Origin of the sequence: Corynebacterium sp. p3-SID1056, from assembly GCF_025152525.1 — a bacterium.
Classification (GTDB): Bacteria; Actinomycetota; Actinomycetes; order Mycobacteriales; family Mycobacteriaceae; genus Corynebacterium.
In genome coordinates, this window is record NZ_JALXXL010000001.1 from 113,189 (window position 1) to 168,896 (window position 55,708).

General features: G+C 65.2%; 54 protein-coding genes and 1 pseudogene (2 of these 55 cut by a window edge). 16 read left to right on the forward strand and 39 right to left on the reverse strand.

Features of this window, described 5'->3' with window-relative positions:
* Together M3G14_RS00555 and M3G14_RS00560 are read right to left on the reverse strand one after the other, a co-directional pair.
* Window positions 1-320, reverse strand: partial view of a DUF6114 domain-containing protein gene (locus M3G14_RS00555; protein WP_259923871.1) — the beginning only. 1,132 nt of this gene lie to the left of the window's left edge; 320 of the gene's 1,452 nt are visible here — the first part of the coding sequence; the start codon lies at window positions 318-320; the stop codon falls past the left edge of the window.
* On the reverse strand, window positions 304-888 hold the full coding sequence (locus tag M3G14_RS00560; RefSeq protein ID WP_259923872.1) for a DUF6230 family protein: 585 nt from the start codon (window positions 886-888) through the stop codon (window positions 304-306). Before M3G14_RS00560 ends, M3G14_RS00555 begins: the two co-directional genes overlap by 17 nt.
* A gap of 396 nt (window positions 889-1,284) precedes the next feature.
* Between M3G14_RS00560 and M3G14_RS00565 the strand changes: the two genes are divergently transcribed.
* Complete coding sequence (locus M3G14_RS00565; protein ID WP_259923874.1) at window positions 1,285-2,319, forward strand: oxygenase MpaB family protein; 1,035 nt, start codon at window positions 1,285-1,287, stop codon at window positions 2,317-2,319.
* Window positions 2,320-2,410: 91 nt separating this feature from the next.
* Window positions 2,411-3,994, forward strand: coding sequence for a succinic semialdehyde dehydrogenase (locus M3G14_RS00570; RefSeq protein ID WP_259923876.1), 1,584 nt, complete (start codon window positions 2,411-2,413; stop codon window positions 3,992-3,994).
* Window positions 3,995-4,070: 76 nt separating this feature from the next.
* Here the strand turns inward: M3G14_RS00570 and M3G14_RS00575 are convergent, their stop codons facing one another.
* From M3G14_RS00575 to M3G14_RS00590, 4 genes are all read right to left on the reverse strand, one after another.
* Window positions 4,071-6,389 carry a polyribonucleotide nucleotidyltransferase gene (locus M3G14_RS00575; RefSeq protein WP_259923878.1) on the reverse strand — a complete coding sequence of 773 codons (2,319 nt, stop codon included), beginning with the start codon at window positions 6,387-6,389 and terminating at the stop codon, window positions 4,071-4,073.
* Window positions 6,390-6,528: 139 nt separating this feature from the next.
* On the reverse strand, window positions 6,529-6,798 hold the full coding sequence (gene rpsO / locus M3G14_RS00580; RefSeq protein WP_038591150.1) for a 30S ribosomal protein S15: 270 nt from the start codon (window positions 6,796-6,798) through the stop codon (window positions 6,529-6,531).
* A 105-nt stretch (window positions 6,799-6,903) separates the two neighbouring features.
* Entirely contained in the window at window positions 6,904-7,866 is a 963-nt protein-coding gene (locus M3G14_RS00585; RefSeq protein ID WP_259923881.1) for a nucleoside hydrolase, read from the reverse strand.
* Between the two features lie 57 nt (window positions 7,867-7,923).
* Window positions 7,924-8,898: a bifunctional riboflavin kinase/FAD synthetase gene (locus tag M3G14_RS00590; RefSeq protein WP_259923882.1), complete on the reverse strand. Its 975-nt coding sequence runs from the start codon at window positions 8,896-8,898 to the stop codon at window positions 7,924-7,926.
* A 30-nt stretch (window positions 8,899-8,928) separates the two neighbouring features.
* Between M3G14_RS00590 and truB the strand changes: the two genes are divergently transcribed.
* Complete coding sequence (truB, locus tag M3G14_RS00595) at window positions 8,929-9,825, forward strand: tRNA pseudouridine(55) synthase TruB (protein WP_259923884.1); 897 nt, start codon at window positions 8,929-8,931, stop codon at window positions 9,823-9,825.
* Window positions 9,826-9,833: 8 nt separating this feature from the next.
* On the opposite strand, the gene M3G14_RS00600 is transcribed toward truB, so the two are convergent.
* From M3G14_RS00600 to rimP, 9 genes and pseudogenes are all read right to left on the reverse strand, one after another.
* Window positions 9,834-10,487 (reverse strand): 4'-phosphopantetheinyl transferase, encoded by a 654-nt coding sequence (locus M3G14_RS00600; RefSeq protein ID WP_259923885.1) that lies wholly within the window; start codon window positions 10,485-10,487, stop codon window positions 9,834-9,836.
* A 1-nt stretch (window position 10,488) separates the two neighbouring features.
* A complete protein-coding gene (locus M3G14_RS00605) occupies window positions 10,489-11,289 on the reverse strand; it encodes a metallophosphoesterase (protein WP_259923886.1) in 801 nt (266 codons plus the stop codon).
* 25 nt (window positions 11,290-11,314) lie between these two features.
* A pseudogene (locus tag M3G14_RS00610) lies at window positions 11,315-12,596 on the reverse strand (MATE family efflux transporter).
* 171 nt (window positions 12,597-12,767) lie between these two features.
* Window positions 12,768-13,760, reverse strand: a complete 993-nt coding sequence (locus tag M3G14_RS00615; protein ID WP_259923887.1) for a bifunctional oligoribonuclease/PAP phosphatase NrnA — start codon at window positions 13,758-13,760, stop codon at window positions 12,768-12,770.
* Entirely contained in the window at window positions 13,761-14,225 is a 465-nt protein-coding gene (gene rbfA, locus M3G14_RS00620; protein ID WP_259923888.1) for a 30S ribosome-binding factor RbfA, read from the reverse strand.
* Between the two features lie 128 nt (window positions 14,226-14,353).
* On the reverse strand, window positions 14,354-17,125 hold the full coding sequence (infB, locus tag M3G14_RS00625; RefSeq protein WP_259923889.1) for a translation initiation factor IF-2: 2,772 nt from the start codon (window positions 17,123-17,125) through the stop codon (window positions 14,354-14,356).
* Between the two features lie 109 nt (window positions 17,126-17,234).
* The gene (locus tag M3G14_RS00630) at window positions 17,235-17,549 is read right to left on the reverse strand and encodes a YlxR family protein (protein ID WP_259923890.1); all 315 of its coding nucleotides are present in this window, start codon (window positions 17,547-17,549) and stop codon (window positions 17,235-17,237) included.
* Window positions 17,550-17,761: 212 nt separating this feature from the next.
* Window positions 17,762-18,766 (reverse strand): transcription termination factor NusA, encoded by a 1,005-nt coding sequence (gene nusA / locus M3G14_RS00635; RefSeq protein ID WP_259923891.1) that lies wholly within the window; start codon window positions 18,764-18,766, stop codon window positions 17,762-17,764.
* Between the two features lie 33 nt (window positions 18,767-18,799).
* Window positions 18,800-19,342 carry a ribosome maturation factor RimP gene (rimP, locus tag M3G14_RS00640; RefSeq protein ID WP_259923892.1) on the reverse strand — a complete coding sequence of 181 codons (543 nt, stop codon included), beginning with the start codon at window positions 19,340-19,342 and terminating at the stop codon, window positions 18,800-18,802.
* 31 nt (window positions 19,343-19,373) lie between these two features.
* On the opposite strand from rimP, the gene M3G14_RS00645 reads away from it, so the two are divergent.
* A complete protein-coding gene (locus M3G14_RS00645; RefSeq protein WP_259923893.1) occupies window positions 19,374-20,186 on the forward strand; it encodes a hypothetical protein in 813 nt (270 codons plus the stop codon).
* Here the strand turns inward: M3G14_RS00645 and M3G14_RS00650 are convergent.
* On the reverse strand, window positions 20,183-21,973 hold the full coding sequence (locus M3G14_RS00650; RefSeq protein ID WP_259923895.1) for a proline--tRNA ligase: 1,791 nt from the start codon (window positions 21,971-21,973) through the stop codon (window positions 20,183-20,185). The genes M3G14_RS00645 and M3G14_RS00650 overlap by 4 nt on opposite strands.
* A 31-nt stretch (window positions 21,974-22,004) precedes the next feature.
* Between M3G14_RS00650 and yaaA the strand changes: the two genes are divergently transcribed.
* Window positions 22,005-22,706 carry a peroxide stress protein YaaA gene (gene yaaA / locus M3G14_RS00655; RefSeq protein WP_259923897.1) on the forward strand — a complete coding sequence of 234 codons (702 nt, stop codon included), beginning with the start codon at window positions 22,005-22,007 and terminating at the stop codon, window positions 22,704-22,706.
* Here the strand turns inward: yaaA and M3G14_RS00660 are convergent.
* Window positions 22,690-23,619, reverse strand: a complete 930-nt coding sequence (locus M3G14_RS00660; RefSeq protein WP_259923898.1) for a DUF559 domain-containing protein — start codon at window positions 23,617-23,619, stop codon at window positions 22,690-22,692. The genes yaaA and M3G14_RS00660 overlap by 17 nt on opposite strands.
* 368 nt (window positions 23,620-23,987) lie before the next feature.
* On the opposite strand from M3G14_RS00660, the gene M3G14_RS00665 reads away from it, so the two are divergent.
* The 3 genes from M3G14_RS00665 to M3G14_RS00675 are packed head-to-tail and all read left to right on the forward strand — an operon-like array spanning window position 23,988 to window position 26,102.
* On the forward strand, window positions 23,988-24,716 hold the full coding sequence (locus M3G14_RS00665) for a DUF1648 domain-containing protein (RefSeq protein WP_259923899.1): 729 nt from the start codon (window positions 23,988-23,990) through the stop codon (window positions 24,714-24,716).
* Window positions 24,717-24,727: 11 nt separating this feature from the next.
* Window positions 24,728-25,333, forward strand: a complete 606-nt coding sequence (locus M3G14_RS00670) for a thermonuclease family protein (protein WP_259923900.1) — start codon at window positions 24,728-24,730, stop codon at window positions 25,331-25,333.
* Between the two features lie 4 nt (window positions 25,334-25,337).
* Window positions 25,338-26,102 carry an NAD-dependent deacylase gene (locus M3G14_RS00675; RefSeq protein ID WP_259923901.1) on the forward strand — a complete coding sequence of 255 codons (765 nt, stop codon included), beginning with the start codon at window positions 25,338-25,340 and terminating at the stop codon, window positions 26,100-26,102.
* Here M3G14_RS00675 and M3G14_RS00680 read toward each other — a convergent pair.
* Genes M3G14_RS00680 through cobA form a run of 4 tightly spaced genes read right to left on the reverse strand, consistent with a single transcriptional unit; the run spans window position 26,074 to window position 28,320 of the window.
* Window positions 26,074-26,328: a Txe/YoeB family addiction module toxin gene (locus M3G14_RS00680; RefSeq protein ID WP_259923903.1), complete on the reverse strand. Its 255-nt coding sequence runs from the start codon at window positions 26,326-26,328 to the stop codon at window positions 26,074-26,076. The two genes, M3G14_RS00675 and M3G14_RS00680, sit on opposite strands and share 29 nt — an antisense overlap.
* A complete protein-coding gene (locus M3G14_RS00685) occupies window positions 26,329-26,580 on the reverse strand; it encodes a type II toxin-antitoxin system Phd/YefM family antitoxin (protein WP_259923905.1) in 252 nt (83 codons plus the stop codon).
* 47 nt (window positions 26,581-26,627) lie between these two features.
* Window positions 26,628-27,596, reverse strand: coding sequence for a class I SAM-dependent methyltransferase (locus M3G14_RS00690; protein WP_259923906.1), 969 nt, complete (start codon window positions 27,594-27,596; stop codon window positions 26,628-26,630).
* Entirely contained in the window at window positions 27,580-28,320 is a 741-nt protein-coding gene (cobA, locus tag M3G14_RS00695; RefSeq protein ID WP_259923907.1) for a uroporphyrinogen-III C-methyltransferase, read from the reverse strand. The genes M3G14_RS00690 and cobA overlap by 17 nt, the downstream gene beginning before the upstream one ends.
* Window positions 28,321-28,344: 24 nt before the next feature.
* Here cobA and M3G14_RS00700 point away from each other — a divergent pair, with 24 nt between their 5' ends.
* A complete protein-coding gene (locus M3G14_RS00700; protein WP_259923909.1) occupies window positions 28,345-29,598 on the forward strand; it encodes a protein adenylyltransferase SelO family protein in 1,254 nt (417 codons plus the stop codon).
* A 31-nt stretch (window positions 29,599-29,629) separates the two neighbouring features.
* Here the strand turns inward: M3G14_RS00700 and mqo are convergent, their stop codons facing one another.
* Window positions 29,630-31,126 carry a malate dehydrogenase (quinone) gene (mqo, locus tag M3G14_RS00705; protein ID WP_259923911.1) on the reverse strand — a complete coding sequence of 499 codons (1,497 nt, stop codon included), beginning with the start codon at window positions 31,124-31,126 and terminating at the stop codon, window positions 29,630-29,632.
* 187 nt (window positions 31,127-31,313) lie between these two features.
* Here mqo and M3G14_RS00710 point away from each other — a divergent pair, with 187 nt between their 5' ends.
* The 4 genes from M3G14_RS00710 (at window position 31,314) to M3G14_RS00725 (ending at window position 35,010) form a co-directional block, all read left to right on the forward strand.
* Window positions 31,314-32,330, forward strand: coding sequence for an alpha/beta hydrolase (locus M3G14_RS00710; RefSeq protein WP_259923913.1), 1,017 nt, complete (start codon window positions 31,314-31,316; stop codon window positions 32,328-32,330).
* Window positions 32,331-32,369: 39 nt separating this feature from the next.
* The gene (gene mtr, locus M3G14_RS00715; protein WP_259923914.1) at window positions 32,370-33,776 is read left to right on the forward strand and encodes a mycothione reductase; all 1,407 of its coding nucleotides are present in this window, start codon (window positions 32,370-32,372) and stop codon (window positions 33,774-33,776) included.
* Window positions 33,777-34,095: 319 nt separating this feature from the next.
* The gene (locus M3G14_RS00720; RefSeq protein ID WP_259923916.1) at window positions 34,096-34,494 is read left to right on the forward strand and encodes a hypothetical protein; all 399 of its coding nucleotides are present in this window, start codon (window positions 34,096-34,098) and stop codon (window positions 34,492-34,494) included.
* A 54-nt stretch (window positions 34,495-34,548) separates the two neighbouring features.
* Window positions 34,549-35,010 (forward strand): hypothetical protein, encoded by a 462-nt coding sequence (locus tag M3G14_RS00725; protein ID WP_259923918.1) that lies wholly within the window; start codon window positions 34,549-34,551, stop codon window positions 35,008-35,010.
* A gap of 525 nt (window positions 35,011-35,535) precedes the next feature.
* Here M3G14_RS00725 and map read toward each other — a convergent pair.
* The 5 genes from map to dxr all read right to left on the reverse strand — a co-directional run bounded on the left by map (window position 35,536) and on the right by dxr (window position 41,930).
* A complete protein-coding gene (map, locus tag M3G14_RS00730; RefSeq protein ID WP_259923919.1) occupies window positions 35,536-36,432 on the reverse strand; it encodes a type I methionyl aminopeptidase in 897 nt (298 codons plus the stop codon).
* A 45-nt stretch (window positions 36,433-36,477) separates the two neighbouring features.
* Window positions 36,478-38,289 carry a penicillin-binding transpeptidase domain-containing protein gene (locus M3G14_RS00735; RefSeq protein WP_259923921.1) on the reverse strand — a complete coding sequence of 604 codons (1,812 nt, stop codon included), beginning with the start codon at window positions 38,287-38,289 and terminating at the stop codon, window positions 36,478-36,480.
* Window positions 38,290-38,351: 62 nt separating this feature from the next.
* A complete protein-coding gene (gene ispG / locus M3G14_RS00740) occupies window positions 38,352-39,512 on the reverse strand; it encodes a flavodoxin-dependent (E)-4-hydroxy-3-methylbut-2-enyl-diphosphate synthase (protein ID WP_259923924.1) in 1,161 nt (386 codons plus the stop codon).
* A 36-nt stretch (window positions 39,513-39,548) separates the two neighbouring features.
* The gene (locus tag M3G14_RS00745; protein WP_259923926.1) at window positions 39,549-40,757 is read right to left on the reverse strand and encodes an RIP metalloprotease; all 1,209 of its coding nucleotides are present in this window, start codon (window positions 40,755-40,757) and stop codon (window positions 39,549-39,551) included.
* A 9-nt stretch (window positions 40,758-40,766) separates the two neighbouring features.
* Entirely contained in the window at window positions 40,767-41,930 is a 1,164-nt protein-coding gene (gene dxr, locus M3G14_RS00750) for a 1-deoxy-D-xylulose-5-phosphate reductoisomerase (RefSeq protein ID WP_259923927.1), read from the reverse strand.
* A gap of 193 nt (window positions 41,931-42,123) precedes the next feature.
* Here dxr and M3G14_RS00755 point away from each other — a divergent pair, with 193 nt between their 5' ends.
* Window positions 42,124-42,624 (forward strand): DUF2631 domain-containing protein, encoded by a 501-nt coding sequence (locus M3G14_RS00755; protein ID WP_259923928.1) that lies wholly within the window; start codon window positions 42,124-42,126, stop codon window positions 42,622-42,624.
* A 350-nt stretch (window positions 42,625-42,974) separates the two neighbouring features.
* Here the strand turns inward: M3G14_RS00755 and rlmN are convergent, their stop codons facing one another.
* The 3 genes from rlmN to frr are packed head-to-tail and all read right to left on the reverse strand — an operon-like array spanning window position 42,975 to window position 45,648.
* Window positions 42,975-44,078 carry a 23S rRNA (adenine(2503)-C(2))-methyltransferase RlmN gene (gene rlmN, locus M3G14_RS00760; RefSeq protein WP_259923930.1) on the reverse strand — a complete coding sequence of 368 codons (1,104 nt, stop codon included), beginning with the start codon at window positions 44,076-44,078 and terminating at the stop codon, window positions 42,975-42,977.
* Between the two features lie 43 nt (window positions 44,079-44,121).
* Window positions 44,122-45,045 carry a phosphatidate cytidylyltransferase gene (locus M3G14_RS00765; protein ID WP_396122162.1) on the reverse strand — a complete coding sequence of 308 codons (924 nt, stop codon included), beginning with the start codon at window positions 45,043-45,045 and terminating at the stop codon, window positions 44,122-44,124.
* 45 nt (window positions 45,046-45,090) lie between these two features.
* A complete protein-coding gene (frr, locus tag M3G14_RS00770) occupies window positions 45,091-45,648 on the reverse strand; it encodes a ribosome recycling factor (protein WP_259923932.1) in 558 nt (185 codons plus the stop codon).
* A 72-nt stretch (window positions 45,649-45,720) separates the two neighbouring features.
* On the opposite strand from frr, the gene M3G14_RS00775 reads away from it, so the two are divergent.
* Window positions 45,721-46,830, forward strand: coding sequence for an amidase (locus M3G14_RS00775; protein ID WP_259923934.1), 1,110 nt, complete (start codon window positions 45,721-45,723; stop codon window positions 46,828-46,830).
* Window positions 46,831-47,013: 183 nt separating this feature from the next.
* Here M3G14_RS00775 and pyrH read toward each other — a convergent pair whose 3' ends face one another.
* From pyrH to rpsB, 3 genes are all read right to left on the reverse strand, one after another.
* Window positions 47,014-47,697 (reverse strand): UMP kinase, encoded by a 684-nt coding sequence (gene pyrH / locus M3G14_RS00780; protein ID WP_259924302.1) that lies wholly within the window; start codon window positions 47,695-47,697, stop codon window positions 47,014-47,016.
* A gap of 194 nt (window positions 47,698-47,891) precedes the next feature.
* Window positions 47,892-48,710 carry a translation elongation factor Ts gene (gene tsf, locus M3G14_RS00785; protein ID WP_259923936.1) on the reverse strand — a complete coding sequence of 273 codons (819 nt, stop codon included), beginning with the start codon at window positions 48,708-48,710 and terminating at the stop codon, window positions 47,892-47,894.
* Window positions 48,711-48,995: 285 nt separating this feature from the next.
* Window positions 48,996-49,928, reverse strand: coding sequence for a 30S ribosomal protein S2 (gene rpsB / locus M3G14_RS00790; RefSeq protein ID WP_259923938.1), 933 nt, complete (start codon window positions 49,926-49,928; stop codon window positions 48,996-48,998).
* 286 nt (window positions 49,929-50,214) lie between these two features.
* On the opposite strand from rpsB, the gene M3G14_RS00795 reads away from it, so the two are divergent.
* Window positions 50,215-50,733 (forward strand): M23 family metallopeptidase, encoded by a 519-nt coding sequence (locus M3G14_RS00795; protein ID WP_259923940.1) that lies wholly within the window; start codon window positions 50,215-50,217, stop codon window positions 50,731-50,733.
* Here the strand turns inward: M3G14_RS00795 and M3G14_RS00800 are convergent.
* The 6 genes from M3G14_RS00800 to M3G14_RS00825 all read right to left on the reverse strand — a co-directional run.
* Window positions 50,730-51,629, reverse strand: coding sequence for a tyrosine recombinase XerC (locus tag M3G14_RS00800; protein ID WP_259923943.1), 900 nt, complete (start codon window positions 51,627-51,629; stop codon window positions 50,730-50,732). The two genes, M3G14_RS00795 and M3G14_RS00800, sit on opposite strands and share 4 nt — an antisense overlap.
* Window positions 51,630-51,640: 11 nt before the next feature.
* Window positions 51,641-52,831 carry a DNA-processing protein DprA gene (locus M3G14_RS00805; RefSeq protein ID WP_259923945.1) on the reverse strand — a complete coding sequence of 397 codons (1,191 nt, stop codon included), beginning with the start codon at window positions 52,829-52,831 and terminating at the stop codon, window positions 51,641-51,643.
* The gene (locus M3G14_RS00810; protein ID WP_259923947.1) at window positions 52,828-54,336 is read right to left on the reverse strand and encodes a YifB family Mg chelatase-like AAA ATPase; all 1,509 of its coding nucleotides are present in this window, start codon (window positions 54,334-54,336) and stop codon (window positions 52,828-52,830) included. The genes M3G14_RS00805 and M3G14_RS00810 overlap by 4 nt, the downstream gene beginning before the upstream one ends.
* Window positions 54,323-54,703 (reverse strand): YraN family protein, encoded by a 381-nt coding sequence (locus M3G14_RS00815; RefSeq protein ID WP_259923949.1) that lies wholly within the window; start codon window positions 54,701-54,703, stop codon window positions 54,323-54,325. The genes M3G14_RS00810 and M3G14_RS00815 overlap by 14 nt, the downstream gene beginning before the upstream one ends.
* Window positions 54,704-54,808: 105 nt before the next feature.
* The gene (locus M3G14_RS00820; RefSeq protein ID WP_259923950.1) at window positions 54,809-55,120 is read right to left on the reverse strand and encodes a DUF2469 domain-containing protein; all 312 of its coding nucleotides are present in this window, start codon (window positions 55,118-55,120) and stop codon (window positions 54,809-54,811) included.
* A protein-coding gene (locus tag M3G14_RS00825; RefSeq protein ID WP_259923951.1) for a ribonuclease HII crosses the window boundary here: on the reverse strand, window positions 55,120-55,708 show its 3' portion. Its footprint extends 65 nt past the window's final position; 589 of the gene's 654 nt are visible here — the last part of the coding sequence; its start codon lies beyond the right edge, outside the window; the stop codon is at window positions 55,120-55,122. The genes M3G14_RS00820 and M3G14_RS00825 overlap by 1 nt, the downstream gene beginning before the upstream one ends.

Consider the following 55,708-nt stretch of genomic DNA (forward strand, 5'->3'; position numbering starts at 1 on the left):
CAGCAGCCCAGCCCGAACATGAATAACAGGACGCCGATCAGCAGCGTGGATACACCGGACACCGTGGAAATCATCACCAAGATGTCCGAGACCTCCACCGTGATGTAGGCAGGCGCGGCGATGACGAAACCGGAGATCATCATGAGCAAGCCCGGGATAAAGGGCCGGTGACGCCGCCACTGCTTGAAGCGTTGCGCCGCGCTGCGTTGCTCTGGCTCGGTGGTTTCAGCACTCGCAGTGCTTGACGCCCCGTCGACAAGCGAATCCTGCCCAGATTCCTGAAGGTTGTGCGGGTCTTTCGGATCAGAGACCGCAGGCATTCTCACTGCCCCTCTCCACGGTCACGCCCACGCCGTTGGCGGCAAGGTACTCCACGCCGATGGAGGTAGTGGTGATGTCGTCCGCGCTCAGGGTGACCTTGCTCGAGTGCAGGCCCCAGGTGCCGGGGGCGGCTTGCTGGACGACCTGGTTGGCGTCGATGCCGACGTTGGCGTCGGTAAGCTGCAGCGCGCCCTTAATGTCGTTCGCACCCACCACCAGGTTGCGCACCTCCACGCTCTTGTCACCGTTGGCGCGCAGGGCGAGGGTGCCCTCCCCGACCATCGGCAGATCCGGCAAGCTCGCAGACAGGCAGAGGTTCGACGCGTAGGCGTGGCCGAACTTGAGGCGAGCGACAGGAATGGTGTTGTCCTCTTGCATCTGCTCACTGTCCACGAACAGCGCGAAGTCCTCGCCGTCAAGGTGCTCCATGCTCACCTTGAAAAAAGTGCCTGAGAGCGCGAGGTTTGCGGTCAACCCACCTTGCGCCACAGCGATACCGGTCGCGCCGAACGCGGCCAAGCCCGCGGTGAGCGCGACTGCGGACTTCTTCCAGTTGATTTTCCCCATGGGGTCTACCTTTCATCAATGGGAAACCGTGAACTTTTTGTACTCCTGCTCACTCCCGTTTCGCGCACGTTAGGCCACAACGCGCCCGCAGGATAGAAGCGGGCGAAGCGTCCGAAACGACACAATCGAGTATGATTCGCCACACACTACCACGCATTGGGTGGCACGCAACAACTCTCGCGCGGACGTGTGTCACATCCATGCAATCCTCGCATGCGCCAGGCCCGAGCGTGGTTCCGCTCCGGCGCAAACACCTTTCGGAGCACGCCGGATACTAAGCAGCATGGAATATTTTCGCTTCGAAAAGTGTGTGGCCTATCCCCCATAGACGCAGTTTCTGTGCTACCGTTCACATATTCACCGTGATGTCTACAAGCACATGAAAAGAGGCAACTGATGTCTACGCCAGTTTCCGCCGACAAGTCCAAGGGCGGCAAGCGCGAGATCCGCCGCTCCCCTCTCGGCCCGGATTCCCTCCTGTGGAAGTGGGGCTCGGATAACCGTATCCAGCTACTCCGCGGCTACACGGGCATCATGCAGAACATGCACCCCGCGATCGGCCAGTCCCTGCTGGATCACTCCAAGTTCTTTGAGGAGCCCTTCGCACGCCTGGAGCGTTCCACCCCGCAGATCATCATGTCCATTTATGACGACGAGGGCCTGTCCAAGCAGATCCGCGACTACCACACCACCATTAAGGGCACGCTGCGTAACGGCGAGCGCTACCACTCCATGAACCCGGAGACCTTCTGGTGGGCGCACGCCACCTTCGTCTACCGCGTCATCTACGCACAGGAGCTCTTCGGCACCCCCTTCACCCACGAGGAGAAGGACCAGATTGTCCGCGAGGGCGTGACCTGGTGGGACAAGTACGGCATGTCCGAGCGTCCGGTCATCGACAACTATGATGACCTGCTCGCCTACATGGACGAGATGGTCGAGACCGTGCTCGAGCGCAACGAGACTGTCGACTTCGCGCTGCGCACCGCACGCGAAGAGATGATCACTCCGCCCGACGGCGTGCCGCTGAAGGTGTGGAAGGTCATTTGGAAGCCGGTCATGCGCCCCGTCATCTGGCTGACCTACGGCACCCTGCCGGAGAAGGAACGCCGCATCCTCGGCCTCGAGTGGACCAAGCGCGACCAGAAGCGCTTCGACCGCATTGCCAAGCTGGTCAAGAAGGTCTTCGAGATCCTGCCCGAGGACAAGCGATACATGGAGCCGGGCCGTTCGCAGATGATCAAGCACGGCATGATCGACGGCAAGTACAAAGAGCCGCGCAACATCGCGCCGTACAACAATGGCGGTGACCCGGAGGAAGAGCTCAAGGCCGCTGACGGTATTACCGTCTCCGCACGCAAGCCCGGTGAGACCGGCACAGACGGCGACGATGGAGCAGCCGCCCGCCGCGCCGCAGGTTGCCCGTTCTAGCCCTATCCCCTTAACGCCACGCCCCAGGTTCGCACCCCGCAACCTGGGGCGTGCGCCCTTGCACACAGCACACCACTTTTTGGAGAACCCCATGCCAATTCAGCGCTTGAAGGCCCAACCGCTTCCCGAGCACTTCCACGAGATGCTGCTCAATCTCACAACCAACCACGCCACCGGTTCGCTGTACAGCGGCGAGCGCCAGGAGGTGACCTCCCCCTTCGTCGATGCACCCCTCGGCTGGGTCGGCGCTGGCACCACAGCAGATGTCGACGAGGCATTCCGCCGCGCCCGCGCCGCCCAAAAGGCCTGGGCAGCGCGCGATATCGACGAGCGCGTAACAGTCCTCTCCCGCTTCCACGACCTGGTCTACCGCAACCAGGACCTGCTTGCCGACGTCGTGCAGCTCGAAACCGGCAAAGACCGCACCGCAGCTTTCGACGAGGTCCTCGACGTCCTCAACAACGCTCGCTACTACTGCAACAAAGCTGAAGCCCTGTTGTCGGACACGAAGCAGGCCGGCGCCTTCCCGCTCATCTCTAAAACCGTCCTACAACGCGTGCCGAAGGGCATCGTTGGTCAGATCAGCCCCTGGAACTACCCGCTCGCGCTCGGCGTCTCCGACGCGGTCGCCGCGCTCATTGCCGGCAATGGCGTCGTGGCCAAGCCCGACTGGCAGACCCCGTTTTCCAACCTCATCGCGTTGCATCTCCTCATCGAGGCTGGGCTGCCCCGCGACCTGTTCCAAATCGTCACCGGCTCCGGTCGCGAAGTCGGCCACGCCATCTCTACCCAGTGCGACTACCTCATGTTCACCGGCTCGACCCAGACCGGCAAGATTCTCGGCGAGACCGTCGGTGCGCGTCTCGTGGGCTACTCCGCTGAGCTTGGCGGCAAAAACCCGATGCTCATCGCCCCTGACGCGGACGTCGAAAAGCATATCGACACCATCGCCACGGCCTGCTTCTCCAACTCGGGGCAGCTGTGCGTATCGATCGAGCGCATCTACGTACCCGACGCGATCTTCGACCGCTTCATCGACGCCTTCCGGAAAGCAACCGAATCGATCACGCTTGGTGCCGGGTTGAACTGGGACTACGAGATGGGCTCGCTGATCAACCAGGACCAGCTCGAGCGTGTGCAGGCGTTTGTCGACGATGCGCTGTCCAAGGGCGCCACCCTGGTCACCGGCGGCAAGGCGCGGCCGGACATCGGCCCCTTCCACTTCGAGCCGACAATCCTCATCGACCTCGGCCCGGACACCGACTTGGAGGCGCAGGAAGTCTTCGGCCCAGTGGTCTACGTGCAGCGCGTGCGCGATATGGACGAGGCCGTCGAGCTGGCCAACTCGCTAGACTACGGGCTCAACGCCTCCGTCTTCGGTGCGCCCAAGACCGCGTGGGCGCTGGCCAAGCGGATCGAGTCCGGCAGCGTCACCATTAACGACGGCTACGCGTCGTCCTGGGCGGCAATCTCCACCCCGCTGGGCGGCGTGAAGCAGTCCGGCCTCGCCCGCCGTCACGGTCCTGAGGGAATCACCAAGTACACGGAGCCGAAGAACATCTCCGAACAGCGCATCATGCCGATGCGGGGGCCGGCCCAGCTGCCGCGCAGGTACTACGGCAGGCTGTTGAGCACCGCGCTGAACCTCGGCAAGAAGCTGCGCTTCCTCCCCTAGCGCGCAGCCTATCGCGCAGCAGAAAACGCCTCCCGCTGTGGGAGGCGTTTCGCTTGTCGCTCAAAGGCGAGGCGCGTTAGTCCTCTACGGGGACCAGGGAGATCTTGCCACGGTTATCAATGTCGCGGATTTCCACCTCGACCTTGTCGCCGACGTTGATCACGTCCTCGACGTTCTCCACGCGGGTGTTGCCGCCCAGGTTGGAGATGTGGATCAGCCCGTCGGTGCCAGGCAGGATGGAGACGAACGCGCCGAAGGCGACGGTCTTGACCACCGTGCCCAGGTAACGCTCGCCCACCTTCGGCATCTGCGGGTTGGCGATCGCGTTGATCTTCTCAATCGCCGCGTCCGCCGCCGAGCCCTCGGTTGCGGAAACGTAAATGGTGCCGTCATCCTCGATAGTGATGTCCGCGCCGGTCTCCTCCGTGATGGAGTTGATCATCTTGCCCTTCGGGCCAATGACCTCGCCGATCTTGTTCACCGGGACGGTCACCGTGGTGATCTTCGGTGCCAGCGGGTTCATCTCGTCCGGGCCCTCGATGACCTCGGCCATGGTCTCCAGGATGGTCTCGCGAGCCTCGTAGGCCTGGTCCAAGGCAGCAGCCAGCACGTCGGACGGGATGCCGTCCAGCTTCGTGTCCAGCTGCAGGGCGGTGATGAACTCGCTGGTACCGGCGACCTTGAAGTCCATGTCGCCGAAAGCATCCTCGGCACCCAGGATGTCGGTTAGCGCGACGTACTCGGTCTTGCCGTCAACCTCGCCAGAAACCAGGCCCATGGCAATGCCCGCCACCGGTGCGGCCAGCGGTACACCCGCGTTGTACAGCGACAACGTGGACGCGCACACCGACCCCATCGAGGTCGACCCGTTCGAACCGAGCGCCTCAGAGACCTGGCGGATCGTGTACGGGAAGTCTTCTTTGGAAGGAATCACGGGCAGCAGCGCACGCTCTGCCAGTGCGCCGTGGCCGATCTCGCGGCGCTTCGGTGAACCCACGCGGCCGGTCTCGCCCGTGGAGTACGGCGGGAAGTTGTAGTGGTGGATGTAACGCTTCGTGTCCTCCGGGTGCAGGGAGTCGATGTGCTGCTCCATCTTCAGCATGTCCAGGGTGGTCACGCCGAGGATCTGGGTCTCGCCACGCTCGAACAGTGCGGAGCCGTGGGCGCGCGGAATCAGCTCGACCTCAACCTCAAGGTCGCGGATGTCGTTGACCCCGCGGCCGTCAATACGGAAGCCCTCCTTGAGGATCTTCTCGCGCACGATCTTCTTCTGCACCGCGTTGTAGGCAGCGCGGATCTCCTTGGCAGTGGCGGTGTACTCCTCGCCGTCGTCCTCGTCGACATCAAACTTATCCAGCAGCGAGGCCTCGATATCCTCCATGTACGCGTTGGACGCATCCTCGCGCTCTGCCTTGGACTTGATCGTCATGATCTTGCCCAGCTTCTTGGAGGCCTTCTTCTCCACCTGCTGGTAGACCTTGTCGGAGTACGGCGGGAACAGCGTAAACTCCTTGGTCTCCTTGCCCACTTGGGCGGCCAGGTCCGCCTGCGCCTTCGCCAGCGTGCGGATGTAGGGCTTTGCAGCCTCCAGTCCCTCGGCCACGGTGGACTCAGTCGGTGCCGGGAAGCCGTCCTTGACCAGTTTGACCACGTTGACGCCCGCGCCGGCCTCGACCATCATGATGGCGACGTCTTCGCGGGTCTTCTTGCCGTCCTTGCGCTCGACCATACGGCCGGCAACCACCATCTCGAACAGGGCGCGCTCGTGCTGCGCCGCGTTCGGGAAGGCCACCCACTGGCCCTGCGGGTGCTTATCGTCGGCAATCAGCGCCATGCGCACGCCACCCACCGGGCCGGAGACTGGCAGGCCAGACAGCTGCGTCGCGGCGGATGCGCCGTTGATGGCAACGACGTCGTAGTACTCGTCCGGGGCCATCGACAGCACGGTGATCACGCACTGCACCTCGTTGCGCAGGCCCTTGGCAAAGGTGGGGCGCAGCGGGCGGTCAATCAGACGGCAGGCGAGAATCGCCTGCGTCGACGGGCGGCCCTCGCGGCGGAAGAAGGAACCGGGGATGCGGCCCGCCGCGTACATGCGCTCTTCCACGTCAACGGTCAGCGGGAAGAAGTCGAACCCTTCGCGAGGCTGGTTCGATGCGGTGGTGGTTGCCAGCATCATCGTGTCCTCGTCAAGGTACGTGGTCACCGAACCGTCGGCCTGGCGCGCCAGCTGGCCCGTCTCGAAACGGATGGTGCGGGTACCAAAGTCGCCGTTGTCCAGCGTGGCAACGGCCTCGGTCAAGCCAAACTCTTCATCGACGTGGACGTCGTACGAGTTGTTGGGGCTAAAGCTGCTCAAAAGATCCCTCTCCTTGGGTCTTGACGTGGCGGTCATCGGTGCCGCCGAGTATCGCGTTCTCTTGCAACGGCCCACATCCTACCAGCACCGGGCCACGCCGCAGCTCAGGCTCCAAGCTAAAACGCAAAACCCGCCGCCCCAAGAAGCTGGGTGCGGCGGGTCAAGGCGCGTTGTCTTAGCGACGCAGGCCGAGGCGAGCGATGAGGTCGCGATAGCGCTCAACGTTGTTCTCGCGCAGGTACTGCAGCAGGCCACGACGGCGGCCGACCAGCAGCAGCAGACCACGACGGGAGTGGTGGTCGTGCTTGTGGTCCTTCAGGTGCTCGGTCAGGTTGTTGATGCGCTCGGTCAGCAGCGCAACCTGTGCCTCCGGGGAACCGGTGTCGGTCTCGTGGACGCCGAACTCCTTGAGGATCTCAGCCTTCTTCTCAGTGGACAGTGCCATGAGTATGCTCCTTGGGTATTTCAGTTCGCGCTCTAGGTAAAAAGTCTTCTGCTGCACCGCAACTGCCGCGAACCACAGTCGATTGGCGCAAGACCTTGGGAGATACTACACCACAGGTGTACCAAGTGCCAAAGTAGTCAGTCGCTCCATGAACTTTTCCAGGAACCGTTCCGTATCCACGCGGATCGCGACTGCGGCGTGTTTGTCCGGATCGTTCAGTCGCGTCTCGTCACCGATGGTGCGCCCGCGGGTCGCCCCCTCGGTGTCCACCTTCATGTTGATCTCGAGCGTGTCCACCAGGTCCGGCTCAAGCGCTACCGCGACGGCGAGCGGGTCGTGCAGCCCGCAGCCGCCCAAGTGCGGTGAGGTCGTCTTATACGCGTCGATGTAGTAGTTGGTTGCCGCGGCAAGGAAGTTGCCCCCGCGCGTGCCGAGCGCTTCCCACTGCGCGGTTTCTTTCACCGTCAGCAGCGTTTGCAGCGTGACGTCGAGCCCAATCATGGTGACGTCTTGCATACTGCGGAATACCAGGTCCGTGGCCTCCGGGTCCTGGTTGATATTCGCCTCCGACCAAGCAGTGACATTGCCGGGGACGGTCAACGCGCCGCCCATCATCACAATGTGCGCCTTCTTACGGAAGTCTTCGGAGGCCTCGACCGCGGCGGCGATGGTTGTCGACGGGCCCGTGGGCACGATCACCAGGTCGTCGCCATAGGCGTTGACCGAGTCGATAAGAAACTCCACCGCTGAGGTCCCTTCCGCCCCGCGGGTGGCATCGGGGATTTCCACCCCGCCAATGCCGTTTTTCCCGTGGATGAACGCGGAGATCTCTTGCACGCTAAAGGAGTCTTTTGCCCGGGCGTGGTCTGGGCCTGCGAACACCGGCACGTCGGTGCGGCCGAACAGCTGCAGAATCGCCAGGGTGTTGCGCACAGACTGCGGCACAGTCACGTTGCCGTAGGTACACGTCACACCGATGAGCTCGGCGTCTTCCGAGCCGAGCGCGTAGGCGAGCGCCAGTGCATCGTCGATACCGGTGTCTAAGTCCAGGATGAGCTTGCGTGACATAGGTGGCGTCCTTCCGCTTTGAGCCGCTTTGAGCGCAGTCGTGCTGTCTACGTCATGCTACTGCACGCCGAGGATCTCGCGAGTGCGTTGCACGTCGCGCGCCATATGCTCCAGCAGTTCCTCTACTGAATTGAACTTCACCATGTCACGGACCTTATCCACGAACTCCACGCGGGCCATCCGGTCGTACAGGTCCGCATCACGGTCCAGGATGTAGGACTCCACACTGCGGCGCGTGTCGCCGAAGGTGGGGTTCGTGCCCACGGAAATCGCCGCCGGGTAACGCACACCAGGTTCCATATCGCCCTCGATTGGCGCGGTGTCGATGATGGTGAGCCAGCCGGCGTAGACCCCATCAGCAGGCAGCGCCGAGACGTCCTCGACGTACTGGTTCGCAGTCGGGTAACCCAGCTCGCGCCCGCCGCGCCCCGCGCCACGCTCGATGACCGAGATCACCGAGAACGGCCGGCCCATGTAGTCGGTGGCCACGCTGATGTTGCCGGCGGTGAGCTCATCGCGGATGGCGGTGGAACAGATGCGCACGTCGCCGTCGTTAAGCAATTGCACGATCGTGACTTCGAGGCCGTAACGCTCCCCCAGCTGCGCCATCGTCTGCGCGGTGCCCGCACCGTCCTTGCCAAAGGTGAAGTTCTCGCCGACGACCACCTCGCGCGCGCCGAGCGTGCCCTGCAGCACCCCGGTGACATAGTGCTCGGCGCTGTCGCCAGCGAGCTCTTGGCGGAAGTCGATGACCAGCAGGTAGTCCACGCCCAGCGCCTCGATCTGGCGGGCCCGCTCCTCCAGGCTCAACAGCGCCAGCGGCGCGCGCTCCGGGGCAAACACCGCTACCGGGTGCGGGTCAAAAGTCATCACCACACAGGGCACGCCCTGCGCCCTCGCCTTCTCCACCGCAGTGGAGATGAGCAGCTGGTGGCCGCGGTGCACCCCATCGAAAACGCCGATGGTCACGACGCAGCCGCCGGAATCTTTCAAGTGTTCCGGAACGCTTCCAAGCCCGTGCAAAATATCCACGCGCAATAGCGTACGGCATACTTGAAAACCATGACCGATCCCCTCGCAACCTCCGGAATCGTCGTGGTGGACAAGCCTGCGGGCATGACGAGCCACGATGTCGTCGCGAAGCTGCGGCGCGCGTTTTCCACCCGCAAGGTGGGGCACGCCGGCACGCTCGACCCCATGGCCACGGGTGTCCTGGTCGTAGGCATCGAACGCGGCACGAAACTGCTCGCCCACCTGGTGGCCAACGACAAGCGCTACGCCGCAACGATCCGGCTGGGCCAGTCCACCGCCACCGACGATGCGGAGGGCGAGGTGACCGCTACCCACGACGCCTCGGCGATCACCGACGCGCAGATCGCGGCCGAGGTCGACGCGCTCACCGGCGACATCATGCAGAAGCCCACCGCCGTTTCCGCAATCAAGATCGACGGTAAGCGCGCCCACGAGCTCGTCCGCGAGGGCAAGGACGTCGACATCCCGGCCCGACCGGTCACTGTCTTCAGCTTCGATATCCTCGACACCCGCCGCGAGGCCAGCTTCGTCGACGTCGACGTGCGCGTCCACTGCTCCTCCGGCACCTATATCCGCGCGCTCGCCCGCGACCTTGGCGCCGCGCTCGGCGTCGGCGGCCATCTCACCGCGCTGCGCCGCGAGTCCGTCGGGGCCTTCACGCTTGCCGACGCCACGCCCCTGGCCGCCCTCCAAGACTCCCCTGCCCTCTCGCTCAGTTTGGATGAGGCGCAGCTGCGCGCCTGGCCAGTCACCGAGGTCACCGCCGAGGAGTACCAGGCGCTCGCGCTCGGCAAGTGGCTCACTCCCCGCGGGCTCGACGGCGTGCACGCTGCGAAGGGCCCCGACGGCCGCGTCGTCGCCCTGGTCAAGGAGCAGGGCACACGCCTGGCCACGGTGTTTGTCGCGCGCCCGGCGACGTTGAGCTAATCAGCGCGCTAGTCCACGTACACCGAGGCGATGACGTAGCCATCGCCGACCACCCAGCGCCCCTCGAACATCGGCACCGGCGTGGGCCGGGCCAAGATATAGGAGACGAAGGTGCCGTCGGGGCGCAGGCAGATGTCCGCCTCGTCGAAATCAAGGAAGCGACGCGTCATGGGGAACCAACACTTGTAGGTCGCCTCTTTGGCGCAAAACAGGAGGCGGTCGCCCCACTCGAAGCCGGCGTCCTGCAGCTCGCGCACCATCTCGTACTCCGTATCGCGCGCAATCGCCCCCAACATCCCCTCCGGCAGCGGCTCGCTCGGTTCGGCGTCCAATCCCATCGAGCGCACCCACCTCGTCGGCGCGGCGACCGCCGCTCGGAAACCGGCGGTATGCGTGAGCGAGCCGGTGTAGCCCTCCGGCCACAGCGGCATCCCCTTCTCGCCGCGCAGGATTGCCCCGGCGTTCTCGCAGCCGAGTTCTTTCAGTGCTTCGTGGGCGCACCAGCGGGCGTCGCCAAACTCGCCCTTGCGCAGATCGACGGCGCACCTGACTTGCGCTTGCTCGCTTGGCAAGAGGTCTTCGTACTTGCTCAAGTCATTGCGACCGTCGGTACGCAGGTAGACGAAACGCGCCTCGGGAGGAAATAATGCCAAGTTCTGCATCTTATGCCCCCACCTCCATCACCGGGTACGGGAATGGCACGTCACGCGGGAATCGCTCCCACTCGCGCGGGTACCCGAGGGAAACCTCGATGTGCTCAATGCCGTCGATCTCCATCACCCCGGGCAAATGCAGGTGCCCGTAAATGACGGCCTGCGCGTTGTAGCGCTTCGGCCACGAACGGGTATGCCTGGTGCCGCACCACAGCGCTATCTCTGCCCACTGCATGCGCAGCGTCGGCTCTTGCACCAGCGGCCAGTGGTTGATCAAAATGGTTGGCCCCGAAATCCGCGACAAGCGCTTCGTGGTGTACGCCAGCCGGTCCCAGCACCACGCGCGCACGTCGACGAACGAGGCGATGGCGTACTGATCAGTCATGACAATGTTCTTCTCGTGCGCCGCCTCGAGCGCTTCCTCCACCGTCATGTTCGCGCCGCGGAAAGAGTAGTCGTAGAGGGTAAACAGCGGTGCGATGGTGACGCCGCCGAACTGCGGGTACGGGTCCTCCGGCGTGATGACGCCGATCTCGCGCATCGCCTGCACCAGCGCCGTGTACTTCTCCCTGCCCTGGTAGCGGTCCGCCGAGCGGGAGAAGAGTTCATGGTTGCCGGGCGCCCAGATCACGGTATCGAAACGTTGCTTAAGCTGCTCCATCACCCGCACGATCAGATCCAAGCGTTCCGCGACATCGCCGGCCACGATGAGCCAGTCAGAAGGATCGCGCGGCTGAATGTCGTCGATCTTCGGCCCATTGCGTTTGACTGCCGCGTGCAGGTCGCTGACAGCCCACAGCGTAGTGCTCATAGTCGGCTCCTCTCTTTGTGCCGCTTTACGACGCCCGCGTGCTCGCCCCGGTGCGCGCCCATGCGTCACCGCGGAAACGCACCACCACGCCCACCAGACGCAGTACCACCGAGGCGAGGTGCCCGGCCCAGATACCGGCCAACCCCCAGCCAAAGACAACAGAGAGCAGCGTGAGCGGCAAGAACGCGCCAAGTACGCTCACGATAGTCAGGTTACGCAAAAAGGCCGCGTCCGATGCCCCCCAGCAGCACGCCGTCGAGGGCGAACACCACCCCGCCGACAAGGATCATCGCGATGAGCAGCCACCACGGGGTATACAGTGCGCTGAGCACCGCGTCATCGGAGGTGAATATGGCCTTGAGCGGGGCGTGGAAGAGCACGAAAATCGTCGCGAGCACGACGCCGAAGCCGACTGAGAAACGAGTGGTTTGCACGCCCACCGACCGCGCCTCTGCGACGCGCCCCTTGCCCAGGGAGGCCCCGGTGAGCGTTTGCGCTGCGATTGCCATCGAGTCGAGCACGAGCGTGAGGAAATTCCACAACTGCAGCAAGATCTGGTGCGCCGCAAGCGTCGCCACGCCGAAGCGGCCGGCCACCGCGGCAGCCGCGAGGAAGGAGATCTGGAAAGACAGCGAGCGCAAGATCAGGTCACGGCCAAGCACCAGCTGGTCGCGCATAACCGCCCACCGCGGGGCCCAGGAACCATCGTGCTTGCGGATGAGCACCGCGAGAAAAAGCGAGGCGGTAATCCCCATGCCCAACACGTTGGCCACCGCCGAACCAACGAGCCCGAAGCGCTGCACCAAAAACGGCAGCGCGATCGCCCCGGGCACCAGGCCGCACAGCGTGAGCAAGAATGGCAGGCGCGTGTTCTGGATGCCACGCATCCAGCCGTTGCCCGCCATAATGATCAGCGTCAACGGGATGGCAATGGCAGCCACGTGCATCCACCGCGCTGCCTGCGCCGCTGTCTCGTGGTCGTTGGTCAGCGCAAACGCGATCGGCTGCGCAAACAGCCAAATTATCGTGGCGAGTCCCAGACCAACGAGCAGCGCCACCCACGTCGCCTGCACACCCTCTGCGATGGCCTCGTCGCGCTTGCCGGCACCAAAGAGCCGCGAACTGCGCGCCGTGGTGCCGTACGACAAGAAGGTCAGCTGCGTCGTCACCGTCGACTGAATCGTGGTTCCGGCCGCCAACGCCGCCAGCTGCGCGGTGCCCAGCCGGCCCACCACCGCGGTATCGAGCAAGAGGTACAGCGGGTTCGCGGCCAGCACACCGAGTGCCGGCAGCGCGAGCGCCAAAATAGTACGCGCGCTGACCTCCGGTCCGCGGGTATCACTCGCATGCTGGTTTGTCCGTGTGCGCTGTCTAGACTTTTGGGTGGACTTTCGGGTGGACTCTGCTGCCACGCGCACGCTCCTTCACTTCACGTCAGATGAGGTACAACTCCAGGTAGGCACGGTGTGCCAGCCCGCCTAGCGCGCGGCGCGCTCCTCACGAGTCGGCAGCGCCGCGATCAGGTCGCGCACCACCATATCCTGCGAGCCATACGCGGTGTAGCCTGCCGCCGGTATGTGCCCGCCGCCACCGAAGCGCTGTGCGAGCTTCGACACGTCAATCACACTCGAACGCAGCGAAACAGCCCAGCGCTTCGGCCCGTTTTGCTTCAGCACCATGCCAACGTCGCAGCCCTCGAGCGCACGGGCGTAATCGATGATCGCCTCTACGGTAGTTTGGCTCATCCGCGCCAGCGACTCGGCGGGAATGGTAAACACGCTGAGTTTGAGCCCAGCCTCGCGGAAGTTCTGCAGATCGGCGAGTACCCCACCCATGATCTGCAGATCCCGCGCGCTGGCCTTATCAATCAGGTCCATGGAAATCTGGCGGGTATCCAGGCCGTAGCCCATCAACTCCCCTGCCAGACGGTGCATGCGCGGGGTGCCCCACCGGAAATTGCCCGTGTCGGTGACCAAGCCCGCATACAGGCAATAGGCCATGTCGTAGTCCAGCGTCACGTCCAGGTAGGAAAAGAGTTCCCGAATGATCGTGGTGGTGGACTCGGCATCGAGGATGAGGTTGTGCGCGCCGAAGGCCGGGTTGGTCTCGTGGTGATCGATGACCACCACGCGCGAAGGATCGGCCGCGATCTGTTCCCGCAGCAGCCCGGTGCGGTCCGCGGACGCACAGTCCACCGTGACCACGAGGCCGTCGTCCGGCAGCTCGGCGCCGTAGGTGATCTCGTCCACCCCGGGCACCGTGAGCAGGTTTTCGGGGTGCGGGTAGGTCTGCCCGATAAACACGTGCGCGTCGATACCCAGCGAACGAAGCCCCGCGGTCAGCCCACACGCCGAACCGACTGCGTCCGCGTCCGGCTTAATGTGCGCCACCACCGAAATCTTCTTCGCCGCGCGCAGCACCTTGGCGATCTGCGCGAACTGTGCTTCCGTGCCCGGGAACAGTGCCTCCATTTATGCCTCTGCTCCTGCGGAGCCCGCACGACCTGTGCCATCCGTCTTATACGGGTTGTCCTCTCCGGCCGGCGTCGCGCCCTCGCGCAGGCGCGCGGTCTCCTCGTCGCGGGCGCGGGCGCGGTTGAGCAGCTCCTCCATCCGCGCGGAGGCCTCCGGCACAGTATCCAGCTCAAATGTCAACGTCGGCGTAAAGCGAACGGAAAGCTGGTCGCCGACGATCTTGCGCAGCTGGCCGCGGGCACGATGCAGTGCCTCGGCCGCCTGCTCGTAGTTCGGCTCCTCGTCGATCTCGCGACCGCGCACCGTGTAGTACACAGTCGCGTCGTGCAGGTCGCCGGTCACGCGAACATCGGTGACGGTGACCAGCTCCAACCTCCGGTCCTTGACCTCTCGCTCGATCGCGGAAGCAACAATCGCGTGAATCTGCTTTGCCAGACGTTGCGCGCGCGGGTTGTCAGCCATGTCATCATCTCCTTTATTCACGTCAGCGTCTCTTCAAGTTTAGACGCCTGCACTGCTTATCGACGCCACAGCGCCCCCTCCCCGGCACAGAACCGGAAAGGGGGCACCGATGAGGCGTGTATTCCGGCCTAGTCGCGCGGAACCTCGACCATCTCGTAGACCTGAATCTGGTCGTCGACCTGGATATCCGGGTACGACAGCACCATACCGCACTCGTAGCCCTTGGCCACCTCGGTGACGTCGTCCTTCTCGCGGCGCAGCGACTCGATCGTCGCGTCCGGAGTAATGACGTTGCCGTCGCGGACCAGGCGCAGCTTCGCGCCGCGCTTGACCTTGCCCTCGGTCACCATGCAGCCGGCGATGAGGCCAACGGAGGAAGCCTTGAAGATCTGGCGGATCTCCGCAGCACCCATCTCGCGCTCCTCGTAGATCGGCTTGAGCATGCCCTTGAGCGCTGCCTCCACCTGGTCGATGACCTCGTAGATCACCGAGTAGTAGCGGATATCCACGCCCTCGTTGTTGGCTTCCTCGGTTGCCTTGCCCTCAGCGCGGACGTTGAAGGCCACGATGACCGCATCGGATGCGGCAGCGAGCACCACGTTGGTCTGGGTGACCGCACCGACGCCGCGGTCGATGATGTTCACCTCGACCTCGTCGTCCACCTCGATCTTGAGCAGGGCCTCCTCCAGGGCCTCCACCGAACCGGCGTTGTCGCCCTTGAGGATGAGGTTGAGCTGGTTGGTCTCCTTGAGCGCCTGATCCAGGTTCTCCAGGGAGACGCGCTTCTTGGTGCGCGCCTGCATTGCAGCACGCTGACGCGCGTCACGCTGCGCCGCAATCTGACGCGCCACGCGGTCGTCCTCGACCACGAGCAGGTTGTCGCCCGGGCCGGGAACGCCGTTGAGGCCCTGGACCTGGACCGGACGGGAGGGCCCAGCCTCTTCCACGTCGTTGCCCCACTCGTCGACCATGCGGCGCACGCGGCCAAAGTTGCCGCCCACCACGATGGAGTCGCCGACGCGCAGCGTACCGCGCTGCACAATGACGGTGGAGACCGGACCGCGGCCGCGGTCAAGGTGGGACTCGATGGCCACACCTTGGGCGTCCATGTCCGGGTTTGCCGTCAGCTCAAGTGCCGCATCTGCGGTGAGCAGGACGGCCTCCAAAAGCTCGTCGATACCCGTGCCCTGCTTAGCAGAGATGTCGATGAACATGGTGTCGCCGCCGTACTCCTCTGGAATGAGGCCGTACTCGGTGAGCTGGCCGCGGATCTTGTCCGGCTGTGCCTCCGGCTTATCCACCTTGTTCACGGCAACCACGATCGGCAGGTCCGCCGCCTTGGCGTGGTTGATCGCCTCAACGGTCTGCGGCATCACGCCGTCGTCCGCAGCCACGACCAGGATGGCCAAGTCCGTGGACTTCGCACCGCGGGCACGCATGGCGGTAAACGCCTCGTGGCCCGGGGTATCGAGGAAGGTGATTTTGCGCTGCTCGCCGTCGAGCTCGACCTCGGTCTGGTACGCGCCGATGCCCTGGGTAATGCCGCCGGCCTCGCCGCGGCCAACGTTGGCCTTGCGGATCGAGTCCAGAAGGCGGGTCTTACCGTGGTCGACGTGGCCCATGACGGAGACCACTGGCGGGCGCTGCTCGAGCGCCTCTTCGCCGCCTTCGTCCTCGCCAAACTGCAGGTCGAAGGATTCAAGCAGCTCGCGGTCCTCGTCCTCCGGGGAAACGATCTGCACCTCGTAGTTGATCTCAGCACCCAACAGCTGCAGCGTCTCCTCGGAGACCGACTGGGTAGCCGTGACCATCTCGCCCAGGTTGAACAGGGCCTGGACCAGGGAGGATGCATCGGTGTTGATCTTCTCCGCCAAGTCCGACAGGGTCGCACCCTGGCGCAGGCGGACCGTCTTGCCGTCGCCGTCAGGCAAACGCACGCCACCGATCACGTTCGGCTTGTGCATCTCCTCGTATTCGGCCCTCTTCTGGCCCTTCGACTTACGACGACGCCCCGGTGCGCCACCCGGGCGACCGAATGCACCTGCGGTACCGCCGCGACGACCGCCGCGTCCACGGAAGCCGCCACCGCGCGGCGGGCCACCCGGTCCGCCACCGCGACCGCGACCACCGCCGCCTCCGCGACCATTGCGGGAGCCAGCAGCCTTCGCTGGCATCTGCTTCGGCGAGGGCGCTGCCGCCATATCGGCGGGCGACGGGCGACGACCGCCACCGGAGCGGTTACCACCCGGACGCGGCGCACCCTGCCCCTGGGACCCCTGGCCGCGGCCACGGCCGCCGCCCTGGCCCTGACCACCGCGGCCGCCGCCGGGACGCGGCGCCGGGCGCGGTGCGGAAGTGTTCGAGGAAAATGGGTTGTTCGCTACCTTCGGGCGACCACCCGGCTTTGCCTTCGGACGCGGCATCGAACCAGGCGTCGGGACGTCCTTCTTCGCGGCCTGACCCGGCTTGGGTGCAGCCGGCTTGGCCGCCTGACCCGGCTTCGGCGCAGCGGGCTTCGCGGCCTGACCCGGCTTCGGCGCAGCGGGCTTCGCGGCCTGACCCGGCTTGGGTGCAGCCGACTTTGCTGCCTGACCCGGCTTGGGCGCGGCAGGCTTCGCGGCCTGACCAGGCTTCGGCGCTGCCGGCTTGGCTGCCTGACCAGGCTTGGACGGCGCAGGCTTCGCCCCGCCGGCAGCCGGCTTCTCGTCCTTTGTTTCCTTCGGCTCGTTTTCCGCGTTCTTCGCTTCGTAGAACGCGGTCATCTTCCGCACGACCGGCGACTCAATGGTCGACGAGGCGGTCTTCACAAACTCGCCCTGCTCTTTGAGCGTGGCGAGCAGTTCCTTACTCGTAACTCCAAGCTTCTTCGCAAGCTCGTGTACTCGTAACTTTCCGGGCACGTGTCTCCTTGTGGTTGATGCTAGGAGCGCGGTGCCCTGCTACGGGTACCGACCCCTAGACGTGGTCAATGACTTTCATCGCTGATGCTGCTTCACGGTTGTGTACTCATCAGTGTTCGGTCTTCCTTACTTGCGTTGGGTCTTTCGCCTGATCGGCGAGGTACGTGTGTACATGACCTAGGTCCACCGGAGTGGACAGACGGAAAGCGCGCGCAAAGGCACGGCGCTGCTCCGCCAGCTCGAGTGCGTCCCGCGTGGGAGTGATCCACGCTCCCCTACCCGGTAACTTCCGGGACGGGTCGGCCACAATGCGGCCGGGAACGTCCGGGTCTTGCACGAGCCGCAGCAGGCGCGTGTCTGGCAGTGTCTCGCGCGTGGCGATACAAGTGCGGGTACGGATGGGACGCTTACGCGCATCGCTCATCCAGCACCTTCCTTTTCGCTTCGCGGACCTCTCGGTCTTGGACTCAGCCAGCCACCCGCTTCTGCGCCGGCACGAGCGTGACACGGCACACGGGAATTAAGCCGCCTACTAGCCTACGCCAAAACCGCGCTAAAAAATACTTCCGGGTCGTACTCAAGCCGAGCGCTGCTCACAGCGGTGTAATTTCCCGCCCTCGGCAGGCCCCGCGCGCCCTAGTCTGCAGCCGCGTCGGAGTGGATATCAATCTTCCACCCCGTCAGGCGAGCTGCGAGACGGGCATTCTGCCCTTCCTTGCCGATGGCCAGCGAGAGCTGGTAGTCCGGCACGGTCACGCGCGCAGCCTGTGCTTCCTCGTCGAGCACCTCGACCTTGATTACCTTCGACGGCGCGAGCGAGTTGCCCACGTAGGTGGCCGGGTTATCCGAGTAGTCAATAATGTCGATTTTCTCGCCGCCAAGTTCCTTCATGACATTGGACACACGAGAGCCGCGCGGACCAATGCACGCGCCCTTCGCGTTCACGCCCTTGACGGTGGCGCGCACCGCCACCTTGGAACGGTGGCCTGCCTCGCGGGCAATGGCGATGATCTCCACGGAGCCGTCTTCCACCTCCGGGACCTCGAGCGCGAAGAGCCCGCGGACCAGTTCCGGGTGCGTGCGCGACAGGTTGACCTGCACGTTGCGCTCCCCCTTGTTCACGCCCACTACGTAGGCCTTCACGCGGTCGCCGTGGGTGAGCCGCTCGCCCGGGATCTGCTCGGCCGGCAGAAGGATCCCGTCCTGGGGGTCGGCCTCGGTGCCGAGCTGGACGATCGTCAGCCCGCGGGCCTCTGCGTTCGCGTCACGCTGCACCACGCCGGAGACGACGCGGCCTTCAAACTCGGAATACTCGGTGTAGACGCGACCGGCCTCGACCTCGCGCAGGCGACGCTTGATCGCGTCGCGCACGGCTGGGGCACCGATGCGGGAGAAGTTGACCGGCGTTGCGTCGTACTCGGAGAGCACCTCGCCCTCCGCGTCGACCTCGCTGACCATGACGTGTACATCGCCGGTATCGGGGTCGATGTCTACGCGCGACTTGGTGTTTTCGCCCGGGTCCACCTCGCGGTAGTCCAGGTATGCAAACAACAGCGCGCTCGCGATCGTGGTCAGCAGGTCGTCGACGTCGATGTCCTGCTTGTCCTCAATCACTTTGAGCGCGTTCAAGTCAATATTCACTTGTCTTCCTCCCAGGTAAGCCTTCGTGCAGGCCTACGCGTCTACTACTTCTTCGAACGGTGCGTCGACCAGCTCCTGCTCGGCCGCCGGCGGCGCTTTGAATTCAATTTCTACCACTGCCTTGGGCATTTCGGAAACCAGCCGGGCGTCTACTGCGGGCGTTTTGGCCCCGCGCTCGATCAGCGCCACCCTGGTTTCCGTCTCGTCGAGCGCCCCGATGCGCCACAGCTCCTTCTTCCCATCGGCGTCGATGAGCGCTACGGCGCGGCCGCGGTTGCGCCGCCAGTGGCGCGGCTCGGTCAGCGGCATGTCCACGCCTGGGGTCGTGACCTCGAGGGTGTAGCCGGCGCCGAAGTTGAGGTCGCCTGCGTCCTCGTGGGCGTCGAAAAGCTCGCTGAGCTCGTTGGACACCTCCTCCAGCTCGTCCAGCGTCGGGGGCGTGTCACCGTCGAGCGCGATGACCACCTGCGATTTCTTGCCGGCGCGCACCGCGCGGATCTGCTCAACGTCCAACTCGTGGTTGCGGGCAATCGGCGCGACCAGCGCGCCCAGCTGCTCAGGTGTAGGAAAAGCCATGCCCACCACCCTATCGTGTACGGTTTTCCGCGTGAAGAAACTCCTCGCCGTCACGATGCTGACCTTGCCCCTTGCCGCCTGCGATGCGCTCGACGTCATCGGCCCGCGCCCAAACGCTGAGCTCGTCGCGCTCGGGCAGCAGGCCTTCGCCGATGGGCAAGTGCTTGACGACGCCACGTTGGCCCACACCCGCCACACCCAAGCAACCCAGCTCTTCAACGAGGCCGAACGCCTCTGTGGCACCACCGAATCCGGTGAGCTCCCTACCACCTGCGAATTTGAGCGCGGCCCCGGCGAGACCACCGGCAACGCGGACCCGGCGGCCGCGGCACACCTGGCCACCGCAGCACTCCTCGACGCCGCGGCAGACGCCCCCGAGGAATCCATCACGCTGCTGGTCGCGCAGGCCATCGACCTGCGTGCCGGACAGGCCGCAGATCAGGCAGATACGCCCGCCGGCGAGGCGCTCGACAACGAGAAGGACCTGGATGCAGCCCGTGCCATGCTGCGCGAGGAATACGCCGCCCAATTCGGCTTCGGCATGGCCACCGCGTATGCCGACGACGCCACCGATGCTCGCCTCGATGAGCTGCGCGAGGCCTCCGACGCTCGCGCGCTCGCCCTGGTCTCCGCGCTAGAGCCCACCGGCGACGTCCCCGAGGCCGCCCCCGGCTACGCCTTCGAAGGCGTGCCCTCCCCGAGTGACGCGGCCTCGGCCGGAGCCTACGCGCAGGCCCAGCAGCAGGCGCTGATCGACCAGTGGCGCGCCACCGCCGCCCACGCCCAGTCCGACGCCTTCCGACGCCTCGCCGTGGAACTCGCGGCGAACGCGCAGCGCGTTTAGTTTGCGAGCTGCGCCGCGACGAGCTCGCGCACCTTCACGACGATCTCGTCTGCCGGCACCTCGAGCGTTTCGCCACCGCGGATGCGCAGCTCCACGTTGCCGTCAGCGAAGGCGCGGCCCAAGATCACGATGAACGGCATGCCAAGCAGCTCGGCATCCTTGAACTTCACGCCTGGGGACACCTTCGGGCGGTCGTCGAAAAGCACTTCGAGCCCTGCGTCCGAGAGCTCGGCGGCGATGCGGTCGCCGGCCTCGAGCGCTGCGGCGTCCTTGTTGGCCACCGCCACGTGCACCTGGTACGGCGCGATCGCGACCGGCCAGACCAGGCCCTTCTCGTCGTGGCGCTGCTCGGCAACGACCGCCATCATGCGGGAGACACCGATGCCGTAGGAACCCATGGTCGGCACGGCGCGCTTGCCGTTTTCGTCGAGGATCTGCACGTCCATCGCCTCGGTGTACTTGCGGCCGAGCTGGAAGATGTGGCCCAGCTCGATGCCGCGCGCCAGCTGCACGGTGCCGTTGCCCTCCGGTGCCGGATCACCCTCGCGGACCTCGGCGGCCTCGATGAACTCGTCGACGGTGAAGTCGCGGCCGGCGACTAATCCAACCACGTGCTTCTGTGGCGCGTCCGCGCCGGTAATCCAGCTCGAGCCCTCGACAACGCGCGGGTCTGCCAACACGCGCACGCCGTTGGCGTTCAGGGCGCGGGGGCCGACGTAACCCTTGACCAAAAAGTCGGTGTTTTTGAAGTCCTCGTCGCTGGCCAGCTCGAAGGTCGCAGGCTCCAGGGAAGCCTCGAGGCGCTTCTCGTCCAGCTCGCGGTTACCCGGGATGAGCACACCGGTCAGGTGCGGGCCAACCTTGTTGCCGTCCTCGTCGACCGCACGCGGATCGTCCACCTTGATCATCATGCACTTGAGCGTGTCGGCGGCCTCGACTGCGCGACCGTCGATCGTCACCCCAGCGTCGTTGGCCCACGTGACCAGCGCCTCGATCGTCTCCGACGCCGGCGTATCGCGCTCCTGCGCCTCCGGCTGGCCATCGATCGGGGTAGGTGCCGGCGGAACCGTCACCACGGCCTCCACGTTCGCCGCGTAATCGCCCGCCGAGGAGACCACAAAGGTGTCCTCGCCGTTTTCGCTGTAGGCCAGGAACTCCTCCGATGCCGAGCCGCCCATCGCACCCGAGGTCGCCTTACAGATCTCGTATCGGATGCCTACGCGCCCGAAGATGCGCTGGTAGGTCTCGCGGTGCTTCGCATAGGACTCGTCGAGCCCCTCGTCCGACATGTCGAAGGAGTAGCTGTCCTTCATCACGAACTCACGGCCACGCAGAATGCCCGCGCGCGGACGCGCCTCGTCGCGGTACTTCGTCTGGATCTGGTACAGCGTGACCGGGAAGTCCTTGTAGCTGGAGTACAAGTCCTTCACCGTCTGGGTGAACATCTCCTCGTGCGTGGGCCCGAGCAGCATGTCCGCGCCCTTGCGGTCCTTGAGGCGGAAAAGGTCGTCGCCGTATTCGTCCCAGCGATTCGTCGCCTCGTAAGGCTCCTTAGGCAGCAGCGCCGGGAAGAGCAGCTCCTGGCCGCCCATCGCGTCCATTTCCTCGCGCACCACGCCCTCAATCTTGCGCATCGTGCGCAGCCCCAGCGGCAACCAGGAGTACACGCCCGGCGCGGCACGGCGGATGTAGCCGGCCCGCACCAAAAGCTTGTGGCTGGGGACTTCGGCGTCGGCGGGGTCTTCGCGCAGGGTGCGCAGGAACAGCTGAGAAAGGCGTGTAATCATGGCGCTTATCCTAGCGCTAAGGTTGGTGGCCATGCTTATTGTCCTCCCACCTTCTGAGACCAAAGCGCCCGGCGGCCAGGACGCGCCGATGCGCGTGTCCTTCCCCTCGCTCGACCCGATCCGCACCGCACTCATGCAGGACCTGGCATCGCTTCCGGTCGAGGAGATGATGGCCCAGCTGAAGATCCCCGCGTCCAAGCGCGCCGAAGCCGAGGAAAACTTGCACCTCGCCGAGGCCCCGGTCATGCCCGCCATCTTCCGCTACACCGGCGTGCTTTTCGACGCCCTGTCCGCCCCCACCCTCCCCGCACACTCCCTCGAGCGCCTCGCGATCGGCTCCGCCCTCTTCGGCGTGGTGCGCGCCGACGATATGATCCCGCGCTACCGACTCTCGGGCGGAGCACGCCTGGGCGGCACCACGCTGAAATCGCGCTGGGGCACCGCGATCACCGACGCCCTCGCCGACTTCCCCTTCGTCATCGACCTGCGCTCCGGCACGTATCAGAAGCTCGGCCCCGTCCCGGGCGCTGCCACTGTGCGTGTCGAATCCGTCCAGCCCGACGGCTCGCGCAAGGTGGTCAGCCACTTCAACAAGCAGTACAAGGGTGAGCTCGCCAGGGCCCTTTCGCTTCACGACGCCACCATCACCTCCCCCGACGACATCGCCGACATCGCCACCGAAGCCGGCATGACCGCCGAGGTCCACGGTACCCAGGTCACGCTGGTCGTGTGAGGGATATTTCCGCGAAGTCGAGCATGCGGGTGACGGTGGTGAGGAACCCGTGGGCGTCGTCAAGCAGCTGCTCCGGCGACACCCGCACCACGACATAGCCGGCGTTCTGGAGGCGCTTCTCGCGCTCGCGCTCCTCGCGGATCGCCGTGTCGGTCGGGGCGAAGGTGGTGCCGTCGTATTTTTGCGCGCCGTCAATCTCGACGATGAGGCGGCCGCGCAGCAGGTCAGCCACGTACAGGTGAGGCGGGATGGTGATGCGCGCGTTGACCTGCCACCCGCCGATGCCCGCCTGCAACAGGAGCGCGCGGGCGTATGACTCGTAGGGCGAGAGCGAATTGTCCACCGCGTGCGCGATGACGTGGCGCAGGGTCGCGATATTGCGGACGCGGCCCAGACGGGCGGCCGCTTCTTCAATCCGGTGACGCGGCATACCCTCGCGAAGCAGCCAATCCATCGCGACGAGCCCCTCCGCGAAACCATGACGCAGCGCGATATCAAACACGGTGGTCAGCGCATCGGTTGTGCGTAGTCGGTCGAAGTGCTGCGTGGTTGCTTCGCCCGGCGACCTGTCCCGGTAGACCACACCCGTCGGCCACTGCTTCCGCGAAGGCGCCTTCCCTCGCTGTGCCACCAGCTCCACCGGCTCGCGCGTCGTCGCGATCACCCAGATCCCCAGAATCCGCGCCGCAGACCGGCCCGACAACACCGCCCGCGGCACCGTACAACCGACCGCATAAGCCGCCAGCCACCGTTTCTCGTGGTACCGCAACTGTTCCCATTCCGTCACCTTGATGAAAAACCGCGTCGAGACCTTGCGGTACGCCGCCGGCCTTTTGCGATGTGCGAGCCTGTCTTCTTGCTTTCTACTGTCCATGAGTTTGTTTGCCAGCTCCTGCTTCCTCGTCGAGTTCATACTGTTCTTTCTATTACATATTGTTTGTTTCGTCTAGTGGTCGTGGGCGATGATTTTTGGATACGGCGTTCGCCGGGGCCCTGCCACACCCAAATGGAGCTAGCTCCATCTAGAGACCCCGCCAACCCGCGACCAGGTGTTTTACAACCGCGCACAGCCCAAACGGAGCTAGCTCCATTTAGCAACCACGCCAACGCACGACCAGGCATTTTCCACCCACACCACACCCAAATGGAGCTAGCTCCATTTAGGAGTTTCGGCGACCCGCGACCAGGGGTTTTCCACCCGCCCGTGGTCTAAACGGAGCTAGCTCCGTTTAGGAACCGAGTTCAGAAACCACCCCAACCCGCCCCTGCTACCCTCAGACCATGCAGTCCCGCCAGTACTACGCCGCCACGATCTTCGTCTACCTCGCCACGTTGGCGTACGTGCTGCTGCGGTGGGACTCCATCCCGGATCCAATCCCGGTGCACTTCGACGCCGCGGGCAACCCCGACCGGTACGAGCCGAAGTCGTTCCTCGCCGCGACCGCCTTGATCTGGATCGGCGCGGTCCTCTCCGCCGCGGTCGCCTGCTGCGTGCCGCCGCGTTCCCTGGTCCGCCGCACCGCGGACGTACCACCCACCTCCCCGATCCCGTTTTCCGAGGCCAACGCAAAACGTGCCGAGCTACTCACCGATAAGACAGCCACGTTCGTCGCCCAAACCATCCTCGGTATGGCGGTGTGTACGTGCCTGAGCACACTCTCGTCGACCAACCTCGCCCCGTCTGGATGGCTGATGCCTACGGTCTGGATCGTATTCACTATCGGCGCCGTGGTGCTCGTCGTCGCGTTGACCCTCAACACCAGCAAGCAGGTCCAGGCACTCCCGACAGACGAGGACGAACAAACCCGCAACGAGCACTTCCGCTACGCCGCCGGCATGGGCGTCTACAGCGAGTCGCAGGACCCGGCACCGATCGCAGTATTCCTATCCAACCCCAGCAAGCTGCAGATCAACACGGCGCACGAGCACGCTCGCCGCTACCTGTGGCGGATGGGCATCGCGCTTGCGGCGTCCCTTGCAGCCTGCGTCGTCTTCGCCGCCGTCATGTAAGCGAGACCGATATGCGCCCCCTCCGCCTTCTCGCCACCATCCTCGCCGCCGCGACCCTTGCCGCCTGCCAGAGCCAGCCGACAGTGACCAAGATCGTCGACGGCGACACCCTCGACGTCGACCGCGACGGGGAGACCGTCCGCGTCCGGCTTCTCAACATCGACACGCCTGAGCAGGGCGAGTGCCTCTACCAGGAGGCCACGGATCGGCTCACCGAGCTCGCCCCACCCGGCACGCGCGTACGCCTCGAACACGACCAGGAGCGCAAGGACCGCTACGGCCGCGAGCTCGCCGCCGTCTTCGCGGGCGACGTATTCGTCAACGAGCAACTCGCCGCAGACGGCCTTGCCCGCGCCGTGACCTACGAGCCGAACCACGCCTACACCACCCGCATGGAGGCCGCCCAGGCCCGCGCCCGCGCTACCCACCTAGGCATCCACGCCGTGCCGACCGAGTGCCTGCTGCCCACTGACACCGCCCGCCGCGCCCTCGAGCTGCACGCGGAGGACCCGGCCCACCGCGCCTTCTACCGCGACGTCATGCGCGACGCCGTCACCGCCACCCACAACTTCACTTACGAAGACCAGGCCCTGGAGTTCATCGACACCCTAGACTAGGGCCATGGAGCAATTGCTTATCGACGCCCACCAGATCCTCGAGCGCGCCAACCACGTAGAAGTCTTCACCGGTGCCGGTATGAGCGCGGATAGCGGTATCGCCACGTACCGGGATGCAGAAACTGGGGTGTGGGAGCGTGTGGATCCGGTGGCGATGGCGTCGATAAGCGCATGGCACGACGACCCGGACACGATGTACGCCTGGTACCTCTGGCGAGCACAACTCGCGCAGCGCGCTGAGCCGAACGACGGACACCGGGCGATCGCGGCGGCGCGGGGGATGACGGTGACGACGCAGAACATCGATAACCTGCACGAACGGGCGGGCAGCGAGGACGTGGCGCACCTGCACGGCTCGCTGTTCGCCTTCCGCTGCACCGACTGCGATACCCCATATGAGGAGCCAATTGCGCTGCCGGAGGAACCTGTTGAGGCGATTCACCCGCCGCAGTGTCCCGTCTGCGGCGGGCTCGTGCGGCCGGGCGTGGTGTGGTTCGGCGAGGCGCTGCCGCAGGACGAGTGGGTCGAGGCGGAACGGCGCATGACAACCGCGGACGCGCTGCTCATCGTCGGGACATCCGGCGTGGTCTACCCGGCCGCGGGGCTGCCGCTGATGGCGCACGCGCGCGAGATCCCGATCGTGGAGGTTACCCCGCAGCCGACGGAGCTGTCGCACCTGGCCAGCGTGGTCGTGCCGGCAACGGCGGCGGAGGCGCTGCCGCGGATCCTGCAGGGGCGGATTAGTAGTGGTACCGAGCTTGCAGAATAATAAGCGTGTCACCTTCGACGACGTAGACCAATCGATGTTCTTCTGTGATGCGCCGTGACCATGCCCCGGAAATACCGTATTTCAGCGGCTCCGGCTTACCAATACCCTCGAATGGATCACGCAACGTGTCCTTGAGCAGTTGGTTCACCCGTTTCAGGATCTTCCGATCCTTCTGCTGCCAGTAGAGATATTCCTCCCACGCTCTCGGCGTCCACGCGAGCTGCATTTACGCATCCAGGTCGATGTCATGCACTACCGCTTGTCCACTACGCGCCTGTTCGTACGATTCCAAAAGGCGACGCGCGTTCTCAGGAGATCGGAAAAGATACGCAGTCTCTGCCCAGGACGAGTAATCTTCCGCAGACATCAGCACTGCGTTACCGCCACGGGAAACAATCTCGACTGCGTCCCGGTCTTGGTTGACCTTCTCGATGAGCGGGAACAAGGTTCGGCGCGCTTCCGAAGCACTGATAGACATTTGCCACCTCCAGATAGTTGTACCGCTTTACGGTACCAGAATCCGCCCTACCGCGCCCGCAGCACCGTAAACGTCGCGTCGCGGGCGACCTGTTCCACCTCGCCGAAGCGCCGCTCCACCTCGCCGCGGTAGCGCAGGTGCGAGTTGTGCACCACATACAGCGCGCCGCCGGGGGCGAGCAGGCGCTTGGCGGCGTCGAGGAGGTGCTGAACCAATGTGGCGTCGATGGTGGTGCCATCGTGGAAGGGCGGGTTGAGCGCAATCGTGTCGAAGCTGGCGTCCGGAAGCTGTGAGCCGGCGTCGTCCCAGGTGGTGGGTAGGCCGATGGCGCGGGCGGATAGGACGGCGTCGGCATCCGAGTCCGTGGCGACCACGCCAGCAATTCCGCGGCTGACCGAGCCGTTGCCGCAGCCGAGATCCAACAGGCGGCCAGGTGCCTCCGGCAGGCAGGAGCGCAGCAACTCGCCGCCGCGGTCCGGCTTCGCGCCGGAGAACACGCCACCGAAGGCCACCAGCCCACCATGGGAAACGGGCTCGTACGCAACATCGCGCGGCCCGGCGGCGACCAGGCAGCGGAACTTACCGCGCCCGCGGGAGCCGTGCACCGTATCGAAGGAGTCGGCGAGCACCGCGTTCATGCCGCGCGAGAGGTGCTTGTTGTTCGCCCCGAGCAAGAGACGAGCGCTGGCAAAACCCGCCCCGGCGATGCTGCGCGCGAGGTAGTCCAGGCGGGCCAGGGACTTCGGCATCTCGCCGAGCCCGACTACCGCCCCAGCACTAGCACCGGCCCCAGCACCGGCGAGATACTCGTCCAGGCGCCTATCCCCCGCGATCTCCGCGCCGAGTGCCGCTGCGTCCTGACTGCGCGCGTAGTCGGGATCGAGAAACAGCACGCGCGGTCCCGTCTGCACGGCCTTTCGCGTCAGGTCCAGGGTCGGGTCGTGGCAGACGAGCAGTGTGTCCGGCACCCCATCGGCAAGAGCGGTGTCCCAGATCAGGCTATCGAGTGTCCGCAAGGCCGGCGACCTCCCCGAAGACGTAGACAGCCGGCGAGGCGATGGCCTCGGCCTCCATGGCGTCGGCCAGCGTCGCCGCCGTCGCGCGCACCACGCGCTGCGAGGCGGTCTCGCCTTCCTGCACCGCCACCGCTGGCGTCTCCGGGTCCAGCCCCGCACCGACGAGGGTGTCTGCGATCGCGCGGACGTTGCGCACGCCCATGATCACGCAGATCGTTCCGCCGACGCGCGCGAGCGCCTCCCAATCCACCAGCGACTTCGGGTGCGACGGCGCCAGGTGCCCGGAGACCACCGTGAAAGCGTGGGTGAGACCACGCTGGGTCACAGGCACGCCCGCCGCGGCCGGCACGGAGATCGCGCTGGTTACCCCGGGCACAACCGTCACCGGCACGCCCGCGGCAGTACACGCCTGCAACTCCTCGAACCCGCGGCCGAAGACGTAGGGGTCGCCGCCTTTCAGCCGCACGACGTGCCTTCCGGCGAGCGCGTGCTCCACCAGCAGTTCATTGGTGCGCGTTTGGGCGACCTGTTTGCCGTAGGGCAGCTTCGCGACGTCGATAAGCACCTTGCCCGAGACATCGAGGAACTCCTCTAACTGGCTGGCGGGGCCGAGGTGGTCGGTGAGGATCACGTCGGCGGCCTCGAGCGCGCGCAGGCCGCGGATGGTAAGCAGGTCCCATTCGCCTGGGCCCCCTCCGACGAGTGTGACTTTGCCGATGCTCATGGCCCCCTAGTCTAGGCTGGCCCCATGGAACAGCCCACGCTTGCCCACACGTTCGCCGACGCGCTACCGGACATGGCGGTGCCCGTCCCCGGAACCGACCTGCCCGATGCGGAGCTAATCGTCCTCAACGAGGCTCACGCGCGCGAGCTCGGCCTCGATCCCGATTGGCTGCGCAGCGACGAGGGCGTCGCGTGGCTCGCAGGCTCCGCGGGCGGGCACGCCACCGCGTACTCAGGCCATCAGTTCGGCCAGTTCGTGCCAGTGCTTGGCGACGGTCGCGCGATGCTCCTCGGCGACATCAACGGGCGCGAGATACAGCTCAAGGGCTCCGGGCTCACCCCGTTTTCCCGCCCCGGCTCCGACGGACTCGGCGCGATCGGCCCCATGCTCCGCGAGTACCTCGTCAGCGAATTCATGCACGCCATCGGCATACCAACCACACGCGCGCTCGCGGTGATACGCACTGGAGAGAAGGTCCTCCGCCAACAAGGCCAGGTGCCTGCGGGCATTGTGGTGCGCACGGCCTCCTCGCACCTGCGCGTCGGCTCCCTGCAATACGCCGCCCAAAAGTCCCGCGACCTCGTCGCCGACGTGGTCGCGCTCGCAGGCTTCGACGGGCCAGCGGCACTCTTGGACACCGTGATCGACCGGCAGATCGACCTAGTCAACCGGTGGATGCGCGTCGGCTTCGTCCACGGCGTGATGAACACCGACAACGCGGCGCTGTCCGGCGAGACCATCGACTACGGGCCGTGTGCCTTTACCCAGCGCTTCGACGGGGCGGCGTTGTTCTCCTCCATCGACGCCCAGGGCCGTTACGCCTTTGGCAATCAGCCGGGCATCGTGGCCTGGAACATGGTGCGGCTTGCCGAGACGCTGCTGCCCGAGCTGGGACAGGAAAAGGCACAAGAACTGCTGTCCACGCTGCAGTCGCGGTGGGATGCGGCGTGGCAGCGCTACGTCGGTGGGCATGCGGAAGGGCTCATCCTGGCCGAGGACATCACCACCTACAACCGGGAACACGGAATAGTTTTTGGCGGAGTCACCGCATTTGAGTATGGCGACGCCCCCGATGGCTCCCCCTACCCTGGCCCCATCTACATTCCGCGCAACCACATGCTGCAAGACGCGATCACCAAAGCCGAGCGCGACGGCGACGTCGCCCCCTACCTTGCGTTGCTCAATGCGGTCACGCACCCCTACGACGAGGACGCGGGCGAGGAATGGATGGCGCAACCGGAAAAGCCGGGGCCGTTTACGACCTTCTGCGGTACGTAATCGACCCCGGCTAGCGGGTAGCTGGTGTGTTTTAGCGCTCCAGCTTCAGCGTCTTCTGGGTCCAGGCCCACTGCTCGTCGTAGGCTTGCTTGTTATCCTTCAGCGACTTGCCGTAGGTGGGGAACATCTCGTGGAGCTGCTCGCGCCACTCGATCATGCGCTCGCCGAAGCAACGCTCAAGCAGCTCGAGCATCGCGGACGGGGTGATCGACGCGCCCGGAGACGCACCGAGGATACCGGCGATGGAGCCGGACTGGTCGTTGACCAGGGCGGTGCCGAACTCGAGGGTGCCGAACGTCGGTGCCGGGGCGGGCTTGATCACCTGCACGCGCTGGCCTGCGACGACGACCTCCCAGTCCTTCGGGTCTGCCTCCGGGTAGTACTCCTTGAGGACTTCCATCTTGCCGTCGAAGTCGCGGAAGACCTCCTCGACCAGGTACTTGACCAGGCCGAAGTTGGTGGCGGCGACACCCAGGTAGGACGGGATGTTGTCCGGGCGGATCGACTTGAACAAGTCGAGGTAGGAGCCCTTCTTCAAGAACTTCGGGGTCCAGCCGCCGTAGGGGCCGAACAGGAGCGACTCCTCGCCGTCGATCACGCGCAGGTCGAGGTGCGGCACCGACATCGGCGGAGCGCCGACCTTGGCCTTACCGTAGACCTTTGCCTTGTGCTGCGCCACGAGTTCCTGGTTAGTGGTGCGCAGCCACATGCCGGAAATGGGGAAACCTGCGTAGCCGCGGACCTCGGGCACGCCCGCCTTGCGCAGCAGGTCGAGCGCGTAGCCGCCGGCACCGACGAAGACGAAGCGTGCGCGGGTGACCTTCTTGTCGCCGGTGTGCACGTTGCGCACGGTGACCTTCCAAAAATTGCCCTCGCGCTTGAGGTTGGTGACCTCGTGGCCGTAACGGATATCGGTACCCGCATTCTTCGCGGCATCGAAGAACTGGTTGCACAGCGCACCGTAGTTAATGTCGGTGCCCGCCTCGGTCCAAGAGATGGCAACCGGCTCAGCATCAAAGTCGCGACCCTTTGCCATCAGCGGCAGCTTCTCAGCGAAGGTCTCCTTGTCCTCGGCGAACTGCATGTTGGGGAACATGTGGTTTGCCGACAGCGCCTCGTAGCGGCGACGCAGGTAGGCAATCTGATCCTTGCCCTGAGCGAAGGAGACGTGCGGGACGGGGTTGATAAACTCGCTGGGGTCCCCGAGCACGCCGTGCTCGATCTGGTGAGACCAGAACTGGCGCGAGATCTGGAACTTCTCGTTAATGGCCATCGCCTTGGAGACGTCGATGCGGCCGTTCTTCTCCGGAGTGTAGTTCAGCTCGCAGAGCGCGGAGTGGCCGGTGCCGGCGTTGTTCAGCGCGTAGGAGGACTCTTGCGCGGGCCCCTCGAGGCGCTCGTAGATGACCTGGCTCCACTCAGGTTCGAGTTGGCGGATCATAGCGCCGAGCGTGGCGGACATGATGCCGGCGCCGATGAGGAGGACGTCCACCTCATCGTCGTAGCGGTTCGGTGCGGTATCAGACATCGTGGTTTCCCTCTTCACTCTTTCAAAGCGTTGTGCTTGCACGTCCCTTTAACAATACGCCTGCGACGCGCATCCGTGGATATAACCTCCCCCCGTTTATTGGTACGATGTTTGCTTCCCGTGTTTGAACACCACCTCTTCCCCGCCCCCATTCACTCAGCAGAAAGTCGCATTACACTTACACCACATGACACAGCACGCATCTTTCGATGTCCCCAACGTTGACTGGTACCCCGATATGCTGGGCGAAGGATATGAATCCGCCTACCTCCAGCAGGGCAAGGACCCCGATACAGGAAAGTCCACTCGCGCCACCCTCGTGCGGGCAACGATCAACGCGGACAAGCTCGATCCAAGTAAGCCTGCCATTTTGTGGGTGCACGGCATGAGCGATTATTTCTTCCAGACCCACGTGGCAGAAGCTTTTACAGCCGCTGGCTACCCCTTTTACGCGATCGATCTGCGCCGCTGCGGGCGCTCCCGCCAAAACGGCGAGCACTGGCACTACACCGAGGACCTCGCCAATTACTTCCCGGAACTTACCGATGCGTTCCGCATCATTACCCACTCTCACGGCCGCATCGTCCCGCTTGCCCACTCCGCCGGCGGGTTGATCACCTCGCTGTGGGTTGACCACCTGCGCCGCACCTCGCCCCAGGACCACGAGCACATCCAGGGCTTGATCCTCAACAGCCCCTGGATTGACCTGCAGTTCAACCCGCTGCTCGTGAAAACAGCGAAGCCGGTGCTCAAGGCGGCCGGTCGCGTACTGCCTCGCATCCCTTTGCCTGACCGGGGCATGGCCGCCTACGGCAAGTCCATCCACGCAGCTCATCACGGCGAGTGGGATTTCAACACCAAGATGAAACCGCTTTCCGGTCACAAGAAGTACACCGGGTGGTTCCGCGCGATCATGACAGGTCAAGAACGCATCCATGCCGACGAGATCGATACCGGCGTGCCGCTGCTCACGCTCGTGTCCTCACACTCGTACCTTGGCGAGGAATACTCCCCCGCCGCCGACACAGCCGACACCGTGCTCGACGTCGAGCAGATCAAGCACTGGGCACCGCACCTTTCCACCAACAGCGAGATCGAAGTGATCGACGGCGCACTACACGACGTCTTCCTGTCCGGTCTCCACGCCCGCGACGCAGCGTTCAAGGCCTGCTTCTCGTGGCTCGACACCCTTACAACAAAGTAAAATTCTGCCAGACCTTTATATATATAAGGAGAAAACCTTTTGTCTGCACAAACTGAGCATTTCGACGTTGCCATCATCGGCACCGGCTCCGGCAACAGCATCCTCAGCCCGGAGTTTGACGATAAGAAGGTGGCCATCATCGAAGAGGGCACCTTCGGCGGCACCTGCCTGAACGTCGGCTGTATCCCAACCAAGATGTTCGTGCTGGCCGCCGATGCCGCACTCCAGGCCCGCGAGGCGCAGCGCCTGAACGTCGACTTGGAGTTCCGCGGCGCGGACTGGCATGCGATCCGGAAGCGAGTGTTCGCCGATCGCATCGACCAGATCGCTTCCGGCGGCGAGGCCTACCGCCGCGGCGACGAGTGTCCGAACGTGACGGTCTTCGATATGCATGCGAGTTTTGTTGGGCCGAAGACGCTTGCGACGGGGCAAGGTGGCGTCGAAAAGCGAATTAGCGCGGACACCATCATCCTCGCCGCGGGCGCAAGACCCTTTATTCCGGAGTGGGCCGAGGGCGTGCCCTTCCACACGAACGAGGACATCATGCGGCTGCCCGAGCTGCCGAAGTCGCTGACCATTGTGGGCGGCGGGTTCATCGCGATGGAGTTTGCGCACATCTTCGACGGCCTCGGTTGCGAGGTGACGATTGTGAACCGATCGCCGCTGATGCGCGCGCTCGACACGGAGCTGCACGAGCGCTTCAACGAGCTGGCGGAGGACCGCTTCACCACCCACATTGGGCGCACCGTCAGCTCCGCCCGCAAGCGAGATGGCCAAGTCGAGCTCACGCTTGACGACGCCACCGTGGTTACCTCCGAGGCACTCCTCATCGCCACCGGGCGCGTGCCCAACGGCGACCGCCTGAACGCGGAGGCCGGCGGCGTCGCGCTGCGCGAGGACGGGCGCGTCAAGGTAGACGAGTACGGCCGCACCACCGCCGAGGGTGTGTGGGCGCTCGGGGACGTCTCCTCCCCCTTCCAGCTCAAGCACGTGGCGAACGCCGAGCAGCGTGCCGTGACCCACAACGTGCTCGCGGCCATGCGAGGCTCCGACGAATTGGTACCCATGCCGCACGAGCACGTCCCCTACGCGGTGTTTACGCACCCCCAGATCGCGGTGGTGGGGTTGACGGAGCAGCAGGCGCGGGACGCGGGCCATGACGTGACGGTGAAGGTGCAGAACTACGGCGACGTGGCCTACGGCTGGGCGCTGGAGGATACGACCGGGCTGGTCAAGCTCGTGGCGGATCGAGAGTCTGGCAGACTCCTGGGAGCGCACTTGCTTGGACCGCAGGCCTCCACCCTCATACAACAGCTGCTCACCGTCATGGCCTACGACCTGGATCTACGCGAGGTTGTTCGCCGCCAGTACTGGATCCACCCAGCGCTGCCGGAGGTCATCGAAAACGCGTTGCTCGGTCTCGACCTGGCGTTTCGAGAGTTCTAACCCATTCGACCACCCCCATATCGGGGGGTTGTAGTTTCGATAGGGAAAGTGTCAGTGAGCTTGGAAACCTGCACGTCAGATAATGGTTGTGTAACAGATACGCTACGAACCTAGATAACATTGGCCCCATTTTTCACGTGGCCGAAAGTTTTTCGGCGGGCCCTTGTGCATCGCCAGGAAGTATCCATTATGGTTATTCCTCGACACCGGGATCCGAGTCCATCGGGCTTGTCATTCGGTCCTAGGAGCCAAGGCCCCTGGATTTTCTCCGTTAATCCCCGGACGTCTTGCAAGTACTATCAGAGAAGGATTTCGTTTCATGCGTAATTTCCGTAAGGCAGCCCTCGCAGGCGCAACCGCAGTTGCCGTGGCATTCGGCTCCACCACCATGGCCGTCGCCGAGGAGACCAACAACGACGTCGAGCTCATCAACGAGACCGACCAGACCGAGGGCACCGACACCCCGTCTGACAACAACGAGGGCAAGTCCAAGGCTTCCACCAAGATCGGTGCTGGCCTCGGTGCATACGACAAGGACGGCGCTACCGCTGCTGACGGCGAGGCCATCTTCGGCTCCGACAAGACCGGCTTCGGCGAGCAGCCGGGCTGGGCAAAGGCTTTCTACGCGCTGACCGTGTTCTCCGCAGTCTCCGCTTTCATCGGCCTGGTTGTTGGCCCGGCATACAACTTCGTCGTCCACGGCATGCCGAACCTGTAAGTCGCGGAAACCCGCACACAGACAATAACGATTTTCTCGAAAGAAGGAACATCAATGCGTAACTTCCGCACCGCAGCTGTTGCTACCGCAACCGCACTGACCGTCGCACTCGGCGGCGTCACCGTCGCTACCGCTGAGACCACGGATGGCGAGACCTCCACCGAGTCCACCTACACCCCGCACCCGAGCCGCCCGAAGGAGGAGACCAAGAACAACGACAGCTCCGTCGCGTTCAAGGGCTTCGACGGCCGCAAGGGCGACAAGTCCTTCGGCGAGTCCATCAAGGACGGCGTCAAGGGCTCCTTCGATGGCAAGGGCTCCTCCCACTACGTCAACGATGCTGACAAGCCGTTCTACGGCGTCGACGCATTCGGCAAGGAGAAGGACGCTGCTGCTATGCCGCAGTGGGCACGCATCTGGTACGACGGCACCATTGTCGCTGGCATCGGCGCTCTCGTCGGCCTGGTCATCGCTGGCTTCAACTTCGCTTCCTACAACGGCCTCATCAAGCTGTAAGAAGCACTAACGAAGGACTACACGTCCTCGTTTGAATCACCTCCCCCACCGGTTTCCGGTGCGGGAGGTTTTTCGTATGCCTTGGAGCCGCTGGAGGCGTCTGCGCGGGGTTGCGGCACGCCTGCATATGGAGCTAGCTCCATATACGGTTTACAAGACGACAAACCGCCTGGTCGAGAACAGGATGCTTCTTTAAATGGAGCTAGCTCCATCTACGGTTTTTCGGTTTACAAAACACCAGGTCACCGAGTGATCGGCTCCCTATAAGGAGCTAGCTCCGTTTGGAGCTCGGCGAGTATCAAACCTGCAGGTCGCTGATCAGTTGTACTTCCAGATGGAGCTAGCTCCATCTGGAAGTGTGCGCGCTGCGCCCATAACCAGCGTCTGCAAATACACGATGCGTCCCCATCGACGCGGGCCCCGGCACCGCCCCCCCGTGCGACACCGGGCAGGGTGCCCCCAGCTCCCCAGCCCCCGTCAAACCTTCCCCCAGAGTTGGAACCTCCCCGTACTAGCTGAGCAATACTAGCTGAGCATGAACTGCCCGGCGGCGTATTGCTCGTCCGGGATAGTGAGGATCTCGTTGCCATCGTCGGTGATGACGATGGTGTGCTCGAACTGGGCGGTGTATTCGCCGTCTCGATTCTGGACGGTCCAGCCGTCGTCCCAGATGTCGTACTCCAAACCACCCAGGTTGATCATGGGCTCGACGGTGAGCGTCATGCCGGGCTCGAGGACGTCGCGGTAGGCGTCAGAGTCGTAGTGCAGCACGACAAGGCCATTGTGGAAGGTCGTGCCGACCCCGTGGCCTGTGAAGTCGGTGACCACGTTGTAGCCGAAGCGCTTTGCGTAGGACTCGATCACGCGGCCGATGACGTTGATCTCGCGGCCCGGCTTGGCGGCCTTGATGCCGCGCATCGTCGCCTTGTAGGTGCGCTCGACAAGGTCACGGTGCTCCTGGGACACCTCGCCTGCGAAGAAGGTCGCGTTGGTGTCGCCGTGGACTCCGTTTTTGTAAGCGGTGACGTCGATGTTGACGATGTCGCCTTCCTGGATCACAGTGGTGTCCGGGATGCCGTGGCAGACGATCTCATTCAAAGACACGCAGCAGGACTTCTCAAACCCGCGGTAGCCGAGCGTGGAAGGGTACGCGCCGTGGTCGCACATGAACTCATGCGCGACGCGGTCGATCTCGTCGGTAGTCACGCCGGGCTTGACTGCAGCGCCCGCGACCGCCAGGGCGTTCGCGGCGATCTTGGAGGCCTCACGCATGCGCTCGATGGTCTCCGGCGTCTGAATGAGCGGCTCACCGACGTTTTCTTGTACGTCGTCTTTCCATGCGTATTCGGGACGCTCGATGGATGCCGGTACCTTGCGGATCGGCGTGGGTTTTCCTGGTGTGAGTTTTCCTCTCTGATTCATGTCTGCCATGGTAGTCCCCCGCCAAAGCGCACCCGGCAGCACCGGTTAGGGGTTCAAGTTATGCAGCATCCTGTCGGTAATCGCCACAGCGGCTTCCGAGCCGCCACCCAGGACGACGAGGGTAGCGAAGGCGATGTCGTCGTCGGCGCGGTAGCCGGCGAACCAAGAGTGCGAGCCGCCGTTGATCTCGGCCTCACCGGTCTTGCCGCGGATGTCGCCGCCAGCGCTCATGCCGTTGGCCGTGCCGCCGGGCGCCGTGACCGCTGCCATCATCTGCTGCAGCTGCCCCACGGCCTCCGGGGGCATCGCCCCGGGCTCCTCGCTCAGCTCGGTCTTCTCGCCCTGGATCAGGTACGGCACGGGCATCTTTCCGTGTGCTGCGGTGGCCGACACGAGTGCCATGCCGAAGGGGCTCGCCAAATCCAGTCCCTGCCCGTAGCCGGCCTCCGTACGATCGAGCGGCTCCTCGCCCACCGGGATTGACCCCGTGATCGTATCGAGACCCGGAATCTTCATGTCCAGACCAAGGCCGAACTGCTTGCCAATCTGTGCTAGCTCGCCGGGGGCCAACTTCGTAGAGATGTCGGCAAACGTAGTGTTGCACGAGTGCGCGAAGGCGGACTCCAGGCTCACGCTACCCAGGCTGAACCCGGCGTAGTTGGTCACCGTACGCCCGAAGATGTCCATCGTGCCCGGGCACGGCACGACCGAACCGGTGCCGAGGCCCTGTTTCTCAATGCCAGCGGCGGCAGTGATGATCTTGAACGTGGAGCCCGGCGGATACTGCCCCATTGTGGCCACGTTGCCGTCCCTATCCGCCGCCGGCGTCTGGGCCACGGCGAGGATGCCGCCCGTCGACGGTCGGATCGCCACAATCATCGCCTGCTGTCCGGCAACGGGCTCAAGGGCGGCTTCGGCCGCGCGCTGCACGCGGTGGTCCAGGCTAATGTGGACCGCGGGCGCAGGGGCGGCGTCCTCGCGCTCGAGCTCCTCGTAGGCCGCACCATTCTCGTTGACGACGCTGACGTTCCAGCCCGCTTCCCCTTCGAGGTCCTCGCGGACCAGCGCGCCCACGCGCGCCATGATGTCGGGCGCAAACGACGGGTCGGCATTCACCATCGCCGCCTCCTCGTTCAGGCGCACACCGGCAAGCCCGCCGAGCTTGTCTTCGACGGCGCGCTGAGCCCCCTGCGGCACCATCGCCACCGAGTACGTGCCCTGGGCGTTTTCGAGGTCGGTGGTCAGCTGCGCGGCGTCGCGAAGCGGCACGGCGCGGTCCGCTTCATGGCCGGCGGCAAGTGCCTCCGAGATGCGGAACGCGGTCTCGGGAGCAGTGTCCATGGCGTTGGTGTCCACGAGCAGGCGGTAGGCGATGCCGGGGCGCAGCAACTCGACGCCGTCGGAGGACACCACGCTCGCTTCTTTCGGCGTGATCGAGCGCAACTCGAGATGCTGGTGCGCGCCAAGCCTGGGGTGCAGCACGCTCGGCTGCCAGCGCACCGTCCAGTCGTCGCCGGTCTGGGTCAGCGTCATCTGTGCCTCGTACGACAAGTCGCGGTCGCGCGGCAGCTGCCAGTGCATGGAGTAGGTCGCGGTGGCAAGGTTCTCAGACTGGCTGACCCCTGTGAGTTCCGCATCCAGCGAGTCGGCCTGCAGGCCGTCCCAGGTGGCGTTGATGGAGGTGGAGGCGGACGAGGGGTCGTCGACAAGCGGGGCAAGGCCCTCGGTATCGCGGGAGACAAGCGCATCGAGCATCGCCTGCGCCGCGGGTTGCGCATCGTTCGGGCGCGGGGTGCATGCAGCGAGCGCGGAGGCGAGCACGACCGCGCCCGTGAGCAGGGCGAGAAGTCGTTGCATGGCACAAAAATAGCAGCGCTGGGACCACTCCCAGCGCTGCCACGCGTAAGGCACGCGACGGTCTAGTTGGTGACCTTGACCTCTGCGCCGCCTTCGCCCTTCGCCAGGCCTTCCTCCTCCGCGATGCGGTTCGCGTGGCGGATCAGCGTCTCGACGATGTCGGCCTCGGGCACGGTCTCGACGACCTCGCCCTTGACAAAGATCTGGCCCTTGCCGTTGCCGGAAGCCACGCCCAGGTCCGCGTCGCGAGCCTCGCCCGGGCCGTTGACCACGCAGCCCATGACGGCGACGCGCAGCGGGTACTCCAGGTTCTCCAGGCCTGCGGTGACCTCCTCGGCCAGCTTGTACACGTCGACCTGTGCGCGACCGCAGGACGGGCAGGAGACGATCTCGAGCTTGCGGGGACGCAGGTTCAGCGACTGCAGGATCTGGTCGCCCACCTTGATCTCCTCGACCGGATCTGCCGACAGGGACACGCGGATCGTGTCGCCGATGCCCTGCGAGAGCAGCGCGCCGAAGGCCACCGACGACTTAATCGTGCCCATGAACTTCGGGCCTGCCTCGGTCACGCCGAGGTGCAGCGGGTAGTCGGTCTTTTCAGCCAGCTGGCGGTAGGCCTCCACCATGAGCACCGGGTCGGAGTGCTTGACCGAAATAGCGATATCGCCGAAGCCGTGCTCCTCGAACAGGCCGGCCTCCCAAATCGCGGACTCAACCAGCGCCTCCGGAGTGGCCTTGCCGTACTTTTCCAGCAGGCGCTTGTCCAGCGAGCCGCCGTTGACGCCGATACGAATCGGGATACCTGCATCGCCCGCGGCCTTCGCGACTTCCTTGACGCGGCCGTCGAACTCCTTGATGTTGCCCGGGTTCACGCGCACCGCGGCACAGCCTGCGTCGATCGCGGCGAAGATGTACTTCGGCTGGAAGTGGATGTCGGCGATCACCGGGATCGGCGACTTCGCCGCAATCGCCGGCAGCGCGTCCGCGTCCACGGTCTTCGGGCATGCTACGCGCACGATGTCGCAGCCGGTGGTGGCCAGCTGCGCGATCTGCTGCAGGGTGGCGTTGATGTCGTGCGTCTTCGTCGTGGTCATCGACTGCACCGAAATCGGGTGCTCCGAGCCAACACCCACGTCCCCCACCATCAGCTGGCGGGTTTTACGTCGCTCCGCCAGCGTGGGCGGCGGGCCTTCAGGAATACCTAATCCGATGGGGAGATTCATAGTGCCCAACTCTAGCACCGCGCGTGTACGCGGTCTTTAGCCGCCAAAGCGGATCGGATTGACCACATCAGCCACCATCACAAACACGCCGACCGCGAGCAGGGCCGCGGCCATGGCGTAAGTCAGCGGCATGAGCTTTTGGTAGTCCGCCGGGCCGCCTGGGCCAAGCCCCCGCAGGCGCCGGGTCGCGTCGCGCAGCTTCTCGTACAGCACGACCGCGATGTGCCCGCCGTCCAGCGGCGGCAGGGGCACCAGGTTGAACAGCGCGAGGAAGAAGTTCAGGCTGGCCAGCAGCATCCAGAACACCGACCACTGGTCCTGCTGCGCCAACTCGCCGCCGGCGCGCGAAGCTCCGATGACGCTCACCGGCCCGGTTACATCGCGCTCCTGGCCAAAGATGGAGGCCACCACGCCCGGGATCTTGCCCGGAAACGCGATCAGGCCATCGACGGTCGCGCCCAGCATCTGGCCGGTAAAGCGCAGGGTGGCGGGCACCGCCTCCGCGGGGCCGAACTGCCGCATCGCATCCTTCACCGGCGCGCTGGTTACGCCGATCGCACCGGCTTCGAAGGCCTGCCCGCTGGCCGGGTCGAGGCGGGTGACACTTGCGACGTGCACATCCGCGGTGAGCGGCTCGCCATCACGCTCCACGCGCACGGCCACAGTCTCGCCGGGGCGCGCCATGACATAGTCGCGCAGGTCGGTAAACGCCACCACCTCCTGGTCGTCGACCGCGAGCACCTTGTCGCCCGGCCGCAGCCCGGCGTCCGCGGCTGGGCCCCCGCCCGTACACGGTGCGAGCGTCTCCGCATCGACCTGGTCCGAGGTACACGCGAGCTCGCCGATGGTGGGCGTGCGGTCGGCGTACGGGTTCGGGATCGCAGCGAGTACGGCCACCAGGTAGGTGATCACCACGCCGATGAGCAGGTTCATCACGATCCCACCCGACATCACCGCCACGCGCTGCCACCAGGGTTTCTTGTACATCGCCCGCGGCTCTTCGTCGGGCGTGAGCTCGTCTTGGGCGGTCATACCCGCGATGTCGCAAAACCCGCCAAAAGGCAGCGCCGCCACACCGTATTCCGTGTGACCGCGCGTCGTCGACCACACCGTCGGGCCAAACCCGATGAAGTAGCGCCGCACCCGCATCCCGCAAGCGCGCGCAACCGCCAGGTGCCCCGCCTCGTGCAGCGCAATCGACACCGCAATCCCAAGCGCGAACAGTACGATCCCAAAAATCCCCACCGGTGCCCCCTACGCGCCGCTCAAGCGCGCCGCCGCAGCCGCCGCTTCTCGACGCGCACGTGCATCCACCGCCAAAATCTCCTCCACCGACGAGGGCGCAGACGCGTAGCTCGACGCGCCGTCAAGCACCTCCTTGATCGTGTCCACGATCTGCGGGAAGCGGATCTTGCCGTCGAAGAAGGCGTCGACGGCGACCTCGTTCGCAGCGTTGTAGATCGCCGGGTACGGGTCACCCATTGATGCCACCTGGCGAGCCAGTTCGACCGCCGGGAAAGCGCTGTTGTCCAGCGGCTCGAAGGTCCACTCCGAGGCCGTGGAAAAGTCCAGGCACGGCTGCGCACCGGCGACGCGGCCCGGCCACGCCAGCGCGTGCGCGATCGGCATCTTCATCGACGGCGGGGAGGCCTGCGCGATCGTCGCCCCATCGACAAAGGTGACCATGGAGTGGACGATGGACTGGGGGTGCACGGTGACGTCGATAAGCGAGGGCTCGACGTCAAAGAGCAAGCTGGCCTCGATGAGCTCCAAGCCCTTGTTCACCATGGTCGCCGAGTTGATCGTGTTCATCGTGCCCATCGACCAGGTCGGGTGGGTGACGGCCTGCTTCGGCGTGACGTCCCACATCTGCTCGCGCGCCTGGCCGCGGAAGGGGCCGCCGGACGCGGTAAGCACGAAGGAGGCGACATCCTCGCGGCGGCCCGCGCGCAGCGCCTGCGCCATGGCGGAGTGCTCCGAATCCACCGGCACGAGCGCGCCTTCTTGGGCCTCGCGAAGCACGACCTGGCCGCCCGCAACGAGCGACTCCTTGTTCGCCAGCGCGAGCACCGCCCCCGAGCGAAGCGTGGCGAGGGTCGACGAGAGGCCGGCTGCGCCCACCAGCGCGTTGAGTACCACGTCGGTTTCCTGAGACTCCGTCAGCTCGCGGGCGGCCTGCTCGCCGGAGATGACGGTGCCGCCAAGCGCCTCGCCGACCTTTTCGGCGGAGTCTTCGCTCTGCACCGCCACCTGGTCTGGCTTGAGGCCAAACTCTTGCGCCTGCGCGATGACCGCTTCGGGATCGCGACCGCCCGCAGCAATGCCGACGACTTCAAACGTGTCGCGATTCTCGCGGATAACCTCGCACGCCTGGGTGCCAATAGAACCGGTAGAGCCTAAAATGACAATTCTTTTCACCCCGCCATTGTGGCATGCGGGTTTGGATCGGCGGGCGGTCGGCGCGGGTAGGTCAAAAGTTTGCACCTATTAGGGGTACGGGATGCCCATTCGGGGGCGAAGTGTGACAATATGTTCACAGTATTGTTTTCCGCTCCGGCTCTGGTCTGCGTGCACGCAGGAAGGCCGGGCGCACCAACGCTGACAAAGGAGTATGGCAGTGGCCCACGCGAAGGATAAGGCACCGCAGGTGTACAACGGCGTTTCCGAGGCGGACGTCCCGTCTGCACGCTTCGGTTGGAGCGAGCAGAGCCGCGGCACCATTCAGGCTGCTGGCTGGGTCTCCGTCCTGGTGCTTATCGCCTACAACTTTGGTAACCACAAGGGCCACGTCGAGACGATCTGGCTGATCGCCCTTGCCGTCCTCATTGCGCTTGGCTTGATCCTGTACGCCACCCAGCCGAAGCTGAACCAGGTACGCACCGTCACCTCCCACAACAAGCCACAGGGCCACGTGGAGCCGGACTGGACCTACGACCAGAAGACGCTCTCTGGCGCGTACGCCAACCTCAACGAGCGCGAGCTGCGCGCACTGAACATCGACCCGGCTCGCCTGCAGGGTCTGCAGACCCAGCAGTCCGTTGGCGCTGCGTCGACCGCCGACGATGTCGAGGTCGTCGAGGTGGCTCCGCGCGGCAAGCACGCCGCCCGCTAGGCAGACATCCTTCGAAACCGGCCCCCTGTTGGGGGCCGGTTTTGGTGTTTGTGGGGGTCTTGTTGGCGTGCGTTGGTGCGCTCGGGGGCTGGCGGTCGCGGTTTTCGCAGGTAACGTCGGTTGTTCGTCGTGATTGTAAACGGAGCTAGCTCCATTTAGACAGCGCGCGCGGTAAAACACCAGGTCGGTATTCGGCGGCAGGGCCAAACGGAGCTAGCTCCATTTAGACAGCGCGCGCGGTAAAACACCAGGTCGGTATTCGGCGGCAGAGCCAAACGGAGCTAGCTCCATTTAGACGTGCGACAAGACGCCCCAAACCCCCAAACGGCGACCCCCCAACGCTCCCGCGGCTATCCCGCCTTTTCGTCGGCGGCGAGCTGGCCGCAGGCTGCCGCGATTTCTTGGCCCTTCGTGTCACGGACCGTGCACGTCACGCCCTGGGCGGCGACGCGGCGCACGAACTCGTCCTGCCGCTCGCGCGGGGACGCATCCCACTTGGACCCCGGGGTCGGGTTGAGCGGGATGAGGTTGACGTGGACTCGGGAACCGAGCGCGTTGTGCAGCTTCTTGCCCAGCATGTCGGCGCGGAAGTCCTGGTCGTTGATGTCGCGGATCAGGGCGTACTCGATGGAGACTCGGCGGCCGGTCTGGTCGGCGTAGTAGGCCGCGGCGTCGAGGACCTCGGAGACGGCGAAACGATTGTTGATGGGCACCAGGGAGTCGCGCAGCTCGTCGTCAGGCGTGTGGAGCGAGACCGCAAGGGTGACGGAGAGGCCTTCGTCGGCCAAGCGGCGGATCTGCGGCGCCAGACCGACCGTGGAGATGGTCACGTTGCGCTGGGAGATGCCGAATCCGTCCGGGCTGGGCTGGGTGATTTGGCGCACCGCCGACATGAGCCGGTTGTAGTTGGCCAGCGGCTCCCCCATCCCCATGAACACGATGTTGGAGAGGCGGGAGCCTTCTGACTCCATCATCGCGGCGGCGGCACGCACCTGGTCGACGATCTCCGCGGTCGATAAGTTGCGGTCGAGCCCGCCCTGGCCCGTGGCGCAGAACGGGCACGCCATGCCGCACCCGGCCTGGGAAGAGATGCACAGGGTGGCGCGGTCGGGGTAGCGCATGAGGACGGACTCCAAAAGGATCCCATCGTGCAGGCGCCACAGCGTCTTGGTGGTGTCGCCCTCGTCGGTCTCGACGGTGCGGACCGGCCTGAGCAGGGTGGGAAACAGCGCGTCTTTGACCAGCTGACGCTGCACCTCGGGCAGGTCCGTCATGGTCAATGGGTCGGCCTCGAACTTGCCGTAGTAGTGGCGGGCGATCTGGTCGGCGCGGAACTTCGGCAGCCCCAGTTCCTTCAGCGCGTCAATGCGCTCCTGCTTGGAAAGGTCCGCGAAGTGCTTCGGCGGCATGCCGCGCTTCGGCGACAACAATTGGATCTTGGGTACATCGCTCATAATGCAGCCATTCTTGCACGTAGAGCGATGCTTTTCTAATCCGCTACAGCGGGTTCATAATCGCCGCGGCGTTCAGCAGCATGTAGGTCGCACTTGCCGCCGGCAGCATGCCGTCGAGCCGGTCCATCAGACCGCCGTGGCCCGGCAGCAGGTTCGACATATCTTTGATACCAAGCTCACGCTTGAACTGGCTTTCCACCAGGTCCCCCAGCGTGGCACACAGCACCAGCGCGATGCCTAAGATGATGCCCATCCACCACGGCCCGTGGATGAGGAAGTGGACCACGGCAATGCCGGTGATCACGCCGAAGCAGACCGAGCCCGCGAAGCCCTCCCAAGACTTGTTCGGGCTGATGGCCGGGGCCATCGGGTGCGAGCCGAACATCACACCGGCGGCGTAGCCACCGACGTCGCTCGCCACGACGCACAGCATGAAGGCGGCGATGAAGCGGCTGGCGGGGAGCGAGCCCTCGTCGATAAGCGAGATCATGGCAGCGAAGCTGCCGAACAACGGGATCCACACCAGCACAAAAATGCCGACCGCCGTATCCCGCAAGTAGTTTTCCGGAGTGTGGTGGCGGCCATTGTGGAAGAGCCGGTAGAACATGAGGAAGAGCGCGGTGAACGCGAACCCGATGACCAGGCCGGCGGTTTCATACGGCGCGGAGGCCCAGAGCATGATCTGCCCCAGGATGATCAACAGGGTGCGGGGTTGCTGGTAGCCCACCTCGCGCAGGCGGGTGAGCACCTCCCACATCGCCAGCGCCACGGCGAGCGCGACCAGCGGGTACCAGGCGTAGGGGCCAATCAACAGCGCGGCGACCACCACCGCACCCAGCACGAACGCCGTGGCGATCGCGACCGGGAGGTTACGCCCCGCGTCATTCTTCGGAGTCGGAGCCTTCAAGCGGATCTGCGGCCACCTGGAGACCTCGGAAGGATCGGGATCGGGAGTTGGTGCTTGCACTTTCGCCTCGCTGTGTTGGAAAACGACTGGACTCGGCGGGAGGGACTAGACCTCCATCAGCTCGTCTTCCTTGCGCTGCACCAGCTCATCAATCTGGGCGACGTAGGTCTGGGTCGTCTTGTCCAGCGACTGCTCCGCGGTCTTGACCTCGTCCTCGCCCGCGTCGCCGTCCTTCTGGATCTTCTTCAGTGACTCCATGCCGTGGCGGCGCACGTTGCGGATGGCGATCTTGCCCTCCTCGCCCTTCTGCTTCGCGTGCTTGACCAGGTCGCGGCGGCGCTCCTCGGTCAGCTGCGGCACGGTCACGCGGATGACCTGGCCGTCATCGGTGGGGTTGACGCCCAGATCGGAGTTGCGGATCGCGTTCTCGATCTGCGGCAGGGTGGACATGTCGTAGGGCTTGATCAGCAGCATGCGCGGCTCCGGGACGGAGATGGTTGCCATCTGGTTGATCGGGGTGGGCGCGCCGTAGAAGTCCGCGATGACGCCGTTGAACATCGCCGGGTTTGCGCGGCCGGTGCGGATGGTCACCAGCTCGTCGCGGGTGTGCTCGACCGAAGCGGTCATGCGCTCTTCGGCGTCCAACAGAACATCATCAATCATGGTTTTCCTCACCTGTAGTTGTAAACGTTCCCCACTAACCTACCAGCGACACCGGCCCCCTACACTTATGCCATGCAGCATTCGGCGTTTACTCACCGCGCGCAGCTCACCGTGGCCCACCACGGCCCCCAAACGCGCTCACGCACCCGCCTTTCCGGGTGGGAGGTGCCGGTGAAAGACTCGGTCGATGTCGCCGGCTGGCCCACCACCAACGGCAACCCGGCCCGCGCGTACACCGCCACCGAGACCGACCCGATCGTGCACATGATCCTCGGGGCCGGCGCGACGATCCTGGGCAAGACGCTGACCTCCGAGCTTGGCGCGACCTGCTACGCCGAGCGGCCAGGCGTGCCCGTCCTCGAATCCCCCGCGCACTCAGGCTGCACCCCCGGCGGTTCGTCGACCGGTGCCGCCGTCGCGGTAGCGGAGGGTCAGGTGCGCGCCGCCCACGGCACCGATGCGGGCGGCTCCCTGCGCGTGCCCGCCGCAGCCTGCGGGATCGTCGGCTTCAAGCCGGCCTCTCCGCACGTCGCGGCCCACGGGTTCCTCACCCGCACGGTCGCCGACCAATGCGCGCTCTACGGCATGCAGCCTTCCGCTCCTCGCCGGCTGCGCATTGGATTGCTTCTCGACGCCCTCCTCGTCCCCGCCAACACCTCCCTCGCCATCGCCGACGCCGTCGAGCGGGTTGCGTCGCGATTGTCGCGGCACCACGAGGTCGTACGCATCCGCCCCTACCGCGAGGCGGGTGAGACCTTCGAGCACTTCTCCAACCGCATCCGCCATTCGTTTACCAGCATCGATCCACTAGACAACGAGTATCTGCAATGGCTCAATGTGGAAGGCTCCCGCGTCACCTCTGCGGATATGCGGGCCGCGCGCGAGCACATCGACGCACTGCCGCACCTCTTGGCGCAGCAGTGGGACGTGGACGTTGTGCTCTCACCTACGCTCAGCGCAACGCCACCCAAGCTGGGCTATTTCCCCTCGCTCAGACCGGAGGAAAGCTTCTACGAGCAGACCGTATGGTCACCCTGGTGCTCGGTGTTTAACGTCACCGGCAGCATGGCCATTTCCGTTGGCGGGGTGCACCTAGGCGCGCTTGGCGGGGCGAGCGCACCTTCGGTCAGCGCGACGGAGCTATTGAACCTGGCGTGGCAAGTTGAGGGGTTGGGCATTTAGCTTCGGCATGGGGGTTAGGTCCCGTTACGGGTGGCGGGGATGGGAATTTGGTTTGGTTTGACGAAGGCGTGACAAATTCTACATACATAGCTCGCCTATCAATCGGCGAGCTGAGCGAATGGCAATCCTGTCAATTTGCTGTGTAGAAAAATTCACAGCACCCGCAACACCCCCGAAAAACGCCTAGGCCACCAGCGTACCGATCTGCTCGCCGGACACCGCGCGAGCGATATTGCCCTGCTTAAGCAGGTTAAACACCAAGATCGGCATGTTGTTGTCCATGCACAGCGAGAAGGCAGTGGCGTCCGCAACCTTCAGCCCCTGTTCGATGACCTCACGCGGCGAGACCTCGGTGAGCAGCTTGGCATCAGGGTTGGTGCGTGGGTCGTCGTCGTAGACACCGTCGACGCCCTTAGCCATGAGCAGCACCTCGCAGCCGATCTCCAGCGCGCGCTGTGCGGCCGTGGTGTCGGTGGAGAAGTACGGCATGCCCATGCCTGCGCCGAAGATGACCACGCGGCCCTTCTCCAGGTGGCGGGCGGCGCGCAGCGGCAGGTACGGCTCGGCGATCTGCGCCATGTTGATGGAGGTCTGCACGCGGCAGTCCACGCCCTTCTGCTGCAAGAAGTCCTGCAGGGCCAGGCAGTTCATCACGGTGCCGAGCATGCCCATGTAGTCGGAACGGGCACGGTCCAGCCCGCGCTTTTGCAGCTCCGCCCCGCGGAAGAAGTTGCCGCCGCCGATCACCACGGCGACCTCGGTGCCGGACTTGGCAACCTCGGCGATTTGCGACGCCACGCTTTCCACCACGTCTGGGTCGATGCCAACCTTGCCGCCGCCAAACATTTCACCACCCAGCTTGAGCATGACGCGTTTGAAGCCGTTGCGGTCGGGGGCGAATTCAGTCACAGTGTGACACTCCTTTTCACGAAAAGCCGGGTGTGCGTGGAATATCCGCTCACAATTCTAGCCAGAGTCGCGCACGAGGCGATAAATGCACGCAAAGAGCGCCCAACCTCCTGGTCAGGAAGTTGGGCGCTCAGCAGCAAGCACAGCGAGGCTTATGCCTGGCCGACCTCGAAGCGGACGAAGTCGGTGATCTCGATGTTGTGCTCCTCGGTGAACTGCTTCACCGTCTTCTTGGAGTCACCCAGGGACGGCTGGTCGAGCAGGACGACGTCCTTGTAGAAGCCACCCATGCGACCCTCGACGATCTTGGCGATGGCAGCTTCCGGCTTGCCCTCGTTGCGGGTGATCTCCTCCTGGACGGCGCGCTCCTTCTCCACGACGTCGGCCGGGATGTCCTCCTGCTTGAGGAAGCGGGCCTTCATCGCAGCGATCTGCAGCGCGACCTGGTGTGCAGCCTCAGCGTCGTCGCCGGTGTAGGCAACGAGCACGCCGACGGCCGGCGGCAGGTCAGCGGAACGCTGGTGCAGGTACTTGGCGACGTTTGCGCCCTCGACAGTAGCGGCGCGACGCAGCTCGAGCTTCTCACCGATCTTCGCGGACAGGACCTGGAGCGCCTCCTGAGCGGTCTGGCCGTCGACGTCAGCGTTAGCCAGCTCTTCTGCGGAGTTTGCCTTCACTGCTGCAGCGGCGTCAGCGATCTTGGCCGCGAGGTCCTTGAACTCCTGGTTCTTCGCCACGAAGTCGGTCTCGGCGTTGACCTCGACGATGGTGTTACCGGAGACAGCAACCAGGCCCTCGAGGGCGTTGCGCTCAGCGCGCTTGCCCACGTCCTTTGCACCCTTGATGCGCAGGTTCTCCACGGCCTTGTCAAAGTCACCCTCGGTCTCCTCGAGCGCCTTCTTGCAGGCCATCATGCCGGAGCCGGTGATCTCACGGAGCTTCTTCACGTCTGCTGCGGTGTAGTTCGCCATAGTTGGGCGATCCTCCTCGTTAAGATTTATGCAACTTCCGTCCCCACCTCGCGCGGATTAACGCGAGACGGACACGCAAGTTAGCTGTGATAAGTAATCGTGTAAAGGGTAGCCGACTTTTGCCTCGTCGGCATGCTAGACGCGGCTAGCAATCCCCTTCACGCAGTTCACCCCGCGCTTCGCTCGCGTCCCGGCCCAAGTACAACACAAGTACAACTGGGGCGGACGTGAACCGAAGACGCGGGGTGAGTGTACGGCAAAAGGTGAAGCCGAAGTAGCTACGACTTAGGCCTCCTTATCGGAGCCTTCCTCCTGCTTTGCCTGCTCGGCGGCGCGCACAGCGTGCGGCTGCTCGACCGGTGCGACCTCCTGCGGCGCTGCAGCCTCGGCTGCGGCAGCGGCCTTCGCCGCGTCAGCAGCGGAGACGTCGTCGGAGGATGCAGCCTGTGCAGCGGCCTCAGTGGCCTCTGCCTGGAGCTTGGCGTCGTTGTCGCCGACGGCGTCGCGAGCTGCGGCGAGCTGACGCTCTTCGCGCTGCTGCTTACCAGCGATGACTGCCTCGCCCACGACGTGGGTGAGCAGCTTGACTGCGCCGATGGCGTCGTCGTTGCCCGGGATCGGGAAGTCGACGAAGTCCGGGTCGCAGTTGGTGTCCAGCACAGCAACAACGGGGATGCGCAGCTTCTGCGCCTCGTTGACGGCGATGTGCTCCTTGTTGGTGTCCACGATCCACAGCGCGGACGGGGTCTTGGTCATGTCGGCGATGCCGCCGAGCACGCGCTCAAGCTTGACACGCTCGCGGGTGAGCATGAGGACTTCCTTCTTACCGCGGCCGGCGTAGCCGTCCTCGGCTGCGTCCATTGCCTGCAGTTCCTTCATGCGGGCAATTCGCTTGGACACGGTCTGGAAGTTGGTGAGCATGCCACCGAGCCAACGGTGGGTGACGTAGGGCATGCCGACGCGCTCTGCCTCTTCCTGGATGGACTCCTGCGCCTGCTTCTTGGTGCCGACGAACAGGATGGTGCCGCCGTGTGCAACGGTCTCCTTGACAAACTCGAACGCCTCGTCGATGTAGGTCAGGGTCTGCTGCAGGTCGATGACGTAGATGCCGTTGCGGTCGGTGAAGATGAAGCGACGCATCTTCGGGTTCCAACGACGCGTCTGGTGGCCGAAGTGGACACCGGCGTCGAGGAGTTCGCGCATGGTTACAACTGCCATGGGAATGTCTCCTTTGGAGAAAGTAGTTCGGTTATGTACTGGTTGCGTGCGGGTTTTTATCCCGCACCCTGGCACCGTGCGTGCCGTGCACCCCTGCTTAAGGGGACCTTTGCCCGGCTCGCGCGTATCGGCGCGCGGAGTCAGCAGCGTGCAAAGCGTGCATACTGCCGGGACAACTATACGCGCAACATGCTGCAACACCTAATTGTGGATAACCATCCCGCGTTATCCACAGATTTTTCGTTTAGTCTTCCGACCAAGCGAAGCATCTGCTTTACATAGATGTATGCACCGCTTTTCGACGCCCACCCGCTCCCCAATCACCGCCATCCTCACCACCCTCCTACTCCTACTCATTACCGCCACCCCTGCTCGCGCCTGGGTCGACCCAACCACGACCGCCCCGTCCGCCACCCAGGTGCTCCGCCCAGCCGAGATCCCGAAGCGCAACTGGCAGCCCGGACACCGCGGCGTGGACCTCGCCGCCGAACCCGGCGCGAGAATCTACGCTGCGGGTGAAGGCACCGTCCACTTCGCCGGCACCATCGCCGGCACACCGGTGGTGTCCATCCACCACCCGGAGGGGTTCCGCACCACCTATCAGCCGGTGCGTACCACACTGAAGAAGGGCGAGGTGGTGGCCGAGGGCGACGCCGTCGGCATGCTTGCCTATACCCCGCCGAACGCCCCGAACGCGCACCTTGGGCTGCACTGGGGCGCGCTGCGCGGCAAGGACGGCTACTTCGACCCGCTCACGCTTCTTGATCCCCCGCGCATCCGGCTGAAACCGCTCAACGCGGGCTAGGCCCGCGGGTGCGCCTGCTCGTAGACGCGGCGCAGGCGTTGCGCAGAGACGTGCGTGTAGATCTGCGTGGTCTGCAGGCTCGAGTGCCCGAGCATCTCCTGGACCACGCGCAGGTCCGCACCACCCTCGAGGGTGTGCGTCGCCGCGGTGTGGCGCAGCGTGTGCGGCGTGATGTCGCTTAAGCCCGCGCGCTGCGCGGCGCGCTCGACGATCCGGCGCACCTGCCGCTGGTCAATCCGCGCTCCCCTACTGCCGACGAACAGAGCGCGGGTCTCGCCCGCAAGCGCGTCGCGCCCCTGCTCGAGCCAGTCCTGCATGGCCAGGCTCGCCCGCTCGCCGAAGGGCACGGTGCGTTGCTTGTTGCCCTTACCTGTCACGCGCGCGGTCTGGCGGGCAAAGTCGACGTCGCCGATGTCGAGGCCGGTGAGTTCGCCGACGCGGATACCTGTGGCGTAAAGCAGCTCGAGTATGGCGCGGTCGCGCAAGCCTTCGGCGGGGTGGGCGTCGTCGGCGGTCTCGGCCTCGACGAGCTCGCCGGCGCGGTCGGGGTTCACCACCGTGGGCAGGGGGCGTGAGACCTGGGCGGTGACGAGGCGGGCGGCGACATCTGCGTCGAGCAGGCCCTGCTTGTACGCCCAAGTGGAGAAGCCACGAGCGGTAGCGGTGCGCCGGGCGATGGTGGTGCGTGCCTTGCCGGCGCGCGTGGCGTCGGCAAGCCAGGTGCGCAGCGTCTCCAGCGTGAACTCGTCGAGCGTGCGCACGTAGTCACCGAGTGAGCGCAGATCTGCCGCATACGCCTTGACCGTGTTCTCGGAACGGGCCTGCACGGTGCGCGCGTAGTCGGCGTAGTCTGCTGCGGCCGCAAGGAACTGCGTGCCGCCCCCATAGTCACTCATGCCACATGAGTCTACTCACTGCCCACATGTGAGGTCTGGGTGCGGGACCACTGTCGCCGGTTGCGGAGGACCAGCCCGCGGCGTTCGAGTTCCATGAGCAGGTGGACGGTCAGCCCCGTGCTCATGCCGGCGCTCGCGGCGATGTCTTCGGCTTCGCGCCCCTGTGTGTCGTGCGGCGGCGTGGCGTCGAAGATGCGTAGCTCGTTGTGGCTGAGCTGCTGGATGGGGTCGGCCGCGTAGGCGAGTTCGAGCTGCTCCTCCCCCTCCGCGGTGCCGAGTGCGCCGAGCTGCGCGTGAATCTGGTCTCCGTTGAGCACCATGGTGGCGCTCCCGTTGCGGATCGCCAGGTTCGCGCCCAGCGAGCCCGCGCCCAGGATCGAGCCGGGCACCGCCATCGCCTGGCGGTTGAAGTAGCGCGCCCACTTCAGGGTGTTCAGTGCCCCGGAGCGAAACGCCGCCTCCACCACCACGCTGCCGAGGCTTAGGCCTGCGACCAGGCGGTTGCGAGTGAGGAAGCGGTGTCGGTCAGGGGTGACACCCGGCGGATACTCCGTGATAATCACCCCACCCGCGGCCACGATGCGCTCGAAGAGGCGCTCGTTTCTCCGCGGATACGTCACGCCCGGCCCACACGCAGCAACCACCACCGTCGGAGTGCGCGCGGCCAACGCCGCCTCGTGCGCGACCGTGTCAATGCCGATCGCCCCGCCCGAGATCACGGTGTAGCGGTGTGCGGCAATCGAGGTGACCAGGTCCTGGGTTGCCTGGTGCCCGTAGGCGGTAGCGGCGCGGGTGCCCACGAAGGCCACGGACTGCTCGCACAGCTCGCGCACGTTGTGCGCGCCGCGGACCCACAACGCGTGCGGGGCAGCGGCGTCCGCGATCGGGTTGTCCATGTTTTCCCGACTGGCAAAGGCACCACGGACGAAGGACTCCTCGATGCGTGCGCCGGGCCAACCGGGTGCGTCCGGGGTGAGCAGGGCGTAGCCGAGCGAGTGCGCCTGTTCCAAGTCTTCTTCGGGCCTGTCCCAGTCGTAGCGGCGCTCGGTGCTCGCAAGCAGCGGGCCGAGCCAGGAGGCGCGGTGGCGGATGCCGCGGGCGATCTCGTCGGCGTCGCGCCCGGCGCGCAACAGTTCCTGCAGGTGGGTCGACGGGCCTTCGATCACGCGCGAGAGGTAGGCCCATGAGGTGAGGTTGCTCATGCTGCACGCTCCTCTAGGCGCGGGGCGTGCAGCTCGCAGGCGCGGGCGACGTGGTCGATATCCGGGACGGCAGCGGCCTCCAAGTCCGCGAGCGTCCAGGCGAGCTTGAGCACTTTGTCCACGCCGCGCTGGGTCAGCTCCCCGTGCCCGAGACGGTGCTCGAGGAAGGTCATGCCTGCCTCGTCGGCCGGGTGCTCGCGGCGCAGAAGCGTCGAGGCGACCTGCGCGTTGGTCATCGGTGCGTCCCACCTCGCGGCGGCGCGCTCGCGGGCGCGGGCCACGCGCTCGGCGATCACCGCGCTGGATTCCGCGCCCTCGGGGCTTAACACCGCGGCGGCCTGGGTGGTGCGGCAGAACACGTCCAACCGATCGCGTAGTGGTCCGGAAATATTTGCCAAGTGGCGGGCCCGCTCACTGGGGCGACAACGGCACTTTTCCGGTTCCTGCCCGCAGGGGCAGGGGTTGGCGGCCATGATGAGTTGGAAGCTGGCCGGGAAAACCACGGTGCGCTTGCCTCGGCTCAGGCGGACCTCCTGCTGTTCGAGGGGGATGCGCAGGGCGTCGAGGACGCGGGCGGGGATCTCCGAGGCCTCGTCGAGGAATAACACCCCGTGGTGGGCTTGGCTGACCGCGCCCGGTGCCGGGTTGTGTGCTCCCCCGCCCAGCAGCATCGACTTCGTCAGCGAAGGGTGCGGGGCGATAAACGGCCGGTTGGTCACGACCCCGCCGCGGGCGATGCCGGCTGCCTGGTGTAGCGAGGTGCATTCGATGCGCTCGTGCTGGGTCAAAGGCGGCAGGATTGATGGCAGGCGCTCGGCCAGCATGGACTTGCCGGTGCCGGGTGGTCCTACCATCAGCACGTGGTGCCCGCCCGCGGCCGCGACCTCGAAGGCCGCGCGCTCGTGCGCTTGGCCGGCAATGTCGCGAAAGTCAGGGCCGTCCGCCCGCGCCGCCGAAGGGGAAACGGACGACACGGGGCCGAGCTCCGCCTCGCCGGCGAGCGAGGCGAACACCTGCCCCAGCGAGTCCGCGAGCCGGACGCGGGGATCTCCCACGAGCGCCGCCTCCCGCGCATTCGCGCGCGGGATGATGATGGTCTCAATATCCGCGCGCTCACGGGCCTGAAGCAACATCGGCAGGATCGCCTCGACGCGCCGCAGCGTGGCGTCGAGAGCCAGCTCGCCCAGCAGCATGGTCGAGCGCAACCTCGACTGCACACGCGGGTCCAGGCTGCCCAGCACCGCGACGGCGACGGGCAGGTCGAAGTGCGAGCCCGCCTTCGGCAGGTGCGCGGGCGAAAGCGAGACCATGATCTTCGTGCGCGGCCACGGCAACCGTGCATTCGTCACCGCAGTACGGATGCGCTCGCGCGACTCTTTCACCGCCGCGTCGCCCAGCCCCACCATGTGCATGCCCGGCAGGCCCGGCCCGACGTTCGCCTCCACCGTCACCGGGTGGGCGTGGACGCCTTCTACCGTTGCGGTTTGTGTGCTAGCAAGCGCCATCTTCGGCCCCCTGGTAGCGCTGGAGGTGGAACTCGGTGCCGTCGAAAAGCGCCTCGACGACGTCAAACCGGACCTCGCGATAGTCGTGCTCATGACCCGCGAGCCACTCGGCCGCGCAGCGCCGCATCGTGGCGAGTTTCTTCGAGGTCACCGCCTCCGCGCCCCCGAAGCCGGTGCTGCGGCGCGTTTTCACCTCCACGCACACCACTGCCCCGTCGGGCGCGAGCAAAATCAGGTCGAGCTCGCCGGATCTACATCGCGCACGGTGCGCGAGCAGCTCGTAGCCGGCTTGCTCGTAGAAGGCGATCGCGCTGGCTTCGCCGGCGTAGCCGAGCTCGTACTGGTTGGCAAACGTGGTGTGGTGCATGGGCCCTCCCAAAGTCGCTAGGTTCATCTCGCGGTGCGTTCGCACACGCCGTACCTAGTTAGACTCTGAAAACGGCCCGCCGGTTCCCTACTCGCTCAAAAAACTTTAGCGTGGATCCGGGAAGGTGAGATCCGGCTTGTCCAGCTCCTCGATGTTGACGTCCTTGTAGGTAATCACGCGGACGTAGCGGACGAAGCGCACCGCGCGGTACATGTCCCACACCCAGCAGTCGGACATGCGGACCTCGTAGTAGACGTCCTTGCCCTCGGTGTGCGGGATCAGCTCAACTGCGTTGGCCAGGTAGAAGCGGCGGTCAGTCTCAACGACGTAGGAGAACTGGCTGGCCACATCCCGGTACTCGCGGTACAGCGAGAGCTCGACTTCGGCCTCGTAGTTGTCCAGTTCCTCAGCGCTCATCAAAGCACCCCTTTTATGTAGACCTCGTGCGCCTCTTTGACGTTGGCATAACTATAACGGTGCTCAGGTGTTGCGCCGTGGCGGCGCACCGCATCCATGTGCACCTTAGTGCCGTAGCCTTTGTGGCCTGCCAGCCCGTAACCCGGGTACACCTCGTCCAGCTCGGTGATGAGCCGATCCCTGCTCACCTTGGCCAGCACACTCGCCGCCGCGATGCAGCGCGCCGCCGCGTCCCCGCCGATCACCGGCAATTGGGGTGCTGTCATGCCGGGGATGCGGAAGCCGTCGACAAGCACATAGCCCGCGCGCACTCCGAGCTGCGCCACCGCGCGCCGCGCCCCATCGAGGTTCGCGGTTTGGATGCCGCGGCGGTCGATCTCGGTGGCCGGAATGTGCACGATCGCGTGCGCGAGGCTCAGCTCGATGATGGGGCCAAAGAGTGCTTCTCGACGCCGCGCCGTCAGCTTCTTCGAATCCGTCAGCCCCTCGAGCGCACGAAGGGGCTCGGGCGGCAGCACGCACGCCGCGATCGTGATCGGCCCGAAGCAGGCACCGCGCCCGGCCTCGTCGACGCCCGCGACCGGGCCA

What these genes read in the sequence shown, in the direction of transcription:
- rpsB (WP_259923938.1), bottom strand. Translation starts at nt 49,928, where the DNA reads ATGGCAGTTGTAACCATGCGCGAACTCCTCGACGCCGGTGTCCACTTC.
- M3G14_RS00565 (WP_259923874.1), top strand. Translation starts at nt 1,285, where the DNA reads ATGTCTACGCCAGTTTCCGCCGACAAGTCCAAGGGCGGCAAGCGCGAG.
- map (WP_259923919.1), bottom strand. Translation starts at nt 36,432, where the DNA reads ATGAATCAGAGAGGAAAACTCACACCAGGAAAACCCACGCCGATCCGC.
- cobA (WP_259923907.1), bottom strand. Translation starts at nt 28,320, where the DNA reads ATGAGCATCGGCAAAGTCACACTCGTCGGAGGGGGCCCAGGCGAATGG.
- M3G14_RS00710 (WP_259923913.1), top strand. Translation starts at nt 31,314, where the DNA reads ATGACACAGCACGCATCTTTCGATGTCCCCAACGTTGACTGGTACCCC.
- M3G14_RS00735 (WP_259923921.1), bottom strand. Translation starts at nt 38,289, where the DNA reads ATGCAACGACTTCTCGCCCTGCTCACGGGCGCGGTCGTGCTCGCCTCC.
- rlmN (WP_259923930.1), bottom strand. Translation starts at nt 44,078, where the DNA reads ATGAGCGATGTACCCAAGATCCAATTGTTGTCGCCGAAGCGCGGCATG.
- M3G14_RS00795 (WP_259923940.1), top strand. Translation starts at nt 50,215, where the DNA reads ATGCACCGCTTTTCGACGCCCACCCGCTCCCCAATCACCGCCATCCTC.
- M3G14_RS00675 (WP_259923901.1), top strand. Translation starts at nt 25,338, where the DNA reads ATGGAGCAATTGCTTATCGACGCCCACCAGATCCTCGAGCGCGCCAAC.
- M3G14_RS00700 (WP_259923909.1), top strand. Translation starts at nt 28,345, where the DNA reads ATGGAACAGCCCACGCTTGCCCACACGTTCGCCGACGCGCTACCGGAC.
- mqo (WP_259923911.1), bottom strand. Translation starts at nt 31,126, where the DNA reads ATGTCTGATACCGCACCGAACCGCTACGACGATGAGGTGGACGTCCTC.
- frr (WP_259923932.1), bottom strand. Translation starts at nt 45,648, where the DNA reads ATGATTGATGATGTTCTGTTGGACGCCGAAGAGCGCATGACCGCTTCG.
- M3G14_RS00775 (WP_259923934.1), top strand. Translation starts at nt 45,721, where the DNA reads ATGCAGCATTCGGCGTTTACTCACCGCGCGCAGCTCACCGTGGCCCAC.
- M3G14_RS00820 (WP_259923950.1), bottom strand. Translation starts at nt 55,120, where the DNA reads ATGAGCGCTGAGGAACTGGACAACTACGAGGCCGAAGTCGAGCTCTCG.
- M3G14_RS00720 (WP_259923916.1), top strand. Translation starts at nt 34,096, where the DNA reads ATGCGTAATTTCCGTAAGGCAGCCCTCGCAGGCGCAACCGCAGTTGCC.
- M3G14_RS00570 (WP_259923876.1), top strand. Translation starts at nt 2,411, where the DNA reads ATGCCAATTCAGCGCTTGAAGGCCCAACCGCTTCCCGAGCACTTCCAC.
- M3G14_RS00660 (WP_259923898.1), bottom strand. Translation starts at nt 23,619, where the DNA reads ATGAACTCGACGAGGAAGCAGGAGCTGGCAAACAAACTCATGGACAGT.
- M3G14_RS00560 (WP_259923872.1), bottom strand. Translation starts at nt 888, where the DNA reads ATGGGGAAAATCAACTGGAAGAAGTCCGCAGTCGCGCTCACCGCGGGC.
- M3G14_RS00630 (WP_259923890.1), bottom strand. Translation starts at nt 17,549, where the DNA reads ATGAGCGATGCGCGTAAGCGTCCCATCCGTACCCGCACTTGTATCGCC.
- M3G14_RS00650 (WP_259923895.1), bottom strand. Translation starts at nt 21,973, where the DNA reads ATGATTACACGCCTTTCTCAGCTGTTCCTGCGCACCCTGCGCGAAGAC.
- yaaA (WP_259923897.1), top strand. Translation starts at nt 22,005, where the DNA reads ATGCTTATTGTCCTCCCACCTTCTGAGACCAAAGCGCCCGGCGGCCAG.
- M3G14_RS00585 (WP_259923881.1), bottom strand. Translation starts at nt 7,866, where the DNA reads ATGTCACGCAAGCTCATCCTGGACTTAGACACCGGTATCGACGATGCA.
- M3G14_RS00755 (WP_259923928.1), top strand. Translation starts at nt 42,124, where the DNA reads ATGGCAGTGGCCCACGCGAAGGATAAGGCACCGCAGGTGTACAACGGC.
- truB (WP_259923884.1), top strand. Translation starts at nt 8,929, where the DNA reads ATGACCGATCCCCTCGCAACCTCCGGAATCGTCGTGGTGGACAAGCCT.
- M3G14_RS00725 (WP_259923918.1), top strand. Translation starts at nt 34,549, where the DNA reads ATGCGTAACTTCCGCACCGCAGCTGTTGCTACCGCAACCGCACTGACC.
- M3G14_RS00670 (WP_259923900.1), top strand. Translation starts at nt 24,728, where the DNA reads ATGCGCCCCCTCCGCCTTCTCGCCACCATCCTCGCCGCCGCGACCCTT.
- rpsO (WP_038591150.1), bottom strand. Translation starts at nt 6,798, where the DNA reads ATGGCACTGTCCACTGAGAAGAAGGCTGAGATCCTCAAGGAGTTCGGC.
- ispG (WP_259923924.1), bottom strand. Translation starts at nt 39,512, where the DNA reads ATGAATCTCCCCATCGGATTAGGTATTCCTGAAGGCCCGCCGCCCACG.
- M3G14_RS00615 (WP_259923887.1), bottom strand. Translation starts at nt 13,760, where the DNA reads ATGGAGGCACTGTTCCCGGGCACGGAAGCACAGTTCGCGCAGATCGCC.
- rimP (WP_259923892.1), bottom strand. Translation starts at nt 19,342, where the DNA reads ATGGCTTTTCCTACACCTGAGCAGCTGGGCGCGCTGGTCGCGCCGATT.
- M3G14_RS00800 (WP_259923943.1), bottom strand. Translation starts at nt 51,629, where the DNA reads ATGAGTGACTATGGGGGCGGCACGCAGTTCCTTGCGGCCGCAGCAGAC.
- M3G14_RS00680 (WP_259923903.1), bottom strand. Translation starts at nt 26,328, where the DNA reads ATGCAGCTCGCGTGGACGCCGAGAGCGTGGGAGGAATATCTCTACTGG.
- M3G14_RS00685 (WP_259923905.1), bottom strand. Translation starts at nt 26,580, where the DNA reads ATGTCTATCAGTGCTTCGGAAGCGCGCCGAACCTTGTTCCCGCTCATC.
- M3G14_RS00605 (WP_259923886.1), bottom strand. Translation starts at nt 11,289, where the DNA reads ATGAGCACTACGCTGTGGGCTGTCAGCGACCTGCACGCGGCAGTCAAA.
- M3G14_RS00665 (WP_259923899.1), top strand. Translation starts at nt 23,988, where the DNA reads ATGCAGTCCCGCCAGTACTACGCCGCCACGATCTTCGTCTACCTCGCC.
- pyrH (WP_259924302.1), bottom strand. Translation starts at nt 47,697, where the DNA reads ATGCTCAAGCTGGGTGGTGAAATGTTTGGCGGCGGCAAGGTTGGCATC.
- M3G14_RS00815 (WP_259923949.1), bottom strand. Translation starts at nt 54,703, where the DNA reads ATGCACCACACCACGTTTGCCAACCAGTACGAGCTCGGCTACGCCGGC.
- rbfA (WP_259923888.1), bottom strand. Translation starts at nt 14,225, where the DNA reads ATGGCTGACAACCCGCGCGCGCAACGTCTGGCAAAGCAGATTCACGCG.
- M3G14_RS00575 (WP_259923878.1), bottom strand. Translation starts at nt 6,389, where the DNA reads ATGACCGCCACGTCAAGACCCAAGGAGAGGGATCTTTTGAGCAGCTTT.
- M3G14_RS00600 (WP_259923885.1), bottom strand. Translation starts at nt 10,487, where the DNA reads ATGCAGAACTTGGCATTATTTCCTCCCGAGGCGCGTTTCGTCTACCTG.
- tsf (WP_259923936.1), bottom strand. Translation starts at nt 48,710, where the DNA reads ATGGCGAACTACACCGCAGCAGACGTGAAGAAGCTCCGTGAGATCACC.
- M3G14_RS00805 (WP_259923945.1), bottom strand. Translation starts at nt 52,831, where the DNA reads ATGAGCAACCTCACCTCATGGGCCTACCTCTCGCGCGTGATCGAAGGC.
- M3G14_RS00810 (WP_259923947.1), bottom strand. Translation starts at nt 54,336, where the DNA reads ATGGCGCTTGCTAGCACACAAACCGCAACGGTAGAAGGCGTCCACGCC.